This window comes from Aminobacter sp. P4_D5 (assembly GCF_056401815.1).
The window spans coordinates 1-57,536 of the sequence record NZ_JBFUIP010000002.1 but is presented as its reverse complement, the minus strand read 5'-3'; the positions used below and the strand labels follow the sequence as shown (position 1 = coordinate 57,536).

The window sequence follows — 57,536 nt, the reverse complement described above, 5'->3', positions numbered from 1 at the left end:
CCCAGCAATTCGCGTTTCTTCATCGCAATCTGCGGCTGGAACACCAGGCGTAGCGAACCGTCGGCGACAGCGCTGCGCAGGCCGATCGCGATCTGTCCGCGCCTGCGGCCGTCTTCGTCGGCATCCGCGTCGAACCAGCACCAGCTACCGTCAGGCACTTTTTTCGAACGGTACATGGCAAGGTCGGCGCGCATCGTCAGCTCGTCGATGCTGTCGCCATCCCTGGGGTAGACAGCGATGCCGATGCTGGCGCTGGTCGAAAAGCGCGCTTTGCCAAGTTCATTGGGCCGCGAAAAGGCATCGCTGATGCGCGCGGCAAACTCCTCGACCTCGTTCTCGCGGGTGAACGGTTTCACCGCGATGAATTCGTCGCCGCCGATGCGGGCAAAGAACTCGCCGTCGATCAGTGCCGAACGCATGCGTGCTGTCGTCTGGCTCAACACCGCATCGCCCGCCGCATGACCGTAGACGTCGTTGATTTCCTTGAAGCGGTTGAGATCGATGGCGATGAATGCCAGCGACGTGCCGCCGGCCTGATTCAGCCGCATCGGCAGTTCGTCGCGAATGGCGGCACGATTGGGCAGGCCGGTCAGCGGGTCGTGCATGGCCAGATGCCTGTAGTGCGCGACGGCGTCCTGCTGGCCCTGTTCTTCGGCAAGGTGCGTGACGGCGCCGAGCACCACCACGAGCACGGTGACTGCAATGACCAGGATCGCAAGCACGCTGTCGGACATGAGTTGGCCAGGGACCGCGACGCGCGGGTCGGGCGTGATCTGCACCGCGCCCATCGCGGTGAAATGCATCATGCCGATCGCCAGGATAAGGGCGGTGATGCCGATATACTGGCTGCGGCGCGAGGTTCCCCGTGCCATGCGGTTGGTCGCCAGCATTCCGAGAACGGCACCAGCAAAGATAGAAAAGGCAACGAGGGCCGGATCGTAAGAAACCGTGCCGGCCACAACGAAGCCGCGCATGCCGGTAAAATGCATCAGCGCAATGCCGGCGCCGATGATGATGCCGCCCATCTCGATCATCCAGCCACGCTCTAGACTGGCGGCGATCAGGAAGCCAGCCATCGACGTGGCGATCGCAAAGGCCAGCGAAAGCACGGTGAAGTTCGGCTCGAAACCATGTTCGACACTGGGGGTGAAGCCCAGCATCGCCAGGAAATGTGTTGTCCAGATCGTCATGCCGCCGGCGACGCCGGCCATGAAGACGAAAGCCGCATGCTTGGCGCGCCTGACATTGCGGGCACGCGAAAACAATCGCATCGATACCACGCAGCCGACGGCGCAGATGACCAATGCCGCGGCGACGAAGCGGTAATCATGTTCGGTGACGAGGCAGTTGAGTACGGTCATCATGTGCGGTTCCTTGCGTGCCTCGGCCCGACGAATTGGGATCGTTTTCGACAGGCGTGGTGCGCGGATTCAAAGAATTCGACTGCCCTTATCGAGGCCAAACATTGCCGATCCGTTTCTTCACGCTGGGGTAGGGCGCGGGGTTGATGTGCCAGGTAATTGAATGGCGTGGCTTCCCCACCCATGTGCTGTTCCAGATCGGGCGATGGCACAGTATCTGGAGAGGTGGCTATGGGTAGTTCTGATGTCGGGCATAAGAGGAAGCGGTGGCTGAAGCGCGGTGCGCTCGCGGTTGTGGCGTTGCTGATTGTCGTTGTGTTGCCGCTCAGCTTCATCCTGTATCCGGTTTTCAAATCCTATCCGTCATTGGATATATCGACCGGGGATTCTTTGGCTGACAAGAACACGCAGGATTTGGCCCATCTTCGCAATATGCAGATGATCGAACGAAGCTTTACGGCTCAAACCAGCGAAGCCTTTGGCCAAGCGCTTGACGAACTCACTACCCGAGCCTCCGAACTCGACCGGCCCGCACTGGCGATGGGAGCAGCGAAGGCGGTCGCCCTTGCCCAAAACGGTCACACCAATGTCCTGGGCCTTGCCGGCGGACAAGGCTTCAATGCCGTTCCGCTGCGTCTCGGCTGGTTTGCAGACGGTCTTTTCGTTGTCCGCGCCACCAGCGAGCATCGCGATCTTGTGGGTGCGCAAATCCTGGCGGTGAATGGCCAGTCGCCCGATGAACTGGTCAAAGCGTTGCGCCCATATGTCGGTGGCACCGACAAATACGCACGCGAGCTTTCGCCGAATTTCATGATTTCGCCTGAATTGCTCCACGCCGCCAAATTGGCGGGCAAGCCGACCGAAAGCGAGTTTCGCGTTCGCAAGGCTGATGGCTCCGAGATCGAGCGCACGCTTGCTGCATTGCCAGCCAAAGGTGAGCCTTTGCCGAGAACCGTGTGGCCAAAGCGGGATCTAAGTCCGGTCGTGGCGAATGAGAGTGACGCCGCATGGGTCCATGTCCTGGATGGTGTTGAAACGCCTGGCTATCTCTCGCGCCCCGATCAGAATTCCTGGCACAGCTATCTGGAAGCGGACGATATCCTCTACKTGCAGCTCAACCGGTTCCGCGACCAAGAGCAGGCCCCGATCTCCGACTATCTCGCAGAACTGCTTGCTGAGGCCGGCAAACGCGAGGTCAAGCATGCTGTCGTGGATCTGCGGTTCAGTCCGGGYGGCAATTATCTGCTCGCAACCGATTTTTCGCGACTGCTGCCTGAGGTGGTGCCGAATGGGCAGATATTCATTCTGACCAGCGGCAACACGTTCTCGGCGGCAATCAGCATCGCGTCGCGGCTGAAATATTACTCGGGCCAGCGTGCCGTGCTGATCGGCGAGGAGATGGGGGACGCAGCCCAATCCTGGGGAGAGGGCGGTACAACGATCTTGCCCTACTCCAAGATCGCTTTCCGATACACCACAGCCTACCACGATTGGGAAAATGGCTGCCGTCTGTCACAGATCGGGACGTGTTTTTTCCTGAACTATTTCTACGGCACGGCGGCGGGCTCCTTGTTGCCTACTGTTCCAATCGCACAGACCTTCGCCAGCTATGCCGCTGGCGATGATGCTGTGATGTCAGAAGTGCTGAGGTTGGCGAAACAAGACAAATAGAGGGTCAAAACAAACCTTTGGCGGTTTAGAATGCCGTTCCGTTGGCTTGGTAGCTGCGTGCACGCAAGATCGTCGTTGCGCCGATGAGGATCGCGATGCTGCCTACGACGAGCCCGGTGTAGAGGAAGGTGTTGGCAAAACCGAACGCCGCGATCATCGGCTGGCTGACGAAGGGCGAGATGAAGTGGCCGGCAAAGATACTCGCCGTCATGCCGCCGGCAACGCGGCCGCGCATTGCGGGCGCTGCGGCTGCCATCGCCGCCGCGGCAATGTTGGGCATGATCATCCCAAGCCCCAGCCCGACCACGCATGCGGCCGCCAGCACCGTCGCCAGCGTATCGGTCAAACCTAGAAGACCATAGCCGATGGCCGTCAGGCCAAAGGCCAGGCCGAATACGCCGATCACCCCAAGCCTGGCGCGCAAGGTGGCATAAAACAATGCTACAGCTGCCCCGATCATGTTGCCCAGGCCGATCGCCAGCCCTGCCACGGTTGGCGAGCCCATGCCCATGGCATTGAGATAGAACGGCAGCTGCGTTGGAAGCAGGTAGTAGGCGACACTGTTGAGAACGGCCGCGATGTAGACGGCAATGACCGCAAGCCAGACTGTGCGGCTTGCTGTCTGCGTGGACGCATCCACAGCGGATGGATTGTTGCGCGCAGGCTCATTGATGAAAGCCAGAACGGCCGGGATTAGTAACAGTGACAGGCCATAGACGGCAAAGGGCGCGCGCCAGTGCAATTCGGCCAGCATGCCGCCGCCGGTCAAAAAGATCAGTCCGCCAATGCCGACAAAAGCTGACTGGTAACCCATGAAACGGTCGCGTTCCGGCCCGGAGAAGTAATCGCCGACAAGTGCAGTCGCGGTCGTCATGACGCCAGCGACCGCGACGCCGAGCAAAGCGCGTCCGACAAGAAGCCCAGCCAGACTGTCGGTAAGCAGTCCCGACATGCCGCTGAGCCCGTAAAGCAGAGCGCCCGAGATCAGCAACGGCTTGCGCCCGAAGCGGTCGGCAAGCCCGCCGGCGAAGGGCGCGCAAATGACTATGAACAATGCGGGCAGCGTCAGCACCAGCCTGGTCAGGATTTGGACATGGCCGCTGCCAGCGAAGTGGCTTTCGATGGCCGGCAGCGACGGCGATATGGTCGCGCCTGACATGATGGTCAGCGTGCTGATGAGCAGCAGCGTGGCATTGCGGCCGGCATGGCTGTCGGGAAAGGGATTTGCCCGCACGACCTGAACCTGTTGCGCCATGGTCATGCCGCCACCTCGATAAAGGGCGTGTTGGTACGGGCATCACGAAGATTGATCGCCCACCATTGCAGGCGCGCGAGCAGAACCGACATCGCCTTGCGTGCGTCTCGCGGTTCTAGCAGCGCGCCTGAGGTGTCGAACCTCCTCGAGGCGAAGGCAAAGCTCACAGTGTCGCGGATCGCCACGACATGAAGCTCGGCGAAGACCAGGCGCAATTGTTCGATGGCCCGCAGCCCGCCGGAGATGCCACCATACGACACGAAAGCCAGCGGCTTGGCCTGCCACTCCACGCTGTGGGCGTCGATCAGTGCTTTGAGGTCGGCGGTGTAGCCGTGATTGTATTCGGGCGTCACCACGATGAACGCGTCGGCCGCGCCCAGGCGGCGCGCGATATCGGCACGATTGTTGGCAAGCTCGCGCGGGTCGATCAGGTCGATGGAGAACTGCTGGTGGCCGCGAATCTCGGTTGCGGCCCAATCGACGACGGTGTCGCAGAAGCGGCCTTCGCGGGCGCTGCCATAGATCAAGGCGAGCTTGATTTTCTGAGGCATTTTTGGGGTGGCTCCGTTTCATTTTTGCAGGAGCCCCGTCTGTAAAACCTCATCTAATATTGAGGTCAAGCGCTAATTTGAAACTTTGAAAACGGCGTCTGGCGTTTCGGCTCGGCAGTGCAGCTTTGCTCGTGCCACAACGGGATCGGAGCGCTGGACCTCGTCACAAAGGCAGCCTTACGTTACGCGAACGCACAAGCCCCAGTCGTTTAGAGCGCATCGTGCCGCTCGCAAGTCGTCGAGATTAGCGCCATGACAGATCTCGCCGCTCCGCCGTCGCCAACAGGCGCTACACCGCACGTCTCGCGGCGCGAGGAGCGTCTCGGCGTATTCCTGGTGTTCATGTCGGCACTGATGTGGAGCCTGGGCGGGGCCATTGCTCGCTTTATCGAGGAACCCGACAGCTGGACGGTGGTATTCTGGCGCTCGGTCTGGGCCGCGGCCTTCCTGCTGGCCTTCATGGTCTGGCGCGACGGCCTGCGCGGAACGCTGAAACTTTTCCGCGACATGGGCCTGCCAGGCCTGTTGGTGGGGATATGCTTCGCCACCGCCTCGACCTCGTTTGTCGTCGCTCTTTCCTACACGACCGTCGCCAACATCCTTCTGATGCAGGCCGGCGTGCCGCTTTTGGCGGCGTTGTTTGCCTGGGTGCTGTTTCGTGAGCGCGTGGCTGTCGCCACCTGGGTGGCGATTTTCGCGGTCATCTCAGGCGTCGCCATCATGGTCTCCGAATCGTTCAGCGGCCAGGTCTCGCCGGTCGGCGACGGGCTTGCTTTGCTGATCGCCGTGGCGTTTTCCATCGCTACAGTCATCACCCGGCGCTTCGCCCATGTGCGCATGACACCCGCCACCTGCCTTGGCACCATGATTGCTGCAGCCTTTGCCGCCTTGCAAGCTTCAACGTTTGCCGTGTCGCCACGCGACATGGGTTTCCTGTTTGCGTTCGGCGTGATCAATCTCGGTCTTGGCCTTGCCTTCTTTGCGACTGGCGCAAGATTGGTCCCGGCCGCCGTTGCCGCCCTGATCGGTACCTTCGAGCCGTTGCTCGGCCCGATCTGGGTCTGGCTCATCCACGGCGAGGTACCGTCGGTTCGCACCATCACCGGCGGCGCGGTCATTTTCACTGCTCTGCTGGTGCATCTGACACTGGAGTTCAGACGCCAGGCAAGGCCCCAGAGGCCGGGTGTGACGGGCATGCCTGTCCCTGATTAATCAATACATTGTTTACCATTGACAACGCTGCTGTCCGGCGGGCAGGCTGCGACTTGAGGGTAACAACAACAACACAGGCGTATCTTGCCAGGTTCCACTGCCGGGGCTTCGGTGTCCGCAGCTGTAAATCGCCAGAACGTTTGCGCCGCGCGGCAAGCCGGCGGGAGCGCGCTACCTTCGTCACTCGATTTTGCATAGGGATCAGGATGCTGCCGGGACGGGCGCGTCCGTGAAAGGAGAATGTCATGAACCGTAGAGCGCTTTGGCTGACCGCCGCGTCAGCCCTTGTTGCCATTGTCGCGACCGCCGCAAACGCCCAGGAACGGGTCGTCAACGTCTACAACTGGTCGGACTACATCGACTCCTCGATCATCGAAGACTTCACCAAGGAAACCGGCATCAAGGTCGTCTACGACGTCTATGATTCCAACGAGATCCTTGAAACCAAGCTGCTTGCCGGCGGCAGCGGCTACGATGTCGTCGTGCCGACCGCCAGTCCTTTCTTGGCGCGCCAGATCCAGGCGGGCGTCTACCAGAAGCTCGACAAGTCCAAGCTGCCTAATCTGGCCAACATGTGGGACGTGGTCAGCGAGCGAACCGCCGCCTACGATCCCGGCAATGAATACTCGGTCAATTACATGTGGGGCACGGTCGGCATCGGCTACAACCAAAAGAAGATCAAGGAAGCACTCGGTGTCGACAAGATCGACAGCTGGGATGTCGTTTTCAAGCCCGAACAGCTCGCCAAGCTGGCCGATTGCGGCGTCTATGTCCTGGATTCGCCAACTGACATCATTCCGACGACGATGATGTATCTCGGTCTCAAGCCGCAATCGACGGCGCTCGACGATCTGTCAAAGGCGGAGGAAGCACTGCTCAAGGTGCGGCCGTCGATCCGCAAGTTCCACTCGTCGGAATACATCAACGCGCTCGCCAATGGCGACATCTGCCTCGCCGTTGGCTGGTCGGGTGACGTCTTCCAGGCGCGCGACCGTGCGGCTGAAGCGGATCAGGGCGTCGTCGTCGACTACGTCATTCCCAAGGAAGGTGCCGAGATGTGGTTCGACCAGATGGCGATCCCGGCTGACGCCAAGCACGTTGCCGAAGCGCACGAATTCATCAACTACATGATGGAGCCGGAAGTCGCGGCCAAGGCGTCCAACTACATCTTCTATGCCAACGGCAACAAGGCGTCGCAGCAGTTCATCGACAAGGACATCGTTGGCGATCCGGCGATCTTCCCCGATGAGGCGATGCTGGCGAAGCTCTTTACCGTCGCGCCTTACGATCCCAAGACCCAGCGCGCGGTGACCCGCAGCTGGACCAAGATCGTCACAGGGCAATAATTGTAGGGACTGTCCCGGCGCCATTGGGCGCCGGGATTTATTACCGGGGCAGGACGGAGAGGGACATGAAATCGCTCGGCAACATCCGCAGGGAATTTGCGCCCTGGAACCAGCCTGACGCCAAGCCCTACATTCAATTCAAGAACGTCACCAAGCGCTTTGGTGATTTCATCGCCGTCAACAACCTCTCGCTATCGATCTACGAGCGCGAGTTCTTCGCGCTGCTCGGCGCTTCGGGCTGCGGAAAGTCGACGCTGCTGCGCATGCTCGCCGGCTTCGAGGAGCCGACGTCCGGCCAGATCCTGCTCGACGGCCAGGACCTGCGCGGTATTCCGCCCTATCGGCGGCCGGTCAACATGATGTTCCAGTCCTACGCGCTGTTCCCGCATATGACTGTCGAGCAGAACATCGGCTTTGGCCTCAAGCAGGACGGCATGCCCAAGGCCGAGATCGAAACGCGCGTCGCCGACATGCTCAAGCTGGTCAAGCTTGGCCAATTCGCAAAGCGCAAGCCGCATCAGCTGTCGGGTGGCCAGCGCCAGCGCGTCGCACTTGCCCGTGCTGTCGCCAAGCGGCCCAAGGTGCTGTTGCTCGACGAGCCGCTCGGCGCGCTCGACAAGAAGCTGCGCGAGGAAACCCAGTTCGAGCTGATGGACTTGCAGCAGACGCTCGGCCTGACCTTCGTTGTCGTCACCCACGACCAGGAAGAGGCCATGACCATGGCCGACCGCATCGCCATCATAGACAAGGGTGAGGTGATGCAGGTGGCGACGCCAGCCGAGGTCTATGAGGCGCCGGGATCTCGTTTCGTCGCCGACTTCGTTGGCAACATCAACATGTTCGAAGGCAAGGTCGCCGACCGTGACGGCATGGGTGCGACCATCGCCAGCACCAATGGCGTGAGCATCCGCACCGCCAATGCCGGCGATGCCCCGGCGGGCAGCGAGGTCGCCTTCGCCATCCGACCCGAGAAGATCAAGGTATCGTCGAAGAAGCCGGAAGGCAGCGACAATGCCATGGAAGGCGAAATCTACGACATCGCCTATCTCGGCGACATGACCATCTTCCATGTTCAGCTCGGCAACGGCCAGGTGGTCAAGGCGAGCTCGCTCAACGCGACGCGCGCCACCGAAGACCCGCTGAGCTGGGACGACAAGGCGTGGATCTCCTTCCGCAACGACGCCGGCGTCGTTCTGACGCGATAGGTGGAGAGATGAAACGCCCCCTCTCGGCCATCACCGACCGCCTCGTCATCATCGTCCCTTATCTCTGGCTGCTGTTTTTCTTCCTCATTCCCTTCTTCATCGTCTTTAAGATATCGCTGTCGACCACCGCGATCGCCATGCCGCCCTACACGCCGGTGCTTGGCCTTTCCGACGGCTTTTCTGGCCTAATGTCGCAAATCGGCGAATTCAGCTTCGACAACTATCTTTGGCTGACGCAGGACGCGCTCTACTTCAACGCCTATGTCTCAAGCGTCATCATCGCGGGGATCTCGACGTTCCTGGCGCTGCTTGTCGGCTATCCGATCGCCTACGGCATGGCACGTGCACCGGCGACGATCCGTCCGACGCTGCTGATGCTGGTCATCCTGCCGTTCTGGACCAGCTTCCTGATCCGGGTCTACGCTTGGATCGGCATCCTCAAGCCCGAGGGCCTGCTCAACCAGTTCCTGCTCGCCACCGGCGTCATCGATCAGCCGCTGGTGATCCTGAACACCCATACGGCGATCTTCATTGGCATCGTCTATTCCTATCTGCCATTCATGATTCTGCCGCTCTATTCGGCGCTCGAGAAGATGGACTATTCGCTGATCGAGGCGGCGCAGGACCTTGGCTGCCCGCCAACCACCGCCTTCTGGAAGATTACCTTCCCGCTGTCGCTGCCCGGCGTCATCGCTGGCTGCCTGCTGGTGTTCATTCCGGCAGTGGGCGAATTCGTCATTCCCGATCTGCTTGGCGGCTCGCAGACGCTGATGATCGGCAAGACCCTGTGGAACGAGTTCTTCGCCAATCGCGACTGGCCGGTCGCCTCGGCCGTGGCTGTGATCCTGCTTCTGCTGCTCGTCGTGCCGATCATGTTTTTCCAGCAGGCGCAGGCCCGCGCTCAGGAACAGGAGCGCTGAGATGAATTCGAGCTGGAGCCGCTTCAACATCACAGCTATCGTTTTGGGCTTTGCCTTCCTCTATCTGCCCATCGTGCTGCTGGTCGTCTTTTCCTTCAACGAATCCAAGCTTGTCACTGTCTGGGGCGGGTTCTCGACCAAATGGTATGTCTCGCTGTTTCACAACCAGGGCCTGATGGATGCTGCTTGGGTAACCATCCGTGTCGGTCTGATTTCGGCGACGCTTGCGACAGTGCTCGGCACGCTCGCTGCCTTGGCGTTGACCCGCTACACCCGGTTCAAGGGCAGGGTGCTGTTTTCGGGCATGGTGTTTGCCCCGCTGGTCATGCCGGAAGTGATCACCGGCCTGTCGCTGCTTTTGCTGTTCGTCGCCGTCGGGCTCGATCGCGGTTTCTTCACGCTCACGCTCGCCCACATCACCTTTTCGATGTGCTTTGTTGCGGTCGTGGTGCAGTCGCGGCTGGTCACCTTCGACCGCTCGCTCGAAGAGGCGGCGATGGATCTGGGGGCTCCGCCGGTGAAAACCTTCTTCCAGATCACGCTGCCGGTGATCTTGCCCGCCATCATCTCCGGCTGGATGCTGGCCTTTACGCTGTCCATCGACGATCTGGTGATTTCGAGCTTCACCTCGGGTCCGGGCGCAACGACCTTGCCGATGAAGATCTACAGCCAGGTGCGGCTTGGCGTGACGCCGGAGATCAATGCTGCCTGTACCATCCTGATCGCCATCGTCGCCATAGGCGTCATTGCCGCCTCGCTGGTCAACAAACAGCGCGAGGTCCAGCGCCTGCGCGACGAGCAGGCCGCGCAACGAGGGTGAGCGGGCACGCCGCCCTGCCGTCAGCAACGCCGGGCACAAGCGGCCAAAAACGGAAATGCAAGGTCGTGAAACGCCCAAAAGGTCAGGTTTTCCAAGGGTATGCCACTGGATAAGCCAAAGTCGCCATGATAGCGTCGTGGCGATAATCTTGAGGAGTAGGGTACATGACACGTTTTATGGCTACGGCCGCAGTTTTGTCTTTCGTCGCACTGGCCGCAGCGGCCTGTAACACCCCGCAGGAACGTGCGTTGGGCGGCGGTGCCGTCGGCGCAGCCGGTGGCGCACTCGTTGGCCAGGCCATCGGCGGCAACACCGGTGCGACTGTTGCAGGTGCGGTCATCGGCGGTCTCGCCGGCGCCATGATCGGTGCTGGAACGGCTCCGGGCCAATGCCGCTACCAGCAGTTGGATAGCCGCGGCCGTCCGATGTACGACCGCAACGGCAATCCCATGAGCTACGAGGCTCCTTGCCGGTAACACCACCCCGCCAGTTCTGACTAACTGTCCTTTGGGGGACAAAAACGGCGCGCTTCGACCGAAGCGCGCCGTTTTGCATTGTTGCTCTGAGCGGGCAGGTTGCGGTTCCGACACCAGAAGCTGAATCGAGGCTCCTTCAAACGTGTGATTCGCGCATACCCCGGACGAGGTGTTAAGCTGCCTTTGTTGTCTGGTGCGTTCACCCAGCGCATTTGCCGGCAACAAAATGCGTGAGTGGGGCCTCTACCCCAGCCCCCAATGCCCGAGAGGCTCCACTCGCCGTCTCCTTCGCACTCCATCAACGATCAACAAACCGTGCGTCGATAGCGCTGCGCTGGCACAGGTGGTAAATTGGGCTGTTGCGGGGCATGGGGCTGGCGCAACTGGTGGGAGGGAGCCCACGGCTTTGCTTGAGCGGCGCTCTCCCACCGCACCTTCACGACATCTCGGCACCGGTACCTATGCATGATCGTCGGCCGTGGCCGGCAGAATCCCTGGAAATCGATTTGCCGATTGGCGTTGGCAACTAAGTGTCCAAACGCGCCGTTTTGCATTGGTGTGCGCCGGTAAGGGGCAACGTTCAAGACTTGGAGGAATACTTCGTCATCACGCCCCGCTGCCGTAGAGGTGGCGGGGCTATTTGCGTTGGCCAAACTTGCTCTTGCCGATGCCGCCATAAGCTTCACGTTGGGGAAGCAACCCTCGATTGCCGAAACTTGTCTTTAGAGGGGGGCTTTGTTCACGTGCATTCGAAAGTCGCAATCATGCAGGAGTAGAAAATGAGCGTGTTTCGCAACGATGTTTCCACCGAAAGCGATGAAACTGCCGCAGGGAATGTAAGCCGCCGCAACGTGCTTCTTGGGGGCACGGTACTGGCGGCAGCCGGTGTCGTGGGCTCGATAGCCTCAACGACCAAAGTACAGGCTCAACAACAGGCGTCGACCGCAGGCGGCAAGCCACCGAACGTCCTTGTCATATTTGGCGACGACATMGGTGTCCCCCAGATCAGTGCCTACACGATGGGCCTGATGGGTTACCGCACGCCCAACATCGACCGCATCGCTTCCGAGGGCGCGAACTTCACCGATTCCTATGGCCAGCAGAGCTGCACGGCTGGGCGCGCTTCGTTCATACTCGGGCAGGAGCCGTTCCGCACCGGGCTCCTGACGATCGGCATGCCGGGCGATCCGCACGGCATCCAGGAGTGGATGCCCACGATTGCCGATGTCATGAAGTCACAGGGATACGCCACCGGGCAGTTCGGCAAGAACCATCTTGGCGATCGCGACGAACACCTGCCGACCAATCACGGTTTCGACGAGTTCTTCGGCAACCTCTACCATCTCAATGCGGAGGAAGAACCAGAAGGTTATTTCTATCCGAAAGATCCGGAGTTCAAAAAAAAGTTCGGTCCTCGCGGTGTCATCAAGTCGAGTGCTGACGGCAAGATCGAGGATACCGGTGCGCTCAACACCAAGCGTATGGAAACGGTCGACGAGGAGTTCCTGGCCGCCGCCAAGGACTTCATCGACCGACAGGCCAAGGCCGACAAGCCGTTCTTCGTCTGGTTCAACTCGACCCGCATGCACATCTTCACGCATTTGAAGCCGGATTCCTTAGGCAAGACCGGGAAAGGCATCCATGCCGATGGCATGGTGGAACATGACGGACATGTCGGCCAGCTGCTCCAGCAACTCGATGACCTCGGCATCACCGAGAACACGATCGTGCTTTATACGACCGACAACGGTGTCGAAATCGCGCTGTGGCCGGATGGCGCCATTACACCGTTCCACGGCGAGAAGGGAACCACTTGGGAAGGCGGCATGCGCATCCCGATGATGGTGCGCTGGCCGGGTGTCGTGAAACCGGGTACGCAGATCAATGAACCGGTGACGCTCATGGACTGGCTGCCGACCTTCGCGACCGCAGCTGGTCTTCCCGACGTCAAGGAGAAGATGAAGACCGGTTTCCAGGCCGGCAGCAAGACTTTCAAGGTCCATCTCGACGGCTACGACCTTACCGAACTCCTCAAGGGCGAGGCCAAGGCGCCGCCGCGCGATGCCGTCTACTATTTCGATCAGGGCGGCAATCTCAACGCGATCCGCTGGAACGACTGGAAGCTTAGTTTCGCCATAGCCAGCCACGGCAATATCGCCACAGCGACGCGCGAGATTCCGAGCTGGGCTCTGATTACCAACCTGCGCATGGACCCCTATGAACGGGGGCTCGAGGAGGGCGGTGGCGCCATGGAATTCCTTGGGCGCAACATATGGTTGCTGGTGCCCATCCAGGGCAAGATCAAGGAGTTCTTCTCCGATTTCGATCAGTTCCCGTTCCAGACGGGAAGCTCCCTGAATGCTGGTGGCATCAACTACGGATGGCTGCAGCAGCAGGCCGCACTGAAGAGACTGAACGAACTTGAGGGGCTGGCGCCTCGATAAGGTTGCCAGTGGCAAGGAGGGCGAATCAGTTCGCCCTCCTCGCTTGCCCAGCATGGGGCGTGCACATCTCCGGTCTTTGTAACGGTCAGCCAAGCCAAGCAGCAAGGATGTGGTGTCCATCTGCTGATGGTCGGGTCAAAACCCTTGAAAGCCAAGGATTGCCAGTCGCAACATGGAATTGCCGGTAGCTGGCGCCCTTGCGCACGTATTGCTTTGATTTGACTGGGAAAAATGATGGTACGGTTGGGTGGGCTCGAACCACCGACCTCCGGATCCACAATCCGGCGCTCTAACCAACTGAGCTACAACCGCGTACCTGTTGGTGCGGCGTCAATACGGACTCTTCGAACGCATTTCAAGAGCTTTGCGCATATTCCACTGCGGCGATTTGCGCTGCCTGTGGGAAGTCCTTGATATCCGGCGTTTCGGCGCCGCGAAAAATAGAAAAAGGCCGGCGGGAGGAGCCGGCCTTTTCCTGTAATGACCAGCGGGAGGAGGTGCTGGCCGCTTCGCCCGACAGGCAGAGGGAGGAGGAAACCGCCCGCCGGGTATCTGTTCAGGCGCTATTAGGCGGCCTTGAGGTCTTTCAGTGCCTTTTCGAAAGCGGTCTTGACCGGCTTCGAAACGTCTTCGGCGGCCTTCGAGGCAACAGCCTGGAATTCCTTGGCCTGTTCGACGGTCTGCTCGACGCGGCCGCGCAGATAAGAGGTCTGCAACTCGATGACTTCCGACAGCGTCTTGGCGCCGGCCAGAGCTTCGAGATGCGCGAAACCGGTCTCGGCATTGGTGCGGAGGGCGGCAATCGCCTTGAGCGACAGCTCGTTAGTCACGCTGCGGGCGGTCTCGTAGCTGGTCTCGATGGTCTTTTGCGCCTCTTCGGCACCGGTCTTGAGCTTGGTATAAGCTTCCTTGGACTGCTCGACGCCCTTTTCGGCGAAGACGCGGAACTGGTCGGAGGCCTTGGAAACGTCAAAGCTCGGCATTTCAATGGTATCTGCGAATTCTGCGGTCTTGGTCTTGGACATTGTCTCACCCTGTGGACTGGACGGGGTGTTGTCACCCGTCTCGTTTATTCGCATGTTGGATATAGGGCATTTTATGGTGCATTGCAATATCTATGTTGCAGTGCACCATTTCCGTCCGGCGGGGTTAACCACGTGGCGAGAATAATGCCGCTAGGGTCCACCTGTTTGCTAGACCTTGGCGATGACGGCTTTTATTAACAAAGCATTAATTACGAGAATGCGTGCCTTGCGGGTTATGTGAATGCCGTCAGCAGCCTATTCCTTCATCGACGTCGCGGTGGTCGATCGTGTCAGGCAGCGTTTCGCTGCCGGCGACGCTATCGTCGTTCTGTCGGTCGATCTCGAGCAGGTGCTCTGGGCCAACGGTCCCGGTGCTGCCGTGCTCGGCTATGACGACATCGATGCGGTGATCGGCGCGCCCGCGCGTCTGGGTATGGCCGCCCGCCGGCAAATCGCCGCCACCTCCGGGTTCCCCGAGATCGGCCGCGACCGCTCGATCATGGTTCGCGTGGCATCCGGCATGACCAGCAGTGCTGTCGCCTTGGCGGCAAGCTCGGTTCGGCTGCCTGATGGCGCAACCGCAATCATGCTTGCGGTGCCCGCAGCTCAAGCCAGCTCGCGCGGCTCAAGGGACATTGCTGCAAACGCTATCAAGGGTTTCACCGAGCCGGGCCATTTTCTCGCCTTTGTCGATGGCGGCGGCGAGATTGAAGCTGCGACCGACGGCTTTGCCGAACTTGGCATTGCCACCTCCACGCTTGCCGGACTGGTGTCATCAGTGGCTCGCGAGCGTGACCGCATCATCAAGCGGGCGATCCCCGCCACAGGCGGCTACCTGCCGGCCGGGCTGGCGCGGTTGACCGACGACCCAGCGCGGCACCTGCTTGTCGTCGTCGACGAGCGCCTCGAGGCGATGGACGACGCCGGCCAGGAGGTGGACGCGCCTCTGGTGATGGCGCCCACCGCGCCCAGCGAGCGCCCGCGCGACGAAGCGCCTGCACCATCGCCAACAACAGTGCATCCTCAGGGGGATGCCGATCACGATCACGATCATTGGTATTTCAGTCCCGAGGAGCGTGAAAGCCAGGCTGGTGCCACTGTTCGGGCGATGGCTGCAAAGCAGGCTGAAACACCTGTTGTATCTGCGGTGACTAAGGTGCCAGCCGATGAGCCGGCTCCCCTCCCTGAACCAGTTGTCGAGCCGGTTGCGACCTTGAAGCCTGTCGAGGAGCTTGCCGCAGTAGTAGCGGCCGCCGAGGGTTTGCCGACCCAATCCCAGCCGGCACAGGCAAAACCGCTAACCGACCGCTCGGTCGCGCCGGTTCGCTTCGTCTGGCGCACCGACGCCGAAAGCCGCTTCAGCGCGATTTCGCCCGAATTCGCTGCAGTCGTGGGCGAACATGCCGCCGATGTCGTCGGACGCCGCTTCCAGGATGTGTCGAATACCTTCGAGCTCGACCCCTCAGGCGAAATCGCCGGCCTCCTGCAGCGCCGCGACACCTGGTCCGGCCGCTCGGTGCTGTGGCCGGTCGCTGGCTCCGACAAGCGCATTCCCGTCGATCTTGCCGCCTTGCCCGTCTATGGCCGCGACCGCACGTTCGAAGGGTTTCGCGGCTTCGGCGTTGCGCGCCCCGGAGAAGCCGTCCTCGATCATGAGCGTATCGGCCTGGCGCTGGTGCCCAACGGCAAACATGCCGAAGAAGCAGGGCCGCAAGTCGCAGACATCGCCGAGCGGCCTTCCGCTGGTGAGCCCGCCGTAGTCGAATCGCCCATCACGCAAGCCAGCCTGCCTGATGTGGTAGAGCCCGAGGCCAAGCAACCAGAACCCAGGCAGCCGGAAGCCGAAAGACCGCACCCGCCTGTCGAGGAGGTTCCTGAGGGGGCCGAGGCTCCCGCAGATCCTTTTGCCGGTGAAGTGCCAGCACTTGAGGTCGGACCCACGCATGACCGCCGCTATTCCGACAAGGTGATCCGGCTTGCCGAACATCGGCCGGCAACGGTGGAAGAGCCTGCCAATGGCAAGGGGCTTTCCAGCGTCGAGCGCAGCGCGTTCCGCGAAATCGGCGAAAAGTTGAAGCGAGCAAACGAGATCGTGGCCGCAAGGCAGCAGCCGGCGTCCGCAGCGGTCAGCGACGCCCACGCGGCGGAGAAGTCGGACACCGAGAAGAATGGCGAAGCAGCATCGGCCGAGATCGCGGCCTATTCGGAAGCCGCCGCTGCTGAAATCGCCGAGCATGCATCTGTGGCTGCTGAGCCTGAAGCACGTCTGCCGACGCCTGAAACCGCCGAGCCCGCAACGCCTGCGACTGAGCCGGCACCTGTCGAGCAATTGGGGACCGAGAGCGCAGAGATCGTTACGCTGTCGTCCGTCCGTCCATCTGATACTTTTGAACAGGCCGATGTCGACCGCGACGAGCCCGAAAAGCCGCCTCTGCGCACCGAAGACGTCATTCCTTCCTTCGCTGCGGGGCGCGACACCCCTGTCGACGCGCCGATTCTCGAACAACTACCGGTGCCTGTGCTGATCCATGCCGGCGATGTGCTCCACTACGCCAACGCCGAGTTCCTCGACCTGACCGGATACGTCTCTGTAGATGAACTGGCGCAGGCCGGTGGCCTCGACGCGCTGTTTGCCGAAAGCTACGGCGACGAACCGGGCTCGGACCATGACCTCAGGTTGAAAACCCGCGACGGCGAGGAGTTTCCGATCGAGGCGGTGCTTCGGTCCGTGCCGTGGCAGGATGGCAAGGCGTTGATGCTGGTCGTGCGCCGCATCAGCGGCGATGACGATATCGACGATGCTTCCGAGCAGGTCGTCGAACTCGAAGAGCGCCTCGCCGAGATGCGCACCATCATCGACACAGCGACCGACGGTGTTGTGCTGATTGACCGCGATGGCGCCATTCGTTCGATCAGCCGACCTGCGGAAGCTCTGTTTGGCTTCGACAGCGATGAAGTCACCGGCAAGCCGTTCTATTCGCTTTTCGCCATCGAGAGCCAACGCGCCGCGCGCGACTATCTCGTTGGCCTTTCCGACCACGGCGTTGCAAGCGTGCTCAACGATGGTCGCGAGGTCATCGGCCGCGAGTCGCAAGGGCGTTTCATCCCGTTGTTCATGACCATCGGGCGTCTGCCCAACGAGAGCGGCTTTTGCGCCGTGGTTCGCGACATCACCCAGTGGAAGCGTGCCGAGGAAGAGCTGACCCAGGCGCGCGCCTTGGCCGAGCGCTCGTCCTCGCAGAAGTCCGATTTCCTCGCCCGTATCAGCCACGAGATCCGCACGCCGCTCAATGCCATCATCGGTTTTTCCGAACTGATGGTCGATGAGAAATTCGGGCCCGTCGCCAACGATCGTTACCGCGACTATCTCCGCGACATCAACCGCTCGGGCAATCACGTGCTATCGCTGGTCAATGACCTGCTCGATATCTCGAAGATCGAGGCTGGGCAGCAGGAGATGGACTATGAGGCGGTATCGCTCAACGACACGTTGGCCGAGACCGTCGCCATGATGCAGCCCCAAGCCAATCGCGAGCGTGTCATCATTCGTTCGAGCTTCGCTTCGCGCCTGCCGGAGATCGTTGCCGACCGGCGCAGCATCCGCCAGATCGCACTCAATATCCTATCTAATGCTGTGCGTTACACCCAGGCCGGCGGCCAGGTCATCGTTTCCACTGCCTATGAGACATCAGGCGACATCGTCATGCGGGTACGCGACACCGGCATCGGCATGAGCCAGGCCGAGATCGAACAGGCGCTGAAACCGTTCAAGCAGATCAATTCGCTGAAGCGCACGCGCGGCGACGGCACCGGGCTCGGCCTGCCGCTGACCAAGGCGATGGTCGAGGCCAATCGCGCCCGCTTTGCCATTGCATCGACGCCGGGCGAGGGCACTCTGGTCGAGGTGACATTCCCCTCGACGCGGGTGCTCGCCGAATAACGCGAGGCCGCAGGGTGCGACATTTTGTGCACATTGGCATGGCCCGACTCAGCGATTGTTAGAATTTGTTGAACAAGCCATTGAATCCGGTGCGAAACAATCCAGTTTAGAATAATTCTAAACTATTGAAAAGATTGGCCTTTAAACTTGACTGGAAGTCTCACAATGACCATAGGGGAGACAGCCTCGAAACCGAGGCTTTGACTTGTTCCTCGAGGGACTTTGACCCCTTTGGCCAGGAGAGAAAAATGAAGATCAACAACGCCCGGTCGGCGATTGCCGGCTACGCTTTTGCGGTTGCGGCGCTCTTCACTACGTCGGCGCTCGCCGATGGTGTCGTCAACATTTACACCTATCGCCAGCCTGACCTGATCAAGCCTGTTCTCGATGCCTTCACGGCCGAAACCGGCATCAAGACCGAAGTACTGTTCCTCGACAAGGGTCTTGAGGAACGCGTCCTGGCCGAAGGTCAGAACTCGCCCGCCGACGTCATCATGACTGTTGATATCGCTCGTCTCACGTCGGCCAAGGAAAAGGGCGTCACCCAGCCGCTGGTCGATGAAGAGATCAACAAGCTGCTGCCGGCCGAATATCGCGATCCCGAAGGCAACTGGTTCGGTGTGACCAAGCGCGCCCGCGTCATTTATGCCTCGAAGGACCGCGTCAAGGACACGGCCATCACCTATGCCGACCTCGCCGATCCCAAGTGGAAGGGCAAGATCTGCATGCGCTCGGGCCAGCATGACTACAATCTTGCGCTCTTCTCGGCGGCGATCGCCCATTGGGGTCCGGAGAAGACCGAAGAGTGGATGAAGGGTCTCAAGGCCAATCTGGCCAAGAAGCCCGACGGCGGCGACCGTCCGCAGGCTGGCGCCATTGCCGCCGGCGAGTGCGACATTGCCATCGGCAACACCTACTATGTTGGCCTGATGCGCAACAACGAAAAGGACCCCAAGGAAAAGGAATGGGGCAACGCCATCAACGTGCTCTTCCCGACTTGGGAAAACGGCCTGACCCACGTCAACATCTCGGGCGCAGCACTGGCCAAGTACGCGCCGCACAAAGACGACGCCGTCAAGCTGATCCGTTTCCTGGCCAGCCACAAGGCGCAGCAGGTCTACGCCGAAAAGAACTACGAATATCCGGTCGAGCCGGGCCTCGAGCCGTCCGAGACAGTCAAGGCTTTCGGCACGCTCAACGCCGACACGCTGCCGCTGATCGACATCGCCAAGGGTCGCAAGGCGGCGTCCGAAATGGTCGACCGCGTCGGTCTCGACGACGGCCCGAGCAGCTGACCGGCCGGGTCATGAACTGAGGAAGGGCCGGGCCGGGCAATCGGCCCGGCTTTTCCGCGTTACTGGGGAATTGCCGTGCCGACAACGGACGGAGCAGGCGGTGGAGTTTCTGGCGCGGCATTTGCCGCGAACACCCCAGCCTTGCCGGTCAAGCGCTTGCGCCATCCTCTGATAGGCACTTTGGCGCTTGCTATCGGCATCATTGTCATCCTGCCGGTCATTTCGCTGGTCGTCGTCGCGCTTTCAGGCACAGGCGAGGACTGGCCGCATCTGATCGCAAACGTCCTGCCGGGCGCGACGCGCACCACACTTGCGCTGCTGGCCATGGTGGCCGCACTGACTTCGGTCGCGGGCGTCGCCTGCGCCTGGGCGGTCGTTGCCTATGATTTCCCGTTCCGCCGCATCTTGTCATGGGCGCTGGTGCTGCCGCTTGCGGTGCCGCCCTATCTCGCGGCCTATGCCTTTGGCGAATTTTTCCATTATCAAGGGCCGGTGCAGAGCCTGGTTCGCGAAATCTTCGGCTTCCAGACAATCCGCGACTACTGGTTTCCCGATATCCGCTCGACCTGGGGTACGGCCTTCGTGCTCGCCTCGGTGCTTTACCCCTATGTCTACCTCACCACGCGCATCGTCTTCCTCATGCAGGGCCGCAACATAGCCGATGTCGCGCGCACGCTTGGCGCGCGCCCAGGCCGGGTGTTCTGGCGCGTGCTTTTGCCGGTCGCGCGCCCGGCCATCGTTGCCGGTGTTGCCCTGGTGTTGATGGAAACCATCAACGATATCGGGGCTGCCGAATATTTCGGTGTCCGCACGCTGACCGTTGCGGTCTACACCACCTGGCTCAACCGTGGCAGCCTGGAAGGCGGAGCGCAGATCGCGCTGCTGATGCTGGTGCTCGTGGTGCTGTTGCTCGTCGCCGAGCAATGGGCGCGAAGGCGCCAGCGCTTTCATGCCGGCCGCGGTACCCATCTCAAAGTCCATCCGCCGCGGGTGGCGTTGAAGGGCTGGACGCGCTTGGCCATGCCAATTGCCGTATCACTGCCGATCCTCAGCGGCTTCGGTGTGCCGATCACCGTCTTCGGCCAATATGCCTCGCGCCGGCTCGAACAATTCACCTCGCCCGATCTCGGTCATGCCTTTGTCAACAGCCTGATGACGGCCTCGCTGACGGCCGCCATCACCGTTGCCATCGCGCTGTTCCTGCTCAACGCCCAGCGCCTGTCCAAGACCCGCGCCATGGCCGCTACTGTGCGGCTGGCGTCGGTGGGCTATGCCTTGCCCGGCGGCATTCTCGGCCTCGGCCTGCTCTTCGTGCTCGCGCGCTTTGACAATTCGATCGACGCTTTCGCCCGCGCCTATCTCGGCTTCTCAACCGGGCTTCTGCTCACCGGCTCGGCCGCCGCCGTCATTCTTGCCTGCACCATCCGCTTCGTCGCACTTGCCGAAGGTGCTGTCCGCTCCGGCATGGAAAAGCTGCCCGGTAGCCTCGACGAGGCGGCGCGCAGCCTGGGCAAGACGCCGGCGCAAAGTGCCACAAGCGTGCTGCTGCCGCTGCTCAAGCCGGCTATCCTMACCGCTGCCGTGCTGGTCTTCGTCGATACCGTCAAGGAACTGTCGGCGACGATCCTGCTCAGGCCTTTCGGCTTCAGCACGCTTGCCACCCATGTCTACGAAAACGCCTCGCGCGGCGTGCCGGAAGAGGGGGCAGTCGCTGCGATCGTCATCATCGTCACGGCGATGGTACCGGTGGTGCTGCTTTCCGGTGCGCTGGTACGCGACGCCGAGGCCTCGCTCTAGACTCTCCCTGTCATGACAAAGAAAAAGGCGCCTGAACGGGCGCCTTTAAAGGAGATGCTGTTTCAACGGGGACTTGAGCGAACGAGCTATCCTCGAAGACGAGGAAAGGGATTTCTCCCTCAAGTTAGGCACGAATATCGGCGCCGAACATTAACAGCTCCTTACCCAAACAATGAAAAATTTACGAAAGTGTACCACTCCTGAAGTCTAGGTAAATTTACACTTCACCTTTCGTTAAGCATATGGGCGCCGCGCGTTCATTTTTGCAGCGCCGGAATGTCGCGATAAAGCTCCAGCGCTTCGGGATTGGCGAGCGCTTCCWTATTCTTGACCGCGCGGTGGTGGACGATGTCACGGACGGCCAGTTCGGTGATCTTGCCGGATTTGGTGCGCGGGATGTCTGCGACGGCGACGATGCGCGCCGGCACGTGGCGCGGGCTGGCGCCGATCTTGATCTTGGCACGGATGCGCTTCTCCAGCCCCTCGTCGAGAGTGACGTTGGGCGCGAGGCGGACAAACAGCACGACACGCACATCGTCGTCCCAATCCTGGCCGATACAGATGGCCTCGAGGATCTCCGGCATCTGCTCGACCTGGTTGTAGATCTCGGCGGTGCCGATGCGCACGCCGCCTGGATTGAGCGTCGCGTCGGAACGGCCATGGATGATCATGCCGCCATGAACAGTCCATTCGGCGAAGTCGCCATGGCACCAGATATTGTCGAAACGCTCGAAATAAGCGGCGTGGTATTTTATGCCGTCCGCGTCGTTCCAAAAGCCGATTGGCATTGCCGGAAACGCCTTGGTGCAGACCAGTTCGCCTTTTTCCTGGCGCACCGGCTTGCCGGCATCGTCCCAGACATCGACGGCAAGGCCGAGGCCCGCGCCCTGGATCTCGCCCGACCATACCGGTTCGGTCGGTACGCCGAGCACGAAGCACGAGACGATGTCGGTGCCGCCCGAGATCGAGGCGAGGTGGACGTCCTTCTTGATGCCGTCATAGACGAAGGCAAAACCCTCGGGCGACAAGGGCGAGCCGGTCGACGAGATGGTGCGCACGCTGGACAGATCGTGGCTGTCGATCGGCCTGAGCCCAGCCTTGCGCACGGAATCGATGAACTTCGCCGAGGTGCCGAAATGGGTCATGCCCTCGGCCTGGGCGAAGTCGAACAGCACATTGCCGTTTGGGTGGAAGGGCGAGCCGTCATAGAGCAACAACGTCGCTTCCGAGGCCAGGCCCGAGACCAGCCAGTTCCACATCATCCAGCCGCAGGTGGTGAAGTAGAAGAAGCGGTCGCCAGATTTCAGCCCGGCATGCAGGCGTTGTTCCTTGAGATGCTGGATGAGCGTGCCGCCGGCCGAATGCACGATGCATTTGGGGATGCCTGTCGTGCCTGACGAAAACAGGATGTAGAGCGGATGGGAAAAGGGCAGGGGCTCAAACGCCACCGGCTTTGCCACGAAAGGCGCCAGCGCATCGTCCAGCGCCTCGGCCCTGGCAATGCCTGACGCGACCTGCCTGGCATCGCCGAGATAGTCGACCACCAGCACCTTGGCGGCACTTGGCAGCCGCTTTGCAACGGCTGCGACCTTCTCGCTGACGTCGATGCGTTTTGTGGCATACCAGTAGCCGTCAGGCACAATGAACAGTTTCGGCTCGATCTGGCCAAAGCGGTCGAGCACGCCTTGTTCGCCAAAATCGGGCGAGCACGACGACCACACGGCRCCGATCGACGCCGTTGCCAGCATCGCCGCGACGGTCTCGGGCATATTGGGCATCATCGCCGCGATCCGGTCGCCCTGTTTGACGCCGAGCGAGACGAACAACTGCTGCAGCCGCGACACCAGTGCGGAAAGCTCGTCCCAGCTGAGACGCCGCTCGACCTTGTCTTCGCCGCGGAAGATGATCGCCTCGTGGCTGCCCGAACCGCGCAGCAGGTTCTCGGCGAAATTGAGCTTGGCATCGGGAAAGAACGCAGCGCCGGGCATCTTGTCGCCATTGTCCAGAACGCGACCGCCCTTGTGGCCGATCACGCCGCAGAAGTCCCACACCAGGTCCCAGAAAACCTCGCGATCGGCGATCGACCATGCGTGCATCTCGGTGTAGCTGGTCAACGCCTGCCCGGCGCGCTTGCTGGCCTCAGCCATGAACGCCGTCAGCGGCGCCTCCGCAATTTGCTCGGCAGACGGCACCCAAAGCGGCATCTCAACAGTCATCGGCATCTCTCCCAGAACCGCGCAAGGTTATGCATGTCGCACTGCAGCAGATCAAGGAAATGTCGAAATGCGCCATTGCGCTGTGCGCAAACGTCATCACGAGACCACAAAGACTTGAAATGCCGCGTGTCTCGGTTACACCCGGTTCCCATAACGGCGCAGCACGGGCAGCATAAGGGCAACATGCCATCACCACTGTTCAAGCGCAGCATCTGGGCGATCGTCGGCATTGCCGTCTTGATCGCCGTCACTGTTGCGGCATTGCCGTTCATCGCCTCCACCCAGATCGTCAAGGACCGCATCGCGTTCGAGATGAGTGCGTGGAGCGGATTTCGCGTCTCGATCGATGGCGCCCCCGACATCGAAATCTGGCCGGTCTTCCGTGCCACCCTCACCGACGTGACCTTGACGGACTGGGAGGACGCGGGAGGCCTGCCGGTCATCGAGGCAGAGCGTGTCGAGATCGAACTGTCCGCGCTCTCCGCCTTGAGCGGCAATGTCGATTTCTCCGATGCGCATTTCATCAGGCCGACGCTTCGCCTCAAGCGCCTGGCAAATGGAACTCTTGAGATTCCCCAATCGCGCGGCGGGCGTCTCAGCCGGGCAATCGAAAGCGCCCGGGCCACTGTCGCTGCGAACCCGGCCGAACCGGATCTGAGCGCCTTGTCATCCGACCAGTTCGGCACGATCGAATTTATCGACGGCCGTGTCGTGGCTGTCTCGGCCGAAGGCGAGGCCGACCTTTTGAGCGACCTCACCGGCAAGGCAAGCCTGCCGGCGCTCAACAAGGCTGGAAAGCTGACGGCCAGCGGGATCTGGCGCGGCGAACAGGTGGCGATCGAGCTGTCCTCGCCTCGCCCGCTCGTGCTTTTCGCCGGCGGCACCGCACCCGTCATTGCTTCGGTGAAATCAGCGCCGGTGGAGGCGTCCTTCGACGGCACGATAAGCATGGCTGCCGACATGCATGTCGAAGGTCAAGCCAAGCTGTCGGCGCCCTCGCTCAGGCGGATGCTCGAATGGTCGCAGCCCGGCGTCTTGCCCGGCAGCCCAATTGGCTCGATCTCGCTTGCCTCCAAAGTCACCGGAGATCTGTCGCGTCTCAAGATTGAGAACGCCCAGGTCACGCTCGACGGCAATCCAGGCATGGGCATCCTGGACGTGTCGCTGGCCGGCCCGGTGCCGTCGATTTCAGGCACGCTTGCCTTCGACACGCTCGACCTGATGGCCTTTGCCTCGTCCTTCGCGCCGATGGCGCCTACGAACAATCCAGGCACGTCCCAGATCGACACGAGCTTCGCCGACCGCATCAATCTCGATCTCCGGCTTTCGGCAACCAAGGCGACGGCCGGCTCCATCGCCCTTGCCGAGGTCGCGGCAACCGCTCAGGTCAAGGGCGGCCTGGCGGCATTCGACATTTCCGACGCTGAAGCCTTCGGTGGCAACGTCCAGGCCAGCATCCGCTTCGACCGCAAGGCCGGCGGCACGCAGGCCGAGATGCGGCTTCTGGCATCCGACATCGATGGCGGCGCCTTCGGTGCCGCCGCCGGCATGAGCCATATCGTGCCCATCGGCCGTGGCACCGTGTCTGTGATCCTCAATGGACCGGGTCTGAGCTGGAATGCACTGCTTGAAAATGCCAACGGTTCGGTGGCTGCCACTTTCGGCGTCGGCGCTATTGCCGGGATCGACCTTCAGGCGTTCCTGAAACGCACGTCGCAGGGTGGCTTCTTCTCGCTCGACGAAGTCAAGGGTGGCACAGTGCCCGTTGATGGCGTCGAGCTCAAGGCGACGATCGCCAACGGGGTTGCTAAGATCGACAAGGCCGAGGCACGGACTGCCACCAACCGCATCTGGCTGACCGGCATCGTGCCCTATGTCGGCCGCGGGCTGGCCCTGTCAGGGGCCATCGAGGCGAAGGACCCCGCGACCACGGCCACCCCTGAAACTCGGCCGACGGCCTTCTTTGTTGGGGGCTCGTGGAGCGCACCGTTTGTTTCGCCGCTTGTCCCACCTGTGCTTTCCAAGCCAGTGGGCGACTAAAACAGGCTGCCCTGGTTGCCGGGTTCCTTCGCCTTGGCAACGGGCTTGGCCAACGGCTTGGGCTTGGCGTCGCCACTGGTTGCGATGGCATTCGCTGTTCCATCGGCAAACTCGATCGACAATGAAGTGCCCGTGGCGATGTCGGCGGCACGCTTGAGCACCGCACCATCGGCATCGCGCACCAGGGCAAAACCGCGCGCCAGAACCGCCTTGTGCGACAGCGTCGCCATCAGCCGGTCAGCCTGGGATAGTCCGGTCCTCGCCCGTTCGAGCCTGCGCCCGATCGCAAGCGTTCCGCGCCGTTCCAGTGCGGCGAGCTGTTGGCCATAGACCTCTTGCCGCCGAACCAGCGGCTCCGGCGAAAGCCGGCCTTGGGTTCGGTCGAAACGGATGCGCTTTTCGCGCACCATGGCCCGTAGCGCTGCGTCGGCGCGCAACATGTCGCGGTCGAGATGTCGCCGCGTCTCCCCAATCCGCCGCGCCAAGGTGGCAGGGGACAAGCGCACTGCGGAAAGCCGCGCGCGCTTGCGCTCGGTGGCAACCATCAGCGCCCGGCCAAGCCGGCTTGTTGCCTCGTCGAAGCGCCGGCGCGGCAGCGCCAGAAGCTGGTCGGGCGTCGGCAGGGCGCGGGCAGCTGCCCGCACGGCCTGGCTGCGCCGGTCGATCATGCGTGAGACAGCGCCGCGCAGCCGTGCGCCAAGATTGGCGAGTGTCGCCTCAAGTTCGGCTTTGACGGGCACCGCAAGCTCAGCCGCCCCGGTGGGCGTCGGCGCCCGCCTGTCGGCGGCAAGGTCGATGAGCGTCCAGTCTGTCTCGTGGCCAACGGCTGAAATAACCGGGATGTGCGAAGCGGCAACTGCTCGGACCAGCGCCTCGTCGTTGAAGCCCCAGAGGTCTTCAAGGCTGCCGCCGCCACGCGCCACGATCAAAAGGTCCGGCTGCGGGATCGCGCCGTCATCGGCGAGTGCGTTGAAGCCGTTGACAGCGGCTGCCACTTCCGTGCCCGAGGTCTCGCCCTGCACGCGTACCGGCCAGACCAGAACATGCAGCGGAAAGCGATCCTTGATGCGATGGATGATATCGCGGATGACGGCACCGGTCGGCGAGGTCACCACGCCGATCACCAGCGGCATGAACGGCAAGAGCTGCTTGCGGCTGTCGTCGAACAGACCTTCGGCTGCAAGCTTGCGCTTGCGCTCCTCCAGCAGTGCCATCAGCGCGCCGGCGCCCGCAGGCTCCAGGCTTTCGATGACGATCTGGTACTTCGATGAACCGGGATAGGTCGTCAGCTTGCCGGTGGCGATCACCTCCATCCCTTCTTCGGGACGGAACTTCAGCCGGCTCATCGTTCCTTTCCACACCACGGCTTCGATGCGGGCGCGGTCGTCCTTCAGCGAGAAATAGGCATGGCCCGACGAATGCGGCCCGCGATAACCTGATATTTCGCCGCGCACCCGCACATTGCCGAAAGCGTCCTCGACGGTGCGCTTCAGCGCGCCGGAGATCTCGCTGACGGTGTATTCGGCAGCGTTGGTGCGTGATTCGGTGGCAAGTTCGTTCATGGCGCGATTGAGGGCCGGGTAGCCCCCCTCGTCAAGCTTTGCCGCTCAGTTGTCGCCTACCATCCCGGCATGATGTGGTTCGGCCTGAGCCGGCGCCCACGTGTGGCCGCAAGGGCGGCGAAATCGAACGTGCCGGTTTCTTCGGTCGTCGGCACCGAGATGTTGTCGAGGCTTTCCGAGATGTGGCGGGCGAGCGCATCGACGATGTCAGGCCGGCTGGTATGGCCACGCATGATGCCGATCCGGCAGTCGGGCAGGGGCCTGAACCCGTCCGCTTCGCCAAGCACGCGCATGCCCGGCCGCAATGCGCATTCGGCCAGAACCGAAACGGCGAGCCCTGAAAGAACCGCTGCGGCAATGACCGTCGCCGACCAGCTGGTGAACAGCACGCGGTACTGGCGCCCCGACGCATCGAGCATTTCGGTTGCCGTCCGCCGCCACTGGCAGTTCGGCCTGCCGAACGCCATGGGCAGGATTTTTTCCTCATGCACCAGGTGGCTCGACGACGACACCCAAAGCAGAGGTTCATTGCGCACGATCTCGGCTGGCCTAGTGTCCTCGCATTGCGTAACCAGCGCGATGTCGAGATTACCGCGGCGGATCTGGTCGGCAAGATTGACCGTGGGTTCGCACAGAACCGACAGCTCGACGCGCGGGTTGGAGCGCGAAAATCGCGCCATGATTTCGGGCAGGAAGCGGTCGGCATAATCGTCCGGCACGCCGATGCGGATCGTGCCTTCCAGCGCCCGATCGTCGAAAGCGGCGAGCGTTTCGCGGTTGAGGTGCAAAAGCCGCCTGGCATAAGTCAACAGCCGCTCGCCATCCTCGGTCAGCTTGTTCATGCGCCCGTCCTTCTCGAACAGCGCCTTGCCGATGCGGTCCTCGAGACGGCGCATCTGCATCGACACCGCCGACTGCGTGCGATGCACCTCGTCGGCGGCCCGCGTGAAGCTGCCGGTATCGACGATGGAGATGAAGGTGTGAAGCTGGTCAAGATCGAGCGGAGCGGCCATCGTCGTTTCCATCATGAACATTGATAGTAAAGATTAGAAACATTCGTTGGATTAATCAATACGGCGAGAGCACTCTCTCATCGTCCACATGAAGCATGTGAATCGGACCGGTGCGGCGGGAAAAGGAACGCCAGCCGGAAGGGACCCGTTTGTCCCTAAGGGAGATCGCTATGACCACGCTCGACCATTCCACTGAGACGACGCATTCCGCGGCTCGGCCGGTGAATGCGATGCGTATCGTCGACTACACCGCCGATCTCTTGCGTGCCTGGAAAAACCGACGCGCCTTTTATCGCCTTGGCGAGATGACGGACGCTGAACTGGCTGATGTCGGGCTCACCCGTGGCGATCTGTATGTCGCTGTCGACCTGCCTTTTGCCAGTGACCCAACCGTCAGGTTGCGCTCGATCAGGCAATCGCGCAGCGAAAACGTCGAGGCCATGGCTCGCCGCATCGCTTGAGTTTCGCAGGCTCCCCACTCCCAGCCGGTCCCCTCCGGCCTTGCCTGCAAGTTGCCCGGTCCTCCCAAGGACCGGGCTTTTTCTTAGGGCAGTAGGGCAGTAGGGCAGTAGGGCAGTAGGGCAGTAGGGCAGTAGGGCAGTAGGGTTAGACGTCACTGCCCTATTCCCCTATTGCCGTACTCCCTTACCGCTGCCTGTCCATGCCCTTGCTGAACTGGTCGAAGATCGATTCGACGCCCTTTTGATAGTCGTCGCGCTGCTGGCGGCCGGTCTCGAACATCTTGCCGAACAGGTCGTCATAAGGATTTTTTGGCGCGGCCTGCTGTTGCTGTGGCTGCGGCTGCGGTGCTGGCGCGGCGGTCTGGCTGCCGGCGCCAAGCATCTCTTCGAAGATCTTGCCCAGCGGGTTGTCGCCATAGGGGCTCTGCTGTGGTGCCTGCTGACGTTGGGTGGGCTGCGGCTGCGCTTGTGCGCCGCCGAACATGTCCTTCAGCACCTTGCCGAACGGATTGTCGAACGGGTCGGGCGCTTGCGTCTGCTGCGGTGCTTGCTGAGGGGCTGTACCACCGCCCATCATGCCACCTCCGCCCATTCCACCAGATTGGCGCATCATTTGGTCGATGATGTCGCCGAGCGGATTGTTGCCGCCGCCAAAACCGCTGGCTGCCTGCATCTGCCCGGTCGACTGCTTGAACAGCCCGCCCATGATCATCGAGGCAATCACCGGCAGCATCTGCTTGAGCACGTCCTGGCCGATGCCGGTCGCCTGCGCTGCCTGGCCGGCAACCGCCCGCGACAGATCCTTCGAGCCGAACAGATGACCCAAAATGCCGTTGCCCTCATCGACCCCCTGGGGCGAGAAGGCGCGACTTGCATCGTCGAAATATTTGGCGTGCTGGCCGTTCGCCATGGCCTGCAGGAACGAGCCGACGCCGTAAGGATCGGAGGCGTTGCGTTTCAGGCCCTGGCTGAAAGCCGGCATCAGCGCTTCGACGGCCGATTGCGTCTGCTGCTGGCTCAGCCCGAACTGGCGCGCCAGCGCTTCCATGCCGTTGCCGTTCTGGGCATTGGCCAGCATCTCGAACAGTGGCAGCATTTTTTCCTCCTCGGGTCATTCACCGAGGAGGGAGCGTAGTGCCTTTTCGCAGGCGGTTGAAGGGGCTTTCGGAGCCCCTAGTATGCGTATTCGAGGAACGCTGGTTCGATCGAACCGCCCCAACGCGTGTTGTAGGCGTTGAGCATTTCCTCGGCACTCGTCGTGCCACGCGCAATCACCTCGTCGAGCGTGTTGAGGAAGCCAGCCTCATCAAACCCTTCGCGGTTCTTGCGGCCACGGTTGACCAACCCCTGGCGCGACAAGGCCAGCACTTCGCGGCCGATCTCGCGCAGCGTGGTATTGCGGAACGGTGCCGAAATGCCTTGCTCGGGCACGGCGTCGCGCATCGCAAGCACTTCCTGGTAGGTCCAGTCCTTGGTGAATGCTTCGGCCGCGTCGAGTGCTGCCGGATCGTAGAGCAGGCCGACCCAGAAGGCCGGCAGCGCGCAGATGCGCCGCCATGGGCCGCCGTCAGCACCGCGCATTTCGAGGAAACGCTTGAGCCGCACGTCGGGGAACAGCGTCGACAGGTGGTTGGCCCAGTCGCCCATCGTCGGCATGCCGTCGGTGATCTCGTTGCGCGCCGCGCCCGCCATGAACTGGCGGAAGGTCATATGCGTCATGTCGTGATAGCGGTCGTCGCGAATGACGAAATACATCGGCACGTCGAGCGCCCATTCCGCATAGTCGGCAAAGCCGAATTCCGGCGAGAAGCAGAATTCGAGCAGGCCCGAGCGCTGGTTGTCGGTGTCGCGCCAGATGTCGCCGCGCCAGCTCTGCATGCCGTTGGGGCGACCGTCGGTGAAGGGCGAATTGGCGAAGAGCGCTGTCGAAAGCGGCTGCAGCTTGAGCGACACCTGCATCTTACGGCGCATGTCGGCTTCGCTTTCGAAGTCGAGATTCACCTGGATGGTGCAGGTCCGGTACATCATGTCGAGGCCCTTGGTGCCGACCTTGGGCATGTAGGCGGTCATGATGTCGTAGCGCGATTTCGGCATGCGCGGCGTCTCGGCCAGCGTCCATTTCGGGCTGCCGCCAAGGCCGAGGAAGCGGATGCCGAGCGGTTCGGCGATCTCGCGCACTTGTGCCAGATGCGCGTTGCCCTCGCGGCAGGTCTGGTGGATGGATTCGACAGGCGCGCCGGAAAGCTCGAACTGCCCGCCCGGTTCCAGCGAAATCGCGCCCTGGCCGGTCGGCTCGACAAGGCCGATGATGCGCCCGGCGTCGATGATCGGGTCCCAGCCAAGCGTCTGCTGCATGCCCTCGAGCAGCGCGCGGATGCCGCGATCGCCGCCATAAGGAACTGGCGCGTTGCCGTCGACATAGAAGGGGAACTTCTCGTGCTCGGTGCCGATCCGCCATTTGTCGCGCGGTTTGTTGCCGGCGGCGAGATAGTCGACGAGTTCGTCCATCCCCTCGATCGGCCGGAAATCAGTGGTGTCGCGCGCCATGTATGCTTCTCCTGAAGGGCGGAAGGACCGCGGGCGCTTGATGTACGATTGAGCGCCTGCCGATCAAGCGAAAAATCCTGAGCCTTCGTCAACAGGAATTGATCGATTCCGCGGCCGATATTGAAATGTTGATGCTTGGAATTGTCCCGTTGCGGACTGCCCATTCCAATTTTTGGTCAATCTCCAGATAGGAATACGCCTTCGCCGGTCGTCCTACCAGTCGCCGATCACGGCTTGGATGACCGCCAGAGCCGCCACAGCTGCCGTATCGGCGCGCAGGATGCGGTGGCCAAGCGGGATCGCGGTGATGAAGGGCAATGCGCGGAGCATGCGCCGCTCTTCGTCGGAAAAACCGCCCTCGGGTCCGACCAGCAGGGCAAGCTTGCGTTCCTTGATGCCTTGCAGTGCCGCCATCGGGTTGTTGGTGGTGGCGTCCTCATCACAGAAGATCAGCCGCCGCTCCTTGTCCCAGTTGCTCAGCAGTCGCTCGAGTTTTTCGGCCTCGCGCACCTCTGGGATGGCGAGGATGCCGCACTGCTCGGCCGCCTCGACGGCATTGGCCCGCAGCCTCTCGATGCTGGGTTTTGCTAGCTGCGTGTGCTGTGTGATGACAGGCACGAGCGCGCCTGCGCCCATCTCGACAGCCTTTTGCACGAGATAGTCGAGCCGGCCCAGCTTCAGCGGTGCAAAGCAATAGACGAGATCGGGATGATCTGGCTGTGGGCGCTGTTGTTCGAGCACCTCCAGCCGCACCGCCTTCTTGGTCCTGGCCGCGATCCTGGCCGACCATTCGCCGTCGCGGCCATTGAACAGCAAAACCTCGGCACCTTCGCCGAGGCGAAGCACATTGCCGAGATAGTGGCTCTGCTGCGGGCTGGCATCGAAGCCGGCACCGTGGGCGAGGTCGTCCGGCACGAAAAGCCGCTGCATCTTGTAGTTTGCACGCATCGGCGAGAAATGCGGCAGGCGACGGCAGCGGTCAAGGCCCCAGATGGCGCCGGGCCGAAACCGGCATGTCGTTCAAGGTGTTGGGGCGCCGTGACTCTCTGACGATGACGATTCCACCCGGTTATTTCGCTACGGTTCTCCAGGCGCACAAAAAGGCGCGGGAGGTGAGCTGATCCGGCGACCTATGCTTGTGCTGCGCTTGGATGCCATTCCGGCTGATAGCCCTCGCGCAGAACCGCAAGCGTCGCTGCCGGCGTGACCAAGCACATCTCAGCTGTGCCGAATTCGCCAAACTCGTGGCTCGGGCCGTAGCCGGAGAACGACCAGCGCAGAGCTCGACCGTTGCGGATTGCATAGTCGGCTTCGCCGTCCGAGACCATCGCGCCGTCAGGCAGCAGCTTGAGTCCATGCTGGTCGACTTCGATCGCCTTGCCGCCCGAAGCCAGTCGCTCGGCATGCAGCCGCGCATCGATTTCGCCCACCTTCGGATCTTCGGCCGCAAAGGCGACTGCATAGGCTGCGCTGAAAGCCTTTGCCCGCTCGCGCCGACAGTAGAAACAGGGGCGGTGCCCGGCGGCGAGTGCTGTCACCTCGTCGAGAAAGAAAAGCTCGGTCCAGCCGGTCTTGCCGCCCGGGCGGTTGCGCCCCATCGGTATGCGCTTGGCGCCCTTGAATGCCAGCGCGCAGGTGATCCATGCTTTGGTTGCCCACCGCTTTTTCAGCAGCGTCTTCGTCTCAGGGTCGTGGATGATGCCGCGATTACCGGTGAACATGCCACGCGCCGGATCGGCATGGATCTCGCCGAAAGGGTCGACCCGGTTCTGCAGTGGCATAGCTGTTCCTTCTTGGCTGCGTCGCGCGGCGCATGATAGGGCTCGCCGCAACTTTGTCACGCTGCTGCGGAAGGGCCGAAATGCGCGTTCTGATCGTCCAGAATTTTGCCGATACCGGTCTCGGCCAGGTGGGCTCCGCCCTTGCTGAAGTGGAAGCGGTGATCGATCAGTGCAACGCCTATCTCGGCGATGCACTGCCCGTCGATGCGGATGGCCATGATGCAATGATCATGCTCGGTGGCGGCCAGAACGCCCGCGACGATGCGCACTCGCCCTATTTCCCCGCTTTGCTCGAACTTGCCCGCGACTTTGTCGAAAAGGACAAGGCGGTGCTCGGCATCTGCCTTGGCGGCCAATTGCTTGCTCGCGCCTTCGGCGGCCACAACCGCATCGGCGGGTCGACCGAATTCGGCTGGCATGGCATCACCTTGACTGATGAAGCCCAAGACGATCTCGTTTTCAGCGATCTCCCCCAGCGCTTCCCGATCTTCCAGTGGCACGACGACACCTTTACTCTGCCTGAGGACGCCGTGCGGCTTGCCGGAAGTTCGGTGACAGGCAACCAGGCGTTTCGTGTTGGCCGCGCCGGTTACGGCATCCAGTTCCATTTCGAGGCCGACCGGCCAATGGTGCGCCAGTGGAACGAGGCCTTTGCCGAGGTCATCGCCCAGCGCAACCCCGATTGGCCGACACGCCACGACAGCGAGGCCGCGCTTCACGGCCCTGAGGCCGATGCTGTCGGCATGGCGCTGGCACGCGCCTGGGTGGCAGCGATCTGACCACAAAACCAGCGGTTCCGTGACATTTTTGGCACGTCGAAAAAAATCCGCTGTGCATAGCCATTTGCCGGCTGGATTGTGCCTGAAAGCCTTTCTAAAGACAGCCCCGTGCCAGTTGGCGATGGTATCGCGAATGAACCGTCTCTGAGTGCCGCGCGACACAAGCCCGATACAGAACGAACTTAGAAGCACGGCCGTGATGCCGCGCGTCGATGGTTTCGCTTAAACTTTTCGGAAACTTATTCGTAACTCTGCTCATGCAGAATGCAGGAAGCTCAACCTGAGATGACTCCCTTGAAAGCAGCGCTCCTGTCCTTCGCCATGTTGTCGGCAATCGTGCTCGGCGGCTTTGGGATCTATGCCGCGGATGCCGCGGCCGACCATCATGTGGTCGACGGCTACGGCGTCACCGCCGCCCGCTAAAATCGGGTACTTCCACCGCGATCAGCCGTTTTTCCGCGCCGTCGATGACGAGCGCGGTCAATGCGCCTGAATAATAGACGCCGGTGTCGACATTGACGCGGTTGGCCATCACCTCTGGCTCGGCTTGGGGCGTGTGGCCGTGCACGACCACTTTCGGATGCAACCCCGGATAGTTCAGGAACTCGTTGCGGATCCAGATGAGATCCTGCGGGTCCTGCCGGTCGAGCGGTATGCCTGGCCTGATGCCGGCATGGCAAAAAAAGAAATCACCGAAGGACGCCGAACGAGGCAGCGAGCGCAGGAAGCTCTGATGACTGTCTGGGACGGCACGCGCCAGTTCGCTGTGGCTGGTGCGCAGGCCCGCGGAATCACCCGTTCTCAACACCACGCCATACGATCCCGCAGTCTCCACCCCGCCATGCCTTGCAAACAGGCTCTCGGGATCGGGCTCGGCGAGAAAATCCAGAAAAGCAACGTCATGATTGCCTGTTAAAACAACGCTGCGGCTGTCGCGGGCCGTCGCCGCCATCAGATATTCGATCACGCCCCTGGAGTCGGGCCCCCGGTCGACGAGATCGCCGAGATGGATGATGCGCCAGTCCGCAGGATTGTCGCGGCCGATCTCCTCAGCGATCCGCGCGTGCATTTCGGTCAGAAGCTCGAGGTGGCCATGCACGTCGCCGATGGCATAGATGCGGATGCCTTCCGGGCCCTTGGCGTCGAGGAAATGCACGCCGGTCATGGCTTGCTGTCCGTACGCTGTCGCAGCCTCAGGCGCGAGATGCGCTGCCAGTCGCCGCTTCGCTCAGCCTCGGTCATGGCGCGTTCGAGATAGGTGATGTGATCCATCGCCGCCTTGCGCGCACCATCCGGGTCGCCTGACACCACCGCGCGATGGATGGCCTTGTGCTGCTCGAGCAGCGCCTCGCGGGCAGCGGGCAGGGCAAACACCACCAGCCGGTTCTGGAAGACACCGTCGGACAACAGCCTGTAGCACGAGCGCAGCGTGTGCAGCAGGATGATGTTGTGGGCGCATTCGCCGACGGCATGGTGGAATTCGACGTCGATTTCCGCTTCCTCGGTGAAATCGGCGCGCGCATGCGCCGCTTCCATCCGCGTCATGATGCCGTCGAGCAGTGCGAGGTCCTCGGCGGTTGCGCGCCGCGCGGCATACTCAGCCGCCAGCCCTTCGATTTCGCGGCGATATTCGAGATAGTCGGCCGCCGCCTTGCGGTGGTTGACGATCAGCTCCATCACCGGCTTGGTGAACACCTGGCCAATGACGTCGGCGACATGGGTGCCGCCGCCATGGCGCGTCACCATCAGCCCACGCCCTTCAAGCACCTTCAGTGCTTCGCGCAGGATTGGCCGCGACACGTCGAACTGCTTGGCCATCTCGCGTTCGCCGGGCAGCCGGTCGCCGGCGCGCAGCACGCCTTCGAGGATCAGGCTCTCGATCTGCTGCACGACTTCGTCGGCCGTCCGCGAATGTTCGATCCTGGAAAAGATGTCGCTCAAATTCGTGTCCGAAGCCTTTGTTGTGATCCTCAGGATAGGAGTCTGCCGAGCAACTGGTCAAATTATTTATCCAATCCGGCTCAATTGAGTCGCATGGCTGGCGTGCGCGCTCATCAGTTGGCGCTAAAGTTGGTGTTTGCCTGTTGCGCTGAATATACCTAGAGCCAAAAAATTCCGGGCACAGATGGAGCCATTGGTGACAGTCGACCCGTCCTCTCTCGAATTCCTCCCCCGCGCTACCGGCAGCGTCATGGGTTTCCCAGCGCATGAGGGCCGTCCCGGCGCCCTGGGCGAGGTGCATTCGCGCCCGCATCCGCTGGTCGAAAACCCGCGCGTCCTGATCCAGCTCTCTTTCATGACCGAAGGTGGCTCCAGCGTCGATCACGCGGTGCTCTCCGAATTGTCTCGCCGGCTCGGCATCGCATCGCCCGACCGACATGCCCGCCATCACGCCATGAAATGGGGGCAAGGCTCGCTGCGCTGGGAGCGGCACACCGAATTCTCGACCTATCTCTGGGAAGGACCGCTCGCCGATAGTGGTCGCGCGCAGGAAGATTCGCCATTCGGCAACGGCTTCAGCCCACCCGGCACGGTCATTTCCGGCATCAGGCTTGAGATCCGCAAGTGGACGCCCGACAATGAAAAGCTGATCGCCGGCTTCGACCCCACCAGCCTGTGTTATTCCCTCGTCGAAAATGGCGCTGCCAGCATCGTTACCGATTTCCGCCAGGATGGTGACGGGCTGACGCGTATCCTGATCCTCGATCGCGGCCTGACGCCTGCCCGAACAGGTGCTTTGTCGCAGCGGCTGATCGACATCGAGACCTATCGCACGCTCGCCATGCTTGGCCTTCCGGTGGCCTTGTCGCTATCGAGCCGTGTGCGCCGCATCGAGGACCGACTTGCTCAGGCAACGCGAGAGATGAAGGCCACCGAAACCCGCGACAGCCAGGCCTTGCTCGCCGATCTTACCGAATTAGCCGCCGAACTTGAGGCGGATGCTGCGTCGAGCCTCTATCGTTTCGGCGCCAGCCGCGCCTATGACGGCATTGTTCGCGAGCGCCTGGAAGCACTGGAGGAGGAGGTTGTGCCCGGCTACGACACCTGGGCCGGTTTTCTCAAGCGCCGCGTCGCACCCGCCATGCGCACCTGCCGTTCGGTCGAGGAACGTCAGGCCAATCTGTCACGCAAGCTGACCCGTGCCACAACGCTTCTGCGCACCTGGGTCGATGTCGAGGTCGAAAGGCAAAACCGCGACCTGCTCGCTTCGATGAACAACCGCGCCCGCCTGCAACTGCGCCTGCAGCAGACGGTCGAAGGCTTGTCGGTCGCCGCCGTGTCCTATTATGTCGTTGGCCTGATCGGCTACGTTGCCAAGGGCGCATCGACCGTGGATCATTTCTTCGCCCCCGAGATCGTCACCGCCGCCTCGGTGCCACTGGCGGTTCTGCTTGTCTGGTGGGGCGTGCGCCGGGTTCGCCGTGCCCATGAAGAGCCCAAGACGGCGGCCGGCGAGTAATTCGCGAGGCCTGACCTGCCCGAACGGGCAGGCCTTTCCCACCAGCGTCAGATTGACGCTGCGTGAACCTGATTGGATACCCATCCTGCACCCGACATGCGGGCGGTTTACAGGATGCCGGCACTACTGGTAAAAGCTTTTTACCAGTTGATCGATCGCAGGTGACCTATGTCCGGCCTATTGATGCCCAAGCCAGATGCGGCGACGCTGAGCCGGCGCGACGAAATCGTTGCCGACATGCGCATCATCGTGCCGGGCGAGGGCGTGGTCGATACGGTCAACGAGATGCGCGCCTTCGAAAGCGATGGCCTGACAGCCTACCGCCAATTGCCGATGGTCGTGGTCCTGCCGGAAACGGTGGCGCAGGTGTCGCGCCTGCTCAAATATTGCAACGACCGCAACATCCGTGTCGTGCCGCGCGGTTCGGGCACCTCGCTGTCAGGCGGTGCGCTACCGCTCGAAGATGCCGTGCTTGTGGTGATGAGCCGCTTCAACCGAATCATCGAGATCGATTATCCCAACCGCGTGGTCGTTGCCCAGCCGGGCGTCACCAATCTCGGCATCACCACCGCCGTTGAGCAGGACGGGTTCTACTACGCGCCTGACCCGTCCTCGCAGATCGCTTGCTCGATCGGCGGCAATGTCGCTGAAAATTCCGGTGGCGTGCACTGCCTGAAATACGGCCTCACCGCCAACAATGTGCTCGGTATCGAAATGGTGTTGATGAATGGCGAGGTCGTGCGCCTCGGCGGCAAGCATCTTGAAGCCGAGGGCTACGATCTGCTTGGCGTCATGACCGGCTCCGAGGGCCTTTTGGGCGTCGTTACCGAGGTCACCGTGCGCATTCTCAAGAAGCCGGAGACGGCGCGGGCGCTGTTGATCGGCTTTCCGACCAGCGAGCAGGGCGGCCAGTGTGTCGCTGACATTATCGGCGCGGGCATCATTCCCGGCGGCATGGAGATGATGGATCGCCCGGCGATCCACGCGGCCGAGGATTTTGTCCATGCCGGCTATCCGCTCGATGTCGAAGCACTGTTGATCGTCGAGCTCGACGGGCCGGGCGTCGAGGTCGACCATCTGATCGGCCTCGTCGAAGCGATTGCCAACGCCAACGGCGCCACCACTTGTCGGATCTCGCAGTCCGAAGACGAGCGGCTGACCTTCTGGGCCGGGCGCAAGGCGGCATTCCCGGCTGTCGGCCGCATCTCACCGGACTACTACTGCATGGACGGTACCATCCCGCGCAAGGAACTGCCGCGCGTTCTGGCGGGCATGCGCGAGTTGTCGGAGCAATATGGCCTCGGCGTCGCCAACGTCTTTCATGCCGGCGACGGCAATCTGCACCCGCTGATCCTCTACGATGCCAATGTGCCCGGCGAGCTTGAGAAGGCCGAGGCCTTCGGCGCCGACATCCTGCGCCTGTGCGTCAAGGTTGGCGGCGTCTTGACTGGCGAGCACGGCGTAGGCGTCGAAAAGCGCGACTTGATGCCTGAAATGTTCAACGAGATTGATCTCGACCAGCAGATGCGGGTGAAATGCGCCTTCGACCCCAATCATTTGCTCAATCCGGGCAAGGTGTTCCCGCAGCTTCGCCGCTGCGCCGAGCTTGGCCGCATGCATGTTCATCGTGGCCAGATGGCTTTCCCCGACATTCCGAGGTTTTGAGCGATGCTGCTCAAGCAATCCATCCTTGACGGTATCGCGCGCGGCGACATCACGCTTGCCTTCAGGCGCTGGCAGCGGCCGACGGTCAAGGCAGGCACCCGACTGCGAACGGCCGCTGGGGTTGTCCGCATCGGCAAGGTCGAAACTCTTGATGAGGCGGCCATATCCGACGCTGACGCGATCGCCGCCGGCTATGCCGACCGCGCGGCACTCGTCTTGGATCTGCGCGTCGATGGTGACCGGACCCTGTACCGGATTGCTTTCGACGGCATCGAGGTGGACCCACGGGTCGATCTGCGCAACAGCGAAGACCTGTCAGACGCCGACTGGCACGAGCTTGCGGGCCGCTTCGAGCGCTGGGACAAGACAGCGCCCGGCTATTTCGCGGCGATCCTCGGCGCGATCGCCAAACATCCCGCGACACCGGCCGTCGTGCTTGCCCAAGGCCTCGGCGTCGAGAAGCTGAAATTCAAGCACGACGTGCGCAAGCTCAAGGAACTCGGCCTGACCGAAAGCCTCGAAATCGGCTATCGCCTGTCGCCGCGCGGCCAGGCCGCACTCGAAAAGCTGCGGGAGCACCGGCTTTGACCACATTCACACCCACCACATCAGCTGAAGTCCTTTCCGCCGTCCAATGGGCGCTGGCGGAGGAGACGCCGCTCGAAATCCTCGGCCATGGTTCAAAGCGTGGCATCGGCCGTCCGCTACAGACCGAGCATACGCTTGATTTGTCGAATCTTTCGGGCGTCACGCTCTACGAGCCCGAAGAGCTGGTGTTGTCGGCCAAGGCAGGCACGCCGCTGGCCGAGATCGAAGCACTGCTTGCCGAAAACGGGCAGCAGCTTGCCTTTGAGCCGATGGACTATGGTCCCTTGCTTGGCGGCGAGCCGGGCCGCGGCACAATAGGCGGCGTGCTGGCCACCAATCTCGCCGGCCCGCGCCGCCTCAAGGCGGGTGCTGCGCGCGACCATATCTTGGGCGTCCATGCCGTTTCCGGTCGCGGCGAGGCCTTCAAGTCGGGCGGCCGCGTTGTCAAGAACGTCACGGGCTACGACCTGTCCAAGGCGATGGCCGGCTCGTGGGGTACGCTCGCCGTCCTCACCGACGTCACCTTCAAGGTCCTGCCGGCGGCTGAAACCGAGACCACGCTCACGATACGCGGCCTGCTTGACGACAACGCCGCGGCAGCCATGGCTTTGGCCATGGGCTCCAGCGGCGAGGTCTCGTCGGCAGCGCATCTGCCAGAGCTCATGGCCGCGCGGGTGCTCGACGGGCGCCTCGGCGGCGACCCCGCCACGCTTCTGCGTGTCGAAGGGTTCGGGCCTTCTGTCGCCTATCGCGTTGCCCATCTCAGCGATTTGCTCGGCAATGCCGGCCCTATCGAGGAGATCGCGGGCGAGACGTCGAAGACGCTCTGGCGCGACGTGCGCGATATCAGGCCTTTTGCCGATGATACCGACAAGCCTGTCTGGCGCGTGTCGATGCCGCCGGCCGATGCCCATCACATGGTGCTGGCCCTGCGCATGCAGGTGGCGGCCGATGCGTTCTACGACTGGCAGGGCGGCCTCGTCTGGCTGCGCATGGAGGGTGAGCCCGAGGCCGACTTGCTGCGCGCTCTGATAAAAAGGTTTGGCGGCGGTCACGCCACGCTGGTTCGCGCCGCGCCAGCCTGGCGTGCGGCACTTCCTGTCTTCGAGCCGCAGCCACCGGCGTTGGCGGCACTGTCGGCACGTCTCAAGGCCGAGTTCGACCCGAAAAACATCCTCAATCCAGGCCGCATGGTGCCGGGCGCCGAATATGCTACCTCTACTGCAATCACAGAGGGAGCAACTGCATGAGCGATACAACCCCGCCCGTCACCCCGCGCCAGACCGACCGCTGGCTCGAACCCGGCCAGACCAATGTCCAGGTCATCTACATTCTCTATCTCGCTGGCCTGGTGATCGGCGTCAGCGGCATAGTCGGCATCATCCTTGCCTATATGAATCGCGGCAAGGCTGGCGGCTTTGTCGAGACCCACTACACCTGGCTCATCCGCACTTTCTGGATCGGCCTGCTCTATGCGCTGGTCTCTTTTGTCCTGATGTTCCTGTTCGTCGGCTTCCTGCTGATGTTCGCCGTGGCCGTCTGGTTCATCGTTCGTTGCATCCTTGGCCTGCAGGCGCTTGGTCGCGGCGAGGCGATCAAGAACCCAGACAGCTGGCTTATCTGAGAAAGCCCAAAACGCCGTGCAGACCAATTTCACCCCCGCCCAGCTCGCCGATCCGCATGTCGCCGAGTCGGAAAAGATCCTGCGCAAATGCGTGCATTGCGGTTTCTGCACGGCCACCTGTCCGACCTATGTGACGCTCGGCAACGAATTGGATTCGCCGCGCGGCCGCATCTATCTGATCAAGGACATGCTCGAAAACGGCCGGCCGGCCGACAAGGAAATCGTCACCCATATCGACCGCTGCCTGTCCTGCCTCGCCTGCATGACGACATGCCCGTCGGGCGTGAACTACATGCACCTTGTCGACCATGCTCGCGCCCATATCGAAGAGACCTATCGCCGGCCGCTGATGAACCGCTTTACGCGCGGCGTGCTGGCTGCGGTGTTGCCCTATCCCGCACGGTTCCGCGCCGCATTGAAGCTGGCCAGGCTCGGCCGGCCTTTTGCCGGGGTCTTTGACTCCGTGCCGGCGCTGAAGCCTTTTGCTGCGATGCTCAGGCTGGCGCCGGCCTCCGTGCCGGCTGTTTCCGCAGTAGCTTCGCCCGCCAGYCATGCCGCCAAGGGCAAGAAACTTGGACGCGTCGCCATCCTCACCGGCTGCGCCCAGCCGGTGCTTGAGCCCGGCATCAACGAGGCGACGGTGTCGCTGCTCACCCGGCTCGGCATCGAGGTCGTGGTGCCGAAAGGCGAGGGCTGCTGCGGTGCGCTTGTCCATCACATGGGCCGCGAGAAGGCAGCGCTGGCTTCGGCGCAGCAGAATGTCGACGCCTGGACGCGCGAACTCGACAATGGCGGCCTCGACGCCATCGTTATCACCGCCTCCGGCTGCGGCACGACGATCAAGGACTATGGCTTCATGCTCAGGCTCGATCAGGCCTATGCCGAAAAGGCTGCGCGGGTGTCAGCACTCGCCAAGGATGTCACCGAATATCTTGCCACGCTCGATCTGCCAGAGCCTCAGCGCAAGCCCGGCCTGACGGTCGCCTACCATTCGGCCTGTTCGATGCAGCATGGCCAGAAGATCACGCGCCAGCCCAAGGAGCTGCTTGCGCGCGCCGGGTTTATCGTCAAGGAGCCGCGCGAGGGGCACCTGTGCTGCGGTTCGGCTGGCACCTACAACATCATGCAGCCGGAGATCTCGGCTCGCCTGCGTGACCGCAAGGTCAAGACCATCGAGGCGACGGGCGCGGCACTTGTCGCCACCGGCAATATCGGCTGCATCACCCAGATCGCCTCGACCGCCAGGCTGCCGGTGGTCCATACGGTGAAGCTGCTCGACTGGGCCTATGGCGGAGACAGGCCGGCTGGCATTCCGGATATCGGCTGAACAAGCGAAGTAGGACGCTGTTTTATTACCTCCGAGGTCGTTGAAACAGATCAGTGCTGTGGCATTTTCCTCGTCACGCGGTCGCTGACTGGCCGAACGATTTCGAGGAGACTGACTTGAGCGTTACCTACCTTATCCGCTTCACCGTCCGCCCCGAGCAGCGCGCCCGCTTCCTCAAGCTCCTCAACGGCGTGCTCGATGCGATGCGCCATGAAGACATGTTCGTTTCGGCAACCCTGCACAGCGATCCGAGCGATGCCAATCATTTCCTGCTGCATGAAACCTGGGCCGATCACCAGGACGTGCTCGATGTGCAGCTCAAGCGGCCATATCGCGAGGATTGGCATGCCGCCCTTGAGGAGCTTCTGGCCAAGCCACGCGACATTTCGATGTGGCAGCCGTTGCGCAGCGACCACAACCAGAATTAGTTGCAGGCTTTGCCGCCCTTACGCATTGAACACGGCTTGTGGAACATGCGAATGTTTCGAGCGTTGCGGGACCTCGAAACATGGTAAAAGGCCCAATGTCAAAAATCAGCCGACGCAGTCTTCTGGCATTGGGCGCAACAGGCATTGCCTCTGCCGCCCTTTCCGCCTGCTCCACCTCGCGTAGCGCCGGACCATCCTATGCCGGAGTTGGGTTTCCCCAGCCGCCGTCGCTGAGCACCGATCCGTCCTTCGGCAATCCGAGCGTGATGTATGCGGCCGTCTCCGACAACGGCCATGAGATTCCCGCCGTGCCGTATCAGAACATCGATCCGAGATTTTATCGCCAGGTCGTGCCCAACCCGACCGGCGAGCAGGCAGGCACCGTCGTCATCGATACCTCGGCCCATTTCCTCTATTTCGTGGCCAATTCCAACGAAGCGATCCGCTATGGCGTCGGACTCGGCCGCGCCGGTTTCGAATGGGCCGGCCGCGGAGTCATCGAGTGGAAGCAGGTGTGGCCGCGCTGGTTCCCGCCGAATGAAATGATCGACCGCCAGCCCGAACTAGAGAAGTACCGCGCGCGCCAGATCCCTCGTACCAACGAATGGGAGGGTGGCATGCCGGCTGGCGTCCAGAACCCGCTCGGAGCCCGTGCGCTCTACATTTTCCAGAACGGCAAGGACACGCTCTACCGCCTGCACGGCTCGCCCGAATGGGCATCGATCGGCAAATCGGTTTCGTCGGGTTGCGTGCGATTGATCAACCAGGACATCATCGACCTTTACGGACGCGTCGCCGACGGCACGCCGATCGTCGTCACCAGTGGACTGCCGACCGGTATTCGGTCGACCGTATCGCAAATCTCGGGCGGAGTCGTGAGGCTCTAGAAACCGGGATTACTCCGCCGCGAGCGTTTCTTCGGCAGTGCCGAAGGTCGCGCGATAGACCGCGCGCTGGCGATTGAGCGCCACCATCGTGTTGCGAAGCAGGATCGCCACCGTCACCGGGCCGACGCCGCCTGGCACAGGGGTGATCCATGACGCCACTTCCTTGACGCTTTCGGTGTCGACATCGCCAACGATGCGGCTCGAACCATCAGGCAATGTCTCGGCATTGATGCCGATATCGATGACGGCAGCACCCGGCTTGACCATGTCGGCCTTGATCAGCCGCGGTTTGCCCACGGCCACGAACAGCGCGTCGGCCCGGCGTGCATGGGCCGCCAGCGAGCGCGTCATGTGATGGCACACCGTCACCGTTGCGCCTTCGCTCATCAAGAGGAAGGCGATCGGCTTGCCGACGATTTCCGAATGTCCGACGACCACGACTTCCAGCCCTTTGAGATCGAGGCCGGTGGCTTTCAGCAGTTCGACCGAGGCGGCCGCCGTGCAGGGCGCGAGGTCGAGCTGGTTATAGACGATGTTGCCGATCGAGGCCGGGTGCATGCCCTCGACGTCCTTCAGCGGATGCACCGCCGCCTGGATCGCCTTGATCGGGATATGCGCAGGCACTGGCCGCTGGATGATGATGCCGGTGATGCGCGGATCGGCGTTCATGCCGTGGATGGCGGCTTCGAGTTCGCCTGCTGTCAGTTCGGCGGGAAAACGCCGCTCCTCGAAATCGATGCCGGCGAGCTCCGCCTTGGCGCGCTGGTTGCGGACATAGACGTCCACTGCGGCGACATCACCGACGGTGATCGAAACAAGCTTGGGGCGGAAGCCTTCGTCGGTCGCCTTTTGCGCGGCGGCGCGCACTTCGGCAATGATACGGGCGGCCACGGGGCCGCCTTTGAGATAGCGGTTGTCGTCGAGCGGCGGCATGTGTCTTCCTTTGGCGGTCATCGACTTGGGATAAACCCGGATACTTCGGCACGCCGAGGATGAAAAGGGTCGACGAAATCAAATTTTATCCATGTTAAACAATTTTTCCTGAGAAATCGAGCCGTGGCTTTCAGTTTGCTGAACAGCGAAAAGGGCAGCGCGGTCTTCCGCCACGCTGCCCTTTTGCTTGGGAACCATGTCTTGCGACAGGCTCCGCCCCCGTAAACGGTAATTACCTGACGACGACCTTGGTGCCGACCGCGACCTTTTCGTAGAGTTCCATCACGTCTTCGTTGCGCATGCGGATACAACCTGATGACACCGCCCCGCCGATCGTCCAGGGCTGGTTGGTGCCGTGGATGCGGTAGAGCGTCGATCCGAGATAAAGCGCGCGCGCGCCGAGCGGGTTGTTGGGTCCACCCGTCATCATCGCCGGCAACACACGGCCCTTGGCGCGTTCGCGCGCGATCATTTCCGCCGGCGGGCGCCAATCCGGCCATTCGCGCTTCGACGTCACCTTGTGGGTGCCGGACCATTCGAAGCCCGGCTTGCCGGTGCCGACACCGTAGCGCCGCGCCTGTCCATCCGCCTGTACGTGGTAGAGGAAGTTCTCATTGGTATCGATGATGATGGTGCCCGGCTTTTCGCTGCCGTCATAGGAAACCACCTGCGGCAGATAGATCGGGTTGATCTGCGGCTTGACGTTGCGCTTTTCGGGCGCGCGCAGCGCTGCCGTCTGCACCCGGTCCGGCTGGGTCTGGCGCCGCTGGGCGGCACGCGGAGCTGCGGGCCTGACCTGCTGTTGGGCGCTTTGCTGGCGCTGCTGCCTCGGCGCAATTTCGTTCGGGTTGCGCCCGAGCTGCAGCACCCAAGGGGCTGAAAGGTCGGGGCTCACCACCACAGGCGGGCGCTCGGCGTAGCGGTCATAGGCCATTGCGGGCGAAACCAGTTCGGCCAGCATGGCGGCCGATGCCAACAGGATCAGAGGTTTTCTCATGGACGCACTCTCAACTCGATCGTCGCCGCGGGGGCAGGGCACAACCCGTCCCCCGATTCGAGATCATGTTGTCTGTGCCTACCCACCGAAACGTGAATCGGGTTGCTTAAAATGCGAGATTGTCTGGAAACCTTTTGGTGTGGTTACCGACCGGTTCAGGAGTCTGGTAAAGCACGGGTAAATCATTGCAGCGCCGCGCGTCCTATTGGACGCGCAAAGGACGCTGCAACACTTTGAGTCGGCGCATGATCCTTTCCGAAAATCGGAATCGATTTTCGGGGTCATGCACTGCGCTGTTAACGAACGGATTTGTGATGGAAGAGAAAAAGACAGGCCTGATGCTGGGCGCGGATGGAGCAACGCGCTGCTTCTGGCCGGGCGCGCTGCCGGACTACCTGCATTACCACGACAATGAGTGGGGCCGCCCCGTCACGAACGATATCAGGCTGTTCGAAAAGATCTGCCTCGAAGGCTTCCAGTCCGGCTTGTCGTGGCTGACGATTCTGCGCAAGCGTGATAATTTCCGCGAGGCGTTTTCCGGCTTCGACTTCGACCGTGTCGCCGAATATGGCGAGACCGACATCGAGCGCCTGCTCGGCAACCCCGGCATCGTGCGCCATCGCGGCAAGATCGTGTCGACCATCAACAATGCCAGGCGCGCCCGGGAATTGGCTGATGAGGCCGGCTCGCTCGCCGCCTGGTTCTGGAACTTCGAACCCGGCGCGGACGAGCGGCCTGTGGTTGTCGACTATCCCACGCTGATCGCCAATCCGACGACGCCGACCTCGACGCGGATTTCGAAAGAACTGAAGAAGCGCGGCTGGAGCTTTGTCGGGCCAACCACAGTCTATGCCTTCATGCAGGCGATGGGACTGGTCAACGACCACATCGAAGGCTGCATGTGCCGGGGCAAGATCGAAGCCGAGCGCAAGGCCTTCAAGCGGCCGGGATGAAGTGGGCCGCTGTGCACTAGCCCTACCGACTCCAATGCCGTGACGTTCAAGGCGTCTGAATTAGGCAGCTGGATGAGGGCGTCCGGGACGCTCGGGCTATTGCTCGATCCGCCCAGCGAAATGATCGGCCGATGCGTCCACAAGCGGCCGAGCAAGAGCCATCACTTCTCGAAACGTCCTTTGTGCCCGCTACCGGCGATGTTCCAGACAAGCGCCTTGCCGGAAATCGTCAGCACCAGCCCGTCGAAGCCGCGGTCGTCGGGCGTATGGGTGCGGGAGGCGGCACGCCGCCCGGCGGGAATGATCTCCACCGAGGAACCCCGCTGCACCCAGCAGCCCTTGCCGTACTGGTCGTTGGCGCCATAGGCGAGCATGAATTCAAAGCTGCCGTCTGGCCGCAGTAGCAATTCCGAGCCGACTTCCATGACGCCGTTGAGATAATAATGGCCGGCAAGCTTTGGATTGCCCGGCGTGCAGGCCTGGGCCGCGCCGCTTGTCATCATGCAGGCAGCAAGCGCACTCAGGCCCGAGGTGGCGAGCGATGCGGTCATTCGTGGCATCGGCAGTGCTTTCTCTCAGACGTTCAGGCGCCCATGCCTGAAAACAACAAGCCGGCAGCGATCGTGGCTACCGTCGCCAATGCAGGATAAAGCACAAGGACACAGGTCAGCAGCGCTTCGCCAACCGAGGCCTTCGTCGGCTTGGCTCCCAGTTTTTCCGGCGGCGCCGGAGCCTTGTCGAATTCAGCGGCCCTTGGCATTCCCGTCGTTCCATATTTCGGATGGAGCGGCTTATCGGATGCGGCTGTATCGGCACGATGTCGGTTGGTTATCGGCTTTGTTTCGGCTCTGCAGGCCGCTCATCGTGCCAAACGCTTGCCGCTCCATCCCATTTCGGTTACGACACGCCGCGCCGTATCAGCGGCCAAAATTTCTGGAAAAAGTGCGGAATTCGACCATGGCCGACAAATCGGAAAAGATGAAAGCGCGGCTGCCGCGCGGCTTCRTTGACCGCAGCGCGGACGACATCCGCGCCGTCGAGAAGATGATGGTCGCGATCCGCGAGGTCTACGAGCTTTACGGCTTCGAGCCGGTCGAGCAGCCGCTGATCGAATACACCGACGCGCTCGGAAAATTCCTGCCCGACCAGGACCGTCCCAATGAGGGCGTCTTTTCTTTCCAGGACGATGACGAGCAGTGGCTGTCGCTGCGCTATGACCTGACCGCGCCCACAGCGCGTTTCGTCGCCGAAAACTATGAAAAGCTGCCCAAGCCCTATCGCAGCTACCGCTCTGGCTGGGTGTTCCGCAACGAAAAGCCCGGTCCCGGCCGTTTCCGCCAGTTCATGCAGTTCGATGCCGACACCATCGGCACACCGGGTGTCGCGGCCGATGCCGAGATGACCATGATGATGGCCGACGTCATGGAAGCTTTGGGCATCAAGCGGGGCGACTATGTCATCCGAGTCAACAACCGCAAGGTCCTCGACGGCGTGCTTGAGGCGATCGGCCTCGGCGGCGACGAGAACGCCAACCGCCGGCTGACTGTGCTGCGCGCCATCGACAAGCTCGACAAGTTCGGCCCCGAAGGCGTCAGGCTCCTGCTCGGCAAGGGGCGCTGGGACGGCGGCACGGAAGGTGAGGGCGACTTCACCAAGGGTGCCGGCCTGGACGAGGCGGCGATTAACACCGTTATCGCCTTCACTGAAGCCGGTGCTGCCGATTCCGACACCACGACCCAGAACCTCAAGGCCATCGTTTCCGGCAATGTTCGTGGCACCGAAGGTGTCGATGAACTGGCGCAGATCGGCTCGCTGGTTGCAGCGGCAGGCTATGACGATGGCCGCATCAAGATCGATCCCTCGGTCGTACGTGGCCTCGAATATTACACCGGTCCTGTCTACGAGGCCGAGCTTCTGGCTGAAATCCCCAATGACGACGGCCAGGTTGTGCGCTTCGGCTCGGTGGGTGGCGGTGGCCGTTACGATGGCCTGGTTTCGCGCTTCCGTGGCGAGCCGGTGCCGGCCACCGGCTTTTCCATCGGCGTGTCACGCCTGATGACGGCGCTGAAGAACCTCGGCAAGCTCGATACATCTGACGTCATAGCGCCGGTTGTGGTGCTGGTCATGGACAAGGACACCGAAAGTCTCGGCCGCTATCAGAAGATGGTCGCCGAGCTGCGCGCGGCAAAAATTCGTGCCGAAATGTATCTCGGTGGCGCCGGCATGAAGGCGCAGATCAAATATGCCGACCGCCGCGGCTCGCCTGTGGTCATCATCCAGGGCGGCGATGAGCGCGCCCGGGGTGAAATCCAGATCAAGGACCTGATCGAGGGCGCGCGCTTGTCGGCCGAGATCACCGACAACGCCGAATGGCGCGCAGCGCGCCCAGCACAGATCACCGTGCCGGAAGCCGACCTCGTTGCCGAAGTGAAGAAGATCCTGGCCGCGCAGGCGGAAGAGCGCAGCCGTGGCTAGTGAATGCACGCAGCGGTCTGCACTGCCCCTCATCCCCCTGCCGGGACCTTCTCCCCGTAGAACGGGGCGAAGGGGATTGGCCGCAACGCTGGCGCCTCCCTCGCCCCGTTTACGGGGTGAGGGTGAGGGGCATAGCCCCACCTACGTGGAGTTTCATCGGCCATGAACGCGCGTTATCCGGCCATCGCGTCCGATATCCTGAAGCTCTTCGCGGCGCGCGGGGCCGACGCCGTCGACGTGCCGGTGCTGCAGCCGGCCGATCCGTTCCTCGACATGGCCGGCGAGGATTTGCGACGCCGCATTTTCCTGACCGAAAGCGAGACGGGCGCGTCGCTGTGCCTGCGACCGGAATTCACCATTCCGGTCTGCCTCGACCACATCCACACGCAGTCCGGCACGCCGCGCCGATATTCTTATCTCGGCGAGGTGTTCCGTCAGCGCCGCGAGGGCGGCAACGAGTTTTTCCAGGCTGGCGTCGAGGATCTGGGCGACGCCGACACGGCGGTGGCCGACGCGCGTTCGGTGGCCGATGCGTTTGCGCTTTTGTCGCTGTGCCTGCCCGGCCACGATCTCACAGTCACGCTTGGCGACCAGGCTATCTTCGAGGCGGTGCTGGCGGCTCTCGGTCTGCCGCGCGGCTGGCGCATGCGCCTTGCTCGCGCCTTTGGCTCGGCTGAGCTTTTGGCTGCGGCACTTGGCGATCTCGCAGCACCCACGCGGACCTCCGCTTTGAGCGAACCGGTTGCTTCGCTGGTGGCGGACGGCGATCGCGAGGCCCTTGCCGCGCACATCGCCACTGGCATGGAACAGGCGGGCCTGTCGCCGTCGGCTGGCCGCACGCCCAACGACATCGCCCGCCGGCTCATCGAAAAAGCTGAGCTGCGCAGCGTACGTCTTTCTAGCGATGCCTTCGAGGCGCTTGAGCGCTTCCTTGCCATCGACGTGGCGCTCGACGAGGCACCTGCGGCACTCAAGGAATTCGCCGCTGGTGCTGGGCTCTCGCTCGGTGCGGCGTTGGAGAATTTCGCTGCTCGCGCCAAAGCTGTCTCCGGCCACGGCCTCGGCGCCCAATCCGTTCGCTATGACGCAGCCTTCGGTCGCCCGCTCGACTACTATACCGGCCTCGTCTTCGAGATTTCCGGTCCCGACGCCGAGCGCCCGCTGGCCGGTGGCGGTCGCTATGACCGGCTACTGACGCTGCTCGGCGCGGCAAAGCCCATTCCCGGTGTCGGCTTCTCCGTCTGGCTCGACCGTATCGAAGCCCTGAGGGGAGGCAACTGATGGCGATATCGATTGCGCTCCCTTCCAAGGGCAGGCTCAAGGAGCAGGCGCTTGAGGTGCTGGCCAAGGCTGGCTTCGCTGTTACGTTGCCCGACGACGACCGCCGTTACCGCGCCTCGATCGAGGGCAGGGCGGATATCGAGATCGCCTTCCTGTCGGCCTCCGAAATCTCTGGTGAGATCGGCCAGGGCAATGTCGACCTCGGCATCACGGGCGAAGACCTGATCCGCGAAAACCTCGCCGATTGGGAAAGCAAGGCCGAGATCGCAGCCCGCCTCGGCTTCGGCCATGCCGATGTCGTCGTTGCCGTGCCTGACATCTGGCTCGATGTCGACACCATGGCTGATCTCGACGATGTCGCTGCCGATTTCCGCCAGCGCCACGGCCGGCGCCTGCGCATCGCCACCAAATACTGGCGGCTGACCCAGCAATTTTTCTCCCAGATGCATGGCATCCAAGTCTACCGCATCGTCGAGAGCCTGGGCGCCACCGAAGGTGCTCCCGCTGCCGGCTCGGCCGACATCATCGTAGACATCACCTCGACCGGTTCGACGCTGCGCGCCAATCATCTGAAAATCCTGTCGGACGGCGTCATCCTGCGGTCGCAGGCGTGCTTGGTGCAGTCACGCAAAGCCCGCAGCGCGGCCGATGAGGCGGTGTTGTCCGAGTTCAATGCCGCAATAGCGGCTGCAGTTCGCGGATAATCCGCGCAAGCTCGATGCATTCATTGTGCCTGGGGCTGTTGCGGCGCCAGGCAAGGCAGATTCGGCGCTCCGGCACGGGTTCGGCGAAGGGCACGATTTTCAGATCGCGCTGATCGTGAGCGGGTCCCGCCGCCATCTCCGGTATCAGCGTCACGCCCAACCCATGCGCCACCATCTGCAGCAGAGTGGTCAGGCTGGTCGCGCCATAGCTGGCCATTGCCACCGGCTTGACGCTGCCGCAGACCGCCAGCGCCTGTTCGCGCAGGCAATGGCCTTCTTCCAGTAGCATCAGCCGTTCCAATGCCGGGCTTTCCGGCGGCACCGGCGGCGAAGCGAAATCCGGGTCATCTGCGGGTACCGCCAGATAAAAGCGGTCTGAAAACAGCTCCTGCGCCATCAGGCCGGGATAATCGAGTGGCAGGGCGGCGACGAAAGCGTCGATACGGCCGTTCAGCGCGTCCTCTGCCAGTGATCCGGTGATCGCTTCGCGCAGTTCCAGCCTGAGATTGGGATACTCGCGCTTCAGCGCCGGCAGGATATGCGGCAAAAGGTAAGGCGCCACCGTCGGGATGATGCCCAGGCGCAGTCTCCCTTCCATCGCCAGCCTGCCGCGCCGGGCAGTCGTTTCGACCTCGCGGATTTCGGCCAGGATGTTCTCGATGCGCGGCTGCAGGTCCAGCGCATCTTCGGTCAGGCGCACCGCCTTGCCGCCACGTTCGAACAGCGTGCACCCAAGACGCTCTTCCATCTCTGCGATCTGCGCTGAAAGCGCTGGCTGGCTGACACCGGCAAACTCGGCGGCGCGGCCAAAATGCAGCGTCTGGGCCAGCGCTGCGAAATATTCCATCTGTCGGATTGTCAGGCGTATCATAATCTTAGGTTATCAAGATCGTCAGAAAAGGCAATTTGGCTTTATCAAAATCTGCTCCTAGACTGGAATGGTTCCAATAAGACGGCGCTCCTTTCCGCTGCCGGGACCGAAGCCAAGAGGGAGGCGCGAGCCATGACAAAACCGACGACGACCACCAGCGCGGGTGCGCCAGACAACCAGCATTTGTTCGCTGCCAGCGGGCGCGGTCCGGTCGGGCTGTAGAGCTGCCGGCACACCGCGAAGCTGGCCGATCAAGCGCAATCACAACGACACAAAATACGTTCGGAGATGAACATGGACACGAAGACTGACGAAAACAGCGTGGGCAAATGCCCGGTCGCGCACACGACCGCCGGCAGGGCCAATCGCGATTGGTGGCCGAACCAGCTGGACCTCAAGGTCCTCCACCAGCACTCCAATCTCTCCGACCCAATGGGCGAAGCGTTTGACTACGCGAAGGAATTCGAAAGCCTCGACCTGAACGCCGTGATCCAGGACCTCACTGCCCTGATGACGGACTCGCAGGATTGGTGGCCAGCCGATTTCGGCCATTACGGACCGCTATTCGTCCGCATGGCGTGGCATGCCGCCGGCACCTATCGCATCGGCGACGGCCGCGGCGGTGCTGGCGCCGGACAGCAGCGCTTTGCGCCGCTCAACAGCTGGCCGGAYAACGTCAACCTCGACAAGGCGCGCCGGCTGYTKTGGCCGRTCAAGCAGAAGTACGGCMRCAAGATCTCCTGGGCSGACCTGATGRTCCTSGCCGGCAAYGTCGCCTTGGARTCSATGGGCTTCAAGACCTTCGGCTTCGSCGGCGGMCGTGCGGATGTCTGGGAGCCCGARGAAGACATCTACTGGGGCTCCGAAGGCAAATGGCTGGCCGACGAGCGCTACAGCGGCGACCGCGACCTCGCCAACCCGCTTGCCGCCGTCCAGATGGGGCTCATCTATGTGAACCCGGAAGGGCCAAACGGCACGCCCGATCCGCTCGCCTCGGCGCGCGACATCCGCGAGACTTTTGCCCGCATGGCGATGAACGACGAGGAGACAGTTGCGCTCATCGCCGGCGGMCACACCTTCGGCAAGACCCAYGGCGCCGGCGATGCCTCGCTTGTCGGCCCCGAACCTGAAGCTGCCGACATCGAGCTGCAGGGCCTAGGCTGGAAGAGCAGCTTCGGCACCGGCAAGGGCGGCGACACGATCGGCAGCGGCCTGGAAGTCACCTGGACCACGACGCCGACGAAATGGAGCGGCAACTTCTTCTGGAACCTGCTTGGCTACGAGTGGGAACTGACCAAGAGCCCGGCCGGTGCCCATCAGTGGACACCCAAGCACGGCATGGGCGCCGGCACTGTGCCGGATGCGCATGACCCCTCGAAGCGTCACGCACCGTCGATGCTTACCAGCGACATCGCCTTGCGGGCCGATCCTGCCTACGAAAAGATCTCGCGGCGCTTCTTCGAGAACCCCGATCAGTTCGCCGATGCCTTCGCACGCGCCTGGTACAAGCTCACGCATCGCGACATGGGTCCGATCGCGCGCTATCTCGGTCCGCTCGTCCCTAAGGAAGAGCTGTTGTGGCAGGACCCTATCCCCGCGGTCGATCATGTTCTGGTCGATGAGCAGGACGTTGAGGCCCTGAAGGCCAAGATACTCGCTGCGGTGCCCTCGGTGTCGCAGCTGGCCTCGACGGCCTGGGCTTCGGCTTCGACGTTCCGAGGCTCCGACAAGCGCGGTGGTGCCAATGGCGCGCGCATTCGTCTCAGCCCCCAAAAGGACTGGGAAGTAAATCAGCCCGCCCAGCTGGCGTCGGTTCTCGCAAAACTCGAAACGATCCAGAAGGAGTTCAACGCTTCGCAGTCCGGCAACAAGAAAGCCTCGCTTGCCGACCTGATCGTGCTCGGTGGCGTCGCTGCCATCGAGAAGGCTGCCAAGGACGCTGGGCAAAACGTCAAGGTGCCTTTCACGCCGGGTCGCATGGATGCCTCGCAGGAGCAGACCGACGTCGACTCCTTCGCCCCGCTCGAGCCGACCGCTGACGGTTTCCGCAACTATCTCAGGGGCAGGCAGCGCTTGTCGCCCGAGGAAACGTTGGTGGATCGGGCGCAGCTGCTGACTCTGACAGCGCCCGAGATGACGGTGCTGGTCGGTGGCCTGCGCGTGCTCGGCGCCAATGCGGACGAGTCCGCACATGGCGTCTTCACGACGCAGCCTGAAACGTTGACCAACGACTTCTTCGTCAACCTGCTCGACATGGGAACGGAGTGGAAGGCGGTCTCGGAGGCCAAGGACGTGTTCGAAGGTCGCGACCGTAAGACTGGTGAGGTCAAGTGGTACGCCACCCGGGCCGACCTGATCTTCGGTTCGCACTCGCAGCTGCGCGCTCTTGCTGAAGTCTATGGCAGCTCGGACGCCAAGGAAAAATTCGTCAAGCATTTCGTGGCGGCGTGGACCAAGGTGATGAACGCTGACCGTTTCGACCTTGGCGAGACGTTGCAGGCGGCAGAATAGCAATTCGGGATCAAACGAACGAGGCAGGCGCGGAGCAATCCGCGCCTGTTTCATTTTTCGCCGACCCGTTCGGGGGAAGTTTTTACCCTGCAAGCTTGGTCCGACGCTTGTGCATTCCCTCGCCGCTGTTTAGCTAGGCCTGATACGGGTCAACCGAAAACGGAACACCGAACATGCGACTTGGCGGAAGACTGGCTGCGGCCATCGAAGTACTCGACGATATCGAGAGGCGGCATCGGCCCGCCGCGGATGCACTCAAGGATTGGGGACTGTCCCATCGCTTCGCCGGCGCCGGCGACCGCGCCGCGATTGGCAACATCGTCTATGACGCGTTGCGCCGCAAGCGCTCCGCCACCTGGCTGCTTGGCGACGAGACCTCGCGCGCGCTCGGCTTTGGCGCGCTGCTGCTTGAATGGGACCAGTCCGCCGAGGCACTCAATCAGACGCTCGACGGCGACAAGTTCGCGCCCGAGCCGCTGAGCGCTGACGAGCTCATGGCCATCGCCGAGCGCAAGCTCACGGATGCGCCCGACGTCGTCCGTGCTGATTCGCCTGACTGGTGCGCGCCATTGCTTGAGCGCGCTTTCGGCAGCGAGTGGGTGGCTGAAGGTGCAGCCCTTGCCGCGCGTCCGCCGCTCGACATCCGCGCCAACACGCTGAAGGCCGACCGCGCCCGCGTCATCGGCGAACTCGAAGGCACCCAGGCAGCGCCGATGGCGCTTGCTCCGAATGGTGTACGCATCCCGCCCATTGACGGTAGCGGCCGTCATCCCAATGTCCAGGCCGAGCCGGCGTTCCAGAAGGGCTGGTTCGAAATCCAGGATGAGGGCTCGCAGCTTGCCGCCGAGTTGGCTGGTGCCACCCCTGGCATGCAGGTGCTCGATTATTGCGCAGGTGCTGGCGGCAAAACGCTGGCGCTGTCGGCGTCGATGGAAAATCGCGGCCAGATATTCGCCCACGATTCGGAAAAGTCGCGCCTGGCGCCGATGTTCGATCGCCTGCGCCGGTCGGACAATCGCAATGTCCAGGTCGTCACCAAGCCATCCGAGCTTTCCGTTCTCACCGGCCACATGGATCTCGTTTTGATCGACGCGCCCTGCACTGGCAGCGGCACGTGGCGCCGGAGGCCCGATGCCAAATGGCGCCTCACCCAGAGGCAGCTCGACGTTCGCAAGGCTGAACAGTCGGCCATCCTCGACGCCGCCAGCACCTATGTGAAGCCGGGTGGCCTGATGGTCTACATCACCTGCTCGGTCTTCGACGAAGAGAATGCCGACCAGGTCGCGGCGTTCCTGGGGCGTGACAAGAGCTTTGCGGCGGTCGATCATCGCGCGCTTTGGCAAGCCCGTTTCCCCGGTCGTGACGATGCCGTGCGCTTTAACGCGCAGGGCCTGTCGCTGACGCCTGCGCGCAGCGGCACCGACGGCTTCTATTTCGCCGCCATGCGCCGAGCCGCTTGATCTGAGCCTAGATCATTTCGCTTCGCCCATTGGCGGAGCGAAATGGGCAACCAGTTGCCTCCACAGGCGTTGTCCACCTCGCGCTCGCATTGCTGGAGGTCGGATGAACAGATACGCCGCTTTACTTGGTTTCATCGTGCTGGTGCTCGGCGGCGGCACGCTGATCGGATTTTTGACGTTGCCGGGCGAATGGTATGCGGGGCTCGCAAAACCCTTCTTCAATCCGCCAAACTGGATTTTCGGCCCTGCCTGGTCAGCGCTCTATGTCTTGATTGGCATCGCCGGCTGGCGCGTCTGGCTACTCGATTCCGGCGGTGTCGCGATGCGGGTCTGGAGCGCCCAGCTGGTGCTCAATTTTTTGTGGTCGCCGACCTTTTTCGGCCTGCAACAAACAGGCCTTGCTTTGCTGATTATTGTCGCCCTGCTCATTGCCATTCTGGGCTTCATGGCAACTGCGCGGAAATCTGACCATGTCGCCGCCTGGTTGTTTGCGCCTTATGCGGCTTGGGTCGCCTTCGCCACGCTGCTCAATGCCTCGATCTGGTGGCTCAATTGATATGATTTTGCGCTGCAGCATTTCCGATTGCCTGCATTTGCCGGCTTTGCGATAAGCAATGCCAAGAGGACATCGCAAATGGCAGCCAAGATCGTACCCGCACCCGACTATGACGAGCGTGTCAGGGCTTCCTTCGCGCGCCAGAGCGCGATGCGGACCATCGGCGCCGAGCTCACGCTGGTCACCCCTGGCATCATCGAGATCGAGATGCCGTTTTCGGATGAGCTGACCCAGCAACACGGCTTTCTCCATGCTGGCGTCATTTCGACGGCGCTCGATTCTGCCTGCGGCTATGCTGCCTTTTCGCTGATCCCGGAAAGCTCGAGCGTGCTCACGATCGAGTTCAAGGTCAATCTGCTTGCCCCCGGCAAGGGCGAGCGCTTCCTGTTTCGCGGTTCGGTCACCAAGCCCGGCCGCACCATCGTCGTTGCCGACGGCCAGGCCTATGCGATTTCGGCCGACGGCGAGGCCAAGCTGATTGCCACCATGACCGGCACGATGATGGCGATCGCCGGTCGCGACGGTATTGAGGGCTGACACCATGCCTGATGTGACGCAATTCGCCGGTCGCAACGTGCTGTTCGTCATGGCGGCCGATGCCGAATATGGCCCGCATCTGCAACAGCTTTTCGTGCCTGTCATGACTGGTGTCGGCCCGGTTGAAGCAGGGGTGAGGGTCGCCGGTGAACTTGCGCTGCTCGCTGCCTCCAACTACCTGCCCGATCTCGTCGTCTGCCTTGGCTCCGCCGGCAGCCGCAGGCTGGAGCAGACTGAGGTTTACCAAGCCGTTTCGGTCAGCTACCGCGACATGGACGCGTCCGCGCTCGGCTTTGAAAAAGGCGCGACACCTTTTCTCGACCTGCCGGTTACAGTGCCGCTACCGCTGAAAATCCCGGGTCTGAAAGAGGCCAGCCTTTCAACCGGCGCCACCATCATTTCAGGCGCTGGCTACGACGCGATTCCAGAAGACATGGTCGACATGGAGACATTCGCCGTGCTGCGCGCCTGCCAGATGTTTTCCGTGCCGCTTATCGCGCTGCGCGGCATCTCCGATGGTCCCACCGACATCGGCCATGTCGATGACTGGACCGAATATCTC

Annotated in this window: 50 protein-coding genes and 1 tRNA gene (1 of these 51 running past the window's edge); 32 read left to right on the top strand and 19 right to left on the bottom strand. The window is 62.3% G+C overall.

Going from position 1 to position 57,536, the window contains the following annotated elements:
* Nucleotides 1-1,364, bottom strand: partial view of a putative bifunctional diguanylate cyclase/phosphodiesterase gene (locus AC1DWF_RS01070; protein ID WP_476781369.1) — the 5' portion only. 688 nt of this gene lie to the left of the window's left edge; 1,364 of the gene's 2,052 nt are visible here — the first part of the coding sequence; it begins with the start codon at nt 1,362-1,364; its stop codon lies off the left edge, out of view.
* Nucleotides 1,365-1,592: 228 nt separating this feature from the next.
* Here AC1DWF_RS01070 and AC1DWF_RS01065 point away from each other — a divergent pair, with 228 nt between their 5' ends.
* A complete protein-coding gene (locus AC1DWF_RS01065; protein WP_476841390.1) occupies nt 1,593-3,032 on the top strand; it encodes a hypothetical protein in 1,440 nt (479 codons plus the stop codon).
* Between the two features lie 25 nt (nt 3,033-3,057).
* Here the strand turns inward: AC1DWF_RS01065 and AC1DWF_RS01060 are convergent, their stop codons facing one another.
* Both AC1DWF_RS01060 and AC1DWF_RS01055 read right to left on the bottom strand, forming a co-directional pair.
* Nucleotides 3,058-4,293: an MFS transporter gene (locus tag AC1DWF_RS01060; protein ID WP_476787760.1), complete on the bottom strand. Its 1,236-nt coding sequence runs from the start codon at nt 4,291-4,293 to the stop codon at nt 3,058-3,060.
* A complete protein-coding gene (locus AC1DWF_RS01055) occupies nt 4,290-4,838 on the bottom strand; it encodes an NADPH-dependent FMN reductase (protein ID WP_476781372.1) in 549 nt (182 codons plus the stop codon). Before AC1DWF_RS01055 ends, AC1DWF_RS01060 begins: the two co-directional genes overlap by 4 nt.
* A gap of 252 nt (nt 4,839-5,090) precedes the next feature.
* Here AC1DWF_RS01055 and AC1DWF_RS01050 point away from each other — a divergent pair, with 252 nt between their 5' ends.
* The 7 genes from AC1DWF_RS01050 (at nt 5,091) to AC1DWF_RS01020 (ending at nt 13,261) form a co-directional block, all read left to right on the top strand.
* Nucleotides 5,091-6,050 (top strand): DMT family transporter, encoded by a 960-nt coding sequence (locus tag AC1DWF_RS01050; RefSeq protein ID WP_476781373.1) that lies wholly within the window; start codon nt 5,091-5,093, stop codon nt 6,048-6,050.
* Nucleotides 6,051-6,295: 245 nt separating this feature from the next.
* Nucleotides 6,296-7,396 (top strand): polyamine ABC transporter substrate-binding protein, encoded by a 1,101-nt coding sequence (locus AC1DWF_RS01045; RefSeq protein WP_476787759.1) that lies wholly within the window; start codon nt 6,296-6,298, stop codon nt 7,394-7,396.
* 65 nt (nt 7,397-7,461) lie between these two features.
* Nucleotides 7,462-8,601, top strand: coding sequence for an ABC transporter ATP-binding protein (locus tag AC1DWF_RS01040; RefSeq protein WP_476781375.1), 1,140 nt, complete (start codon nt 7,462-7,464; stop codon nt 8,599-8,601).
* Nucleotides 8,602-8,609: 8 nt separating this feature from the next.
* On the top strand, nt 8,610-9,521 hold the full coding sequence (locus tag AC1DWF_RS01035) for an ABC transporter permease subunit (protein WP_476781376.1): 912 nt from the start codon (nt 8,610-8,612) through the stop codon (nt 9,519-9,521).
* Between the two features lies 1 nt (nt 9,522).
* Nucleotides 9,523-10,341 carry an ABC transporter permease gene (locus AC1DWF_RS01030; protein ID WP_476781377.1) on the top strand — a complete coding sequence of 273 codons (819 nt, stop codon included), beginning with the start codon at nt 9,523-9,525 and terminating at the stop codon, nt 10,339-10,341.
* 164 nt (nt 10,342-10,505) lie between these two features.
* Nucleotides 10,506-10,817: a hypothetical protein gene (locus AC1DWF_RS01025; protein ID WP_476781378.1), complete on the top strand. Its 312-nt coding sequence runs from the start codon at nt 10,506-10,508 to the stop codon at nt 10,815-10,817.
* Nucleotides 10,818-11,596: 779 nt separating this feature from the next.
* The gene (locus tag AC1DWF_RS01020; protein ID WP_476787758.1) at nt 11,597-13,261 is read left to right on the top strand and encodes an arylsulfatase; all 1,665 of its coding nucleotides are present in this window, start codon (nt 11,597-11,599) and stop codon (nt 13,259-13,261) included.
* A 235-nt stretch (nt 13,262-13,496) separates the two neighbouring features.
* Here the strand turns inward: AC1DWF_RS01020 and AC1DWF_RS01015 are convergent.
* Nucleotides 13,497-13,573, bottom strand: a tRNA-His gene (locus AC1DWF_RS01015).
* A gap of 254 nt (nt 13,574-13,827) precedes the next feature.
* Entirely contained in the window at nt 13,828-14,286 is a 459-nt protein-coding gene (locus AC1DWF_RS01010) for a phasin (RefSeq protein ID WP_476787757.1), read from the bottom strand.
* Between the two features lie 241 nt (nt 14,287-14,527).
* Between AC1DWF_RS01010 and AC1DWF_RS01005 the strand changes: the two genes are divergently transcribed.
* The 3 genes from AC1DWF_RS01005 to AC1DWF_RS00995 all read left to right on the top strand — a co-directional run bounded on the left by AC1DWF_RS01005 (nt 14,528) and on the right by AC1DWF_RS00995 (nt 21,318).
* Nucleotides 14,528-18,226 carry a PAS domain S-box protein gene (locus tag AC1DWF_RS01005; protein WP_476781381.1) on the top strand — a complete coding sequence of 1,233 codons (3,699 nt, stop codon included), beginning with the start codon at nt 14,528-14,530 and terminating at the stop codon, nt 18,224-18,226.
* A gap of 248 nt (nt 18,227-18,474) precedes the next feature.
* Nucleotides 18,475-19,521: a Fe(3+) ABC transporter substrate-binding protein gene (locus AC1DWF_RS01000; protein WP_476787756.1), complete on the top strand. Its 1,047-nt coding sequence runs from the start codon at nt 18,475-18,477 to the stop codon at nt 19,519-19,521.
* 75 nt (nt 19,522-19,596) lie between these two features.
* Nucleotides 19,597-21,318 carry an ABC transporter permease gene (locus AC1DWF_RS00995; protein WP_476787755.1) on the top strand — a complete coding sequence of 574 codons (1,722 nt, stop codon included), beginning with the start codon at nt 19,597-19,599 and terminating at the stop codon, nt 21,316-21,318.
* A 257-nt stretch (nt 21,319-21,575) separates the two neighbouring features.
* Here AC1DWF_RS00995 and AC1DWF_RS00990 read toward each other — a convergent pair whose 3' ends face one another.
* Nucleotides 21,576-23,534 (bottom strand): acetoacetate--CoA ligase, encoded by a 1,959-nt coding sequence (locus AC1DWF_RS00990; protein ID WP_476841389.1) that lies wholly within the window; start codon nt 23,532-23,534, stop codon nt 21,576-21,578.
* A 183-nt stretch (nt 23,535-23,717) separates the two neighbouring features.
* Here AC1DWF_RS00990 and AC1DWF_RS00985 point away from each other — a divergent pair, with 183 nt between their 5' ends.
* Nucleotides 23,718-25,574: an AsmA family protein gene (locus tag AC1DWF_RS00985; protein WP_476781385.1), complete on the top strand. Its 1,857-nt coding sequence runs from the start codon at nt 23,718-23,720 to the stop codon at nt 25,572-25,574.
* Here AC1DWF_RS00985 and xseA read toward each other — a convergent pair.
* Both xseA and AC1DWF_RS00975 read right to left on the bottom strand, forming a co-directional pair.
* The gene (gene xseA / locus AC1DWF_RS00980; protein WP_476781386.1) at nt 25,571-27,136 is read right to left on the bottom strand and encodes an exodeoxyribonuclease VII large subunit; all 1,566 of its coding nucleotides are present in this window, start codon (nt 27,134-27,136) and stop codon (nt 25,571-25,573) included. The genes AC1DWF_RS00985 and xseA overlap by 4 nt on opposite strands.
* 56 nt (nt 27,137-27,192) lie before the next feature.
* On the bottom strand, nt 27,193-28,149 hold the full coding sequence (locus AC1DWF_RS00975) for a LysR substrate-binding domain-containing protein (RefSeq protein WP_476781387.1): 957 nt from the start codon (nt 28,147-28,149) through the stop codon (nt 27,193-27,195).
* 170 nt (nt 28,150-28,319) lie between these two features.
* Here AC1DWF_RS00975 and AC1DWF_RS00970 point away from each other — a divergent pair, with 170 nt between their 5' ends.
* Nucleotides 28,320-28,610, top strand: a complete 291-nt coding sequence (locus AC1DWF_RS00970) for a YjiS-like domain-containing protein (protein WP_476781388.1) — start codon at nt 28,320-28,322, stop codon at nt 28,608-28,610.
* Nucleotides 28,611-28,794: 184 nt separating this feature from the next.
* Here AC1DWF_RS00970 and AC1DWF_RS00965 read toward each other — a convergent pair whose 3' ends face one another.
* The 4 genes from AC1DWF_RS00965 to AC1DWF_RS00950 form a co-directional block, all read right to left on the bottom strand.
* Nucleotides 28,795-29,706, bottom strand: a complete 912-nt coding sequence (locus AC1DWF_RS00965; protein ID WP_476787754.1) for a DUF937 domain-containing protein — start codon at nt 29,704-29,706, stop codon at nt 28,795-28,797.
* Between the two features lie 77 nt (nt 29,707-29,783).
* The gene (locus tag AC1DWF_RS00960; protein WP_476787753.1) at nt 29,784-31,157 is read right to left on the bottom strand and encodes a glutamate--cysteine ligase; all 1,374 of its coding nucleotides are present in this window, start codon (nt 31,155-31,157) and stop codon (nt 29,784-29,786) included.
* A 213-nt stretch (nt 31,158-31,370) separates the two neighbouring features.
* Complete coding sequence (locus tag AC1DWF_RS00955; RefSeq protein ID WP_476787752.1) at nt 31,371-32,105, bottom strand: 16S rRNA (uracil(1498)-N(3))-methyltransferase; 735 nt, start codon at nt 32,103-32,105, stop codon at nt 31,371-31,373.
* A gap of 182 nt (nt 32,106-32,287) precedes the next feature.
* Entirely contained in the window at nt 32,288-32,938 is a 651-nt protein-coding gene (locus AC1DWF_RS00950; protein WP_476784908.1) for a hypothetical protein, read from the bottom strand.
* An 80-nt stretch (nt 32,939-33,018) separates the two neighbouring features.
* Here AC1DWF_RS00950 and AC1DWF_RS00945 point away from each other — a divergent pair, with 80 nt between their 5' ends.
* Both AC1DWF_RS00945 and AC1DWF_RS00940 read left to right on the top strand, forming a co-directional pair.
* On the top strand, nt 33,019-33,717 hold the full coding sequence (locus AC1DWF_RS00945) for a type 1 glutamine amidotransferase (protein WP_476784907.1): 699 nt from the start codon (nt 33,019-33,021) through the stop codon (nt 33,715-33,717).
* 285 nt (nt 33,718-34,002) lie between these two features.
* The gene (locus AC1DWF_RS00940) at nt 34,003-34,140 is read left to right on the top strand and encodes a hypothetical protein (protein ID WP_269933527.1); all 138 of its coding nucleotides are present in this window, start codon (nt 34,003-34,005) and stop codon (nt 34,138-34,140) included.
* Here AC1DWF_RS00940 and AC1DWF_RS00935 read toward each other — a convergent pair.
* Nucleotides 34,124-34,882 (bottom strand): metallophosphoesterase family protein, encoded by a 759-nt coding sequence (locus AC1DWF_RS00935; protein WP_476784906.1) that lies wholly within the window; start codon nt 34,880-34,882, stop codon nt 34,124-34,126. The two genes, AC1DWF_RS00940 and AC1DWF_RS00935, sit on opposite strands and share 17 nt — an antisense overlap.
* Nucleotides 34,879-35,658 (bottom strand): FCD domain-containing protein, encoded by a 780-nt coding sequence (locus AC1DWF_RS00930; protein ID WP_476784905.1) that lies wholly within the window; start codon nt 35,656-35,658, stop codon nt 34,879-34,881. Before AC1DWF_RS00930 ends, AC1DWF_RS00935 begins: the two co-directional genes overlap by 4 nt.
* A gap of 196 nt (nt 35,659-35,854) precedes the next feature.
* On the opposite strand from AC1DWF_RS00930, the gene AC1DWF_RS00925 reads away from it, so the two are divergent.
* From AC1DWF_RS00925 to AC1DWF_RS00890, 8 genes are all read left to right on the top strand, one after another.
* Nucleotides 35,855-37,177 carry a DUF3422 family protein gene (locus AC1DWF_RS00925; protein ID WP_476787751.1) on the top strand — a complete coding sequence of 441 codons (1,323 nt, stop codon included), beginning with the start codon at nt 35,855-35,857 and terminating at the stop codon, nt 37,175-37,177.
* 168 nt (nt 37,178-37,345) lie between these two features.
* A complete protein-coding gene (locus AC1DWF_RS00920; RefSeq protein WP_476787750.1) occupies nt 37,346-38,842 on the top strand; it encodes an FAD-linked oxidase C-terminal domain-containing protein in 1,497 nt (498 codons plus the stop codon).
* 3 nt (nt 38,843-38,845) lie between these two features.
* Nucleotides 38,846-39,430: an ASCH domain-containing protein gene (locus AC1DWF_RS00915; RefSeq protein WP_476785091.1), complete on the top strand. Its 585-nt coding sequence runs from the start codon at nt 38,846-38,848 to the stop codon at nt 39,428-39,430.
* Nucleotides 39,427-40,680 (top strand): glycolate oxidase subunit GlcE, encoded by a 1,254-nt coding sequence (glcE, locus tag AC1DWF_RS00910; protein WP_476785090.1) that lies wholly within the window; start codon nt 39,427-39,429, stop codon nt 40,678-40,680. The genes AC1DWF_RS00915 and glcE overlap by 4 nt, the downstream gene beginning before the upstream one ends.
* On the top strand, nt 40,677-41,054 hold the full coding sequence (locus AC1DWF_RS00905) for a DUF4870 family protein (RefSeq protein ID WP_476785089.1): 378 nt from the start codon (nt 40,677-40,679) through the stop codon (nt 41,052-41,054). Before glcE ends, AC1DWF_RS00905 begins: the two co-directional genes overlap by 4 nt.
* Before the next feature lie 16 nt (nt 41,055-41,070).
* Nucleotides 41,071-42,381, top strand: coding sequence for a glycolate oxidase subunit GlcF (glcF, locus tag AC1DWF_RS00900; RefSeq protein ID WP_476785088.1), 1,311 nt, complete (start codon nt 41,071-41,073; stop codon nt 42,379-42,381).
* A gap of 116 nt (nt 42,382-42,497) precedes the next feature.
* Nucleotides 42,498-42,809, top strand: a complete 312-nt coding sequence (locus tag AC1DWF_RS00895) for a putative quinol monooxygenase (protein ID WP_476785087.1) — start codon at nt 42,498-42,500, stop codon at nt 42,807-42,809.
* A gap of 95 nt (nt 42,810-42,904) precedes the next feature.
* Nucleotides 42,905-43,696 carry a L,D-transpeptidase gene (locus AC1DWF_RS00890; RefSeq protein WP_476787749.1) on the top strand — a complete coding sequence of 264 codons (792 nt, stop codon included), beginning with the start codon at nt 42,905-42,907 and terminating at the stop codon, nt 43,694-43,696.
* Between the two features lie 9 nt (nt 43,697-43,705).
* On the opposite strand, the gene AC1DWF_RS00885 is transcribed toward AC1DWF_RS00890, so the two are convergent.
* Nucleotides 43,706-44,629, bottom strand: coding sequence for a bifunctional 5,10-methylenetetrahydrofolate dehydrogenase/5,10-methenyltetrahydrofolate cyclohydrolase (locus AC1DWF_RS00885; protein WP_476786929.1), 924 nt, complete (start codon nt 44,627-44,629; stop codon nt 43,706-43,708).
* A gap of 232 nt (nt 44,630-44,861) precedes the next feature.
* The gene (locus tag AC1DWF_RS00880; protein WP_476787748.1) at nt 44,862-45,626 is read right to left on the bottom strand and encodes a L,D-transpeptidase; all 765 of its coding nucleotides are present in this window, start codon (nt 45,624-45,626) and stop codon (nt 44,862-44,864) included.
* A gap of 314 nt (nt 45,627-45,940) precedes the next feature.
* On the opposite strand from AC1DWF_RS00880, the gene AC1DWF_RS00875 reads away from it, so the two are divergent.
* Complete coding sequence (locus AC1DWF_RS00875; protein WP_476784608.1) at nt 45,941-46,579, top strand: DNA-3-methyladenine glycosylase I; 639 nt, start codon at nt 45,941-45,943, stop codon at nt 46,577-46,579.
* Nucleotides 46,580-46,740: 161 nt separating this feature from the next.
* On the opposite strand, the gene AC1DWF_RS00870 is transcribed toward AC1DWF_RS00875, so the two are convergent.
* Together AC1DWF_RS00870 and AC1DWF_RS00865 are read right to left on the bottom strand one after the other, a co-directional pair.
* Nucleotides 46,741-47,130: a hypothetical protein gene (locus tag AC1DWF_RS00870; RefSeq protein ID WP_476784607.1), complete on the bottom strand. Its 390-nt coding sequence runs from the start codon at nt 47,128-47,130 to the stop codon at nt 46,741-46,743.
* Nucleotides 47,131-47,162: 32 nt separating this feature from the next.
* Nucleotides 47,163-47,339: a hypothetical protein gene (locus tag AC1DWF_RS00865; RefSeq protein WP_476784606.1), complete on the bottom strand. Its 177-nt coding sequence runs from the start codon at nt 47,337-47,339 to the stop codon at nt 47,163-47,165.
* Nucleotides 47,340-47,536: 197 nt separating this feature from the next.
* On the opposite strand from AC1DWF_RS00865, the gene hisS reads away from it, so the two are divergent.
* The 3 genes from hisS (at nt 47,537) to hisG (ending at nt 51,039) form a co-directional block, all read left to right on the top strand.
* The gene (gene hisS / locus AC1DWF_RS00860) at nt 47,537-49,054 is read left to right on the top strand and encodes a histidine--tRNA ligase (protein ID WP_476841388.1); all 1,518 of its coding nucleotides are present in this window, start codon (nt 47,537-47,539) and stop codon (nt 49,052-49,054) included.
* Between the two features lie 162 nt (nt 49,055-49,216).
* Complete coding sequence (locus tag AC1DWF_RS00855; protein ID WP_476784604.1) at nt 49,217-50,335, top strand: ATP phosphoribosyltransferase regulatory subunit; 1,119 nt, start codon at nt 49,217-49,219, stop codon at nt 50,333-50,335.
* The gene (gene hisG / locus AC1DWF_RS00850; RefSeq protein WP_476784603.1) at nt 50,335-51,039 is read left to right on the top strand and encodes an ATP phosphoribosyltransferase; all 705 of its coding nucleotides are present in this window, start codon (nt 50,335-50,337) and stop codon (nt 51,037-51,039) included. The genes AC1DWF_RS00855 and hisG overlap by 1 nt, the downstream gene beginning before the upstream one ends.
* Here the strand turns inward: hisG and AC1DWF_RS00845 are convergent.
* Entirely contained in the window at nt 51,005-51,910 is a 906-nt protein-coding gene (locus tag AC1DWF_RS00845; RefSeq protein WP_476784602.1) for a hydrogen peroxide-inducible genes activator, read from the bottom strand. The genes hisG and AC1DWF_RS00845 overlap by 35 nt on opposite strands.
* 294 nt (nt 51,911-52,204) lie before the next feature.
* On the opposite strand from AC1DWF_RS00845, the gene katG reads away from it, so the two are divergent.
* From katG to AC1DWF_RS00820, 5 genes are all read left to right on the top strand, one after another.
* Entirely contained in the window at nt 52,205-54,421 is a 2,217-nt protein-coding gene (katG, locus tag AC1DWF_RS00840; RefSeq protein WP_476841387.1) for a catalase/peroxidase HPI, read from the top strand.
* A gap of 173 nt (nt 54,422-54,594) precedes the next feature.
* Nucleotides 54,595-55,881 (top strand): RsmB/NOP family class I SAM-dependent RNA methyltransferase, encoded by a 1,287-nt coding sequence (locus AC1DWF_RS00835; protein WP_476785006.1) that lies wholly within the window; start codon nt 54,595-54,597, stop codon nt 55,879-55,881.
* Between the two features lie 103 nt (nt 55,882-55,984).
* Complete coding sequence (locus tag AC1DWF_RS00830) at nt 55,985-56,437, top strand: TspO/MBR family protein (RefSeq protein ID WP_476785005.1); 453 nt, start codon at nt 55,985-55,987, stop codon at nt 56,435-56,437.
* Between the two features lie 78 nt (nt 56,438-56,515).
* The gene (locus AC1DWF_RS00825; RefSeq protein ID WP_476785004.1) at nt 56,516-56,974 is read left to right on the top strand and encodes a PaaI family thioesterase; all 459 of its coding nucleotides are present in this window, start codon (nt 56,516-56,518) and stop codon (nt 56,972-56,974) included.
* Nucleotides 56,975-56,978: 4 nt separating this feature from the next.
* The coding region (locus AC1DWF_RS00820) for a 5'-methylthioadenosine/S-adenosylhomocysteine nucleosidase (RefSeq protein ID WP_476841386.1) at nt 56,979-57,536 on the top strand (558 nt) is incomplete at its 3' end.

Excerpts from the sequence above, each read along its gene's own strand:
- AC1DWF_RS01050 (WP_476781373.1), top strand. The coding sequence starts at position 5,091 with ATGACAGATCTCGCCGCTCCGCCGTCGCCAACAGGCGCTACACCGCAC.
- AC1DWF_RS00875 (WP_476784608.1), top strand. The coding sequence starts at position 45,941 with ATGGAAGAGAAAAAGACAGGCCTGATGCTGGGCGCGGATGGAGCAACG.
- AC1DWF_RS00905 (WP_476785089.1), top strand. The coding sequence starts at position 40,677 with ATGAGCGATACAACCCCGCCCGTCACCCCGCGCCAGACCGACCGCTGG.
- AC1DWF_RS00950 (WP_476784908.1), bottom strand. The coding sequence starts at position 32,938 with ATGCCACTGCAGAACCGGGTCGACCCTTTCGGCGAGATCCATGCCGAT.
- AC1DWF_RS00830 (WP_476785005.1), top strand. The coding sequence starts at position 55,985 with ATGAACAGATACGCCGCTTTACTTGGTTTCATCGTGCTGGTGCTCGGC.
- AC1DWF_RS01010 (WP_476787757.1), bottom strand. The coding sequence starts at position 14,286 with ATGTCCAAGACCAAGACCGCAGAATTCGCAGATACCATTGAAATGCCG.
- AC1DWF_RS00890 (WP_476787749.1), top strand. The coding sequence starts at position 42,905 with ATGTCAAAAATCAGCCGACGCAGTCTTCTGGCATTGGGCGCAACAGGC.
- AC1DWF_RS00935 (WP_476784906.1), bottom strand. The coding sequence starts at position 34,882 with ATGACCGGCGTGCATTTCCTCGACGCCAAGGGCCCGGAAGGCATCCGC.
- AC1DWF_RS00845 (WP_476784602.1), bottom strand. The coding sequence starts at position 51,910 with ATGATACGCCTGACAATCCGACAGATGGAATATTTCGCAGCGCTGGCC.
- xseA (WP_476781386.1), bottom strand. The coding sequence starts at position 27,136 with ATGAACGAACTTGCCACCGAATCACGCACCAACGCTGCCGAATACACC.
- AC1DWF_RS00985 (WP_476781385.1), top strand. The coding sequence starts at position 23,718 with ATGCCATCACCACTGTTCAAGCGCAGCATCTGGGCGATCGTCGGCATT.
- AC1DWF_RS00885 (WP_476786929.1), bottom strand. The coding sequence starts at position 44,629 with ATGCCGCCGCTCGACGACAACCGCTATCTCAAAGGCGGCCCCGTGGCC.
- AC1DWF_RS00960 (WP_476787753.1), bottom strand. The coding sequence starts at position 31,157 with ATGGCGCGCGACACCACTGATTTCCGGCCGATCGAGGGGATGGACGAA.
- AC1DWF_RS00975 (WP_476781387.1), bottom strand. The coding sequence starts at position 28,149 with ATGGCCGCTCCGCTCGATCTTGACCAGCTTCACACCTTCATCTCCATC.
- AC1DWF_RS00955 (WP_476787752.1), bottom strand. The coding sequence starts at position 32,105 with ATGCGTGCAAACTACAAGATGCAGCGGCTTTTCGTGCCGGACGACCTC.
- AC1DWF_RS00915 (WP_476785091.1), top strand. The coding sequence starts at position 38,846 with ATGCTGCTCAAGCAATCCATCCTTGACGGTATCGCGCGCGGCGACATC.
- AC1DWF_RS00970 (WP_476781388.1), top strand. The coding sequence starts at position 28,320 with ATGACCACGCTCGACCATTCCACTGAGACGACGCATTCCGCGGCTCGG.
- AC1DWF_RS01030 (WP_476781377.1), top strand. The coding sequence starts at position 9,523 with ATGAATTCGAGCTGGAGCCGCTTCAACATCACAGCTATCGTTTTGGGC.
- AC1DWF_RS01025 (WP_476781378.1), top strand. The coding sequence starts at position 10,506 with ATGACACGTTTTATGGCTACGGCCGCAGTTTTGTCTTTCGTCGCACTG.
- AC1DWF_RS01035 (WP_476781376.1), top strand. The coding sequence starts at position 8,610 with ATGAAACGCCCCCTCTCGGCCATCACCGACCGCCTCGTCATCATCGTC.
- AC1DWF_RS00920 (WP_476787750.1), top strand. The coding sequence starts at position 37,346 with ATGTCCGGCCTATTGATGCCCAAGCCAGATGCGGCGACGCTGAGCCGG.
- AC1DWF_RS01000 (WP_476787756.1), top strand. The coding sequence starts at position 18,475 with ATGAAGATCAACAACGCCCGGTCGGCGATTGCCGGCTACGCTTTTGCG.
- AC1DWF_RS00835 (WP_476785006.1), top strand. The coding sequence starts at position 54,595 with ATGCGACTTGGCGGAAGACTGGCTGCGGCCATCGAAGTACTCGACGAT.
- AC1DWF_RS01060 (WP_476787760.1), bottom strand. The coding sequence starts at position 4,293 with ATGACCATGGCGCAACAGGTTCAGGTCGTGCGGGCAAATCCCTTTCCC.
- AC1DWF_RS00880 (WP_476787748.1), bottom strand. The coding sequence starts at position 45,626 with ATGAGAAAACCTCTGATCCTGTTGGCATCGGCCGCCATGCTGGCCGAA.
- AC1DWF_RS00825 (WP_476785004.1), top strand. The coding sequence starts at position 56,516 with ATGGCAGCCAAGATCGTACCCGCACCCGACTATGACGAGCGTGTCAGG.
- AC1DWF_RS00940 (WP_269933527.1), top strand. The coding sequence starts at position 34,003 with ATGACTCCCTTGAAAGCAGCGCTCCTGTCCTTCGCCATGTTGTCGGCA.
- AC1DWF_RS00965 (WP_476787754.1), bottom strand. The coding sequence starts at position 29,706 with ATGCTGCCACTGTTCGAGATGCTGGCCAATGCCCAGAACGGCAACGGC.
- AC1DWF_RS01040 (WP_476781375.1), top strand. The coding sequence starts at position 7,462 with ATGAAATCGCTCGGCAACATCCGCAGGGAATTTGCGCCCTGGAACCAG.
- AC1DWF_RS01045 (WP_476787759.1), top strand. The coding sequence starts at position 6,296 with ATGAACCGTAGAGCGCTTTGGCTGACCGCCGCGTCAGCCCTTGTTGCC.
- hisG (WP_476784603.1), top strand. The coding sequence starts at position 50,335 with ATGGCGATATCGATTGCGCTCCCTTCCAAGGGCAGGCTCAAGGAGCAG.
- AC1DWF_RS00865 (WP_476784606.1), bottom strand. The coding sequence starts at position 47,339 with ATGCCAAGGGCCGCTGAATTCGACAAGGCTCCGGCGCCGCCGGAAAAA.
- AC1DWF_RS00945 (WP_476784907.1), top strand. The coding sequence starts at position 33,019 with ATGCGCGTTCTGATCGTCCAGAATTTTGCCGATACCGGTCTCGGCCAG.
- AC1DWF_RS01005 (WP_476781381.1), top strand. The coding sequence starts at position 14,528 with ATGCCGTCAGCAGCCTATTCCTTCATCGACGTCGCGGTGGTCGATCGT.
- AC1DWF_RS00855 (WP_476784604.1), top strand. The coding sequence starts at position 49,217 with ATGAACGCGCGTTATCCGGCCATCGCGTCCGATATCCTGAAGCTCTTC.
- AC1DWF_RS00870 (WP_476784607.1), bottom strand. The coding sequence starts at position 47,130 with ATGACCGCATCGCTCGCCACCTCGGGCCTGAGTGCGCTTGCTGCCTGC.
- AC1DWF_RS01055 (WP_476781372.1), bottom strand. The coding sequence starts at position 4,838 with ATGCCTCAGAAAATCAAGCTCGCCTTGATCTATGGCAGCGCCCGCGAA.